Origin of the sequence: Deferribacter autotrophicus, assembly GCF_008362905.1 — a bacterium.
Taxonomy (GTDB): domain Bacteria; phylum Chrysiogenota; class Deferribacteres; order Deferribacterales; family Deferribacteraceae; genus Deferribacter; species Deferribacter autotrophicus.
In genome coordinates this window covers 1-57,671 of sequence record NZ_VFJB01000006.1, presented here as the reverse complement: position 1 = coordinate 57,671, position 57,671 = coordinate 1, and the positions used below count along the sequence as shown (strand labels likewise).

61 protein-coding genes and 2 pseudogenes (1 of these 63 running past the window's edge) are annotated in these 57,671 nt (G+C 30.9%); 8 read left to right on the top strand and 55 right to left on the bottom strand.

From position 1 onward, the window contains the following. The 3 genes in view from FHQ18_RS07980 to FHQ18_RS07970 are tightly spaced (at most 48 nt apart) and all read left to right on the top strand, a layout consistent with a single transcriptional unit that may run on beyond the window. On the top strand, positions 1–694 hold the 3' portion of the coding sequence (locus FHQ18_RS07980; RefSeq protein ID WP_149266643.1) for an MBL fold metallo-hydrolase. 74 nt of this gene lie to the left of the window's left edge; 694 of the gene's 768 nt are visible here — the last part of the coding sequence; its start codon lies off the left edge, out of view; its stop codon occupies positions 692–694. 15 nt (positions 695–709) lie between these two features. Continuing rightward, a complete protein-coding gene (locus FHQ18_RS07975) occupies positions 710–2,098 on the top strand; it encodes an ArsB/NhaD family transporter (protein ID WP_149266642.1) in 1,389 nt (462 codons plus the stop codon). Between the two features lie 48 nt (positions 2,099–2,146). Then, a complete protein-coding gene (locus FHQ18_RS07970) occupies positions 2,147–2,635 on the top strand; it encodes a DUF456 domain-containing protein (protein WP_149266641.1) in 489 nt (162 codons plus the stop codon). Between the two features lie 452 nt (positions 2,636–3,087). Here the strand turns inward: FHQ18_RS07970 and FHQ18_RS07965 are convergent, their stop codons facing one another. The 6 genes from FHQ18_RS07965 to FHQ18_RS12860 all read right to left on the bottom strand — a co-directional run bounded on the left by FHQ18_RS07965 (position 3,088) and on the right by FHQ18_RS12860 (position 7,187). Then, entirely contained in the window at positions 3,088–3,468 is a 381-nt protein-coding gene (locus tag FHQ18_RS07965; RefSeq protein WP_149266640.1) for a PIN domain-containing protein, read from the bottom strand. After that, complete coding sequence (locus tag FHQ18_RS07960; RefSeq protein ID WP_149266639.1) at positions 3,452–3,658, bottom strand: type II toxin-antitoxin system VapB family antitoxin; 207 nt, start codon at positions 3,656–3,658, stop codon at positions 3,452–3,454. The genes FHQ18_RS07965 and FHQ18_RS07960 overlap by 17 nt, the downstream gene beginning before the upstream one ends. 218 nt (positions 3,659–3,876) lie before the next feature. Next, positions 3,877–5,136, bottom strand: a complete 1,260-nt coding sequence (locus FHQ18_RS07955) for a nickel-dependent lactate racemase family protein (protein WP_149266638.1) — start codon at positions 5,134–5,136, stop codon at positions 3,877–3,879. 1 nt (position 5,137) lies between these two features. Further along, positions 5,138–6,127 carry a GTP 3',8-cyclase MoaA gene (moaA, locus tag FHQ18_RS07950; protein WP_149266637.1) on the bottom strand — a complete coding sequence of 330 codons (990 nt, stop codon included), beginning with the start codon at positions 6,125–6,127 and terminating at the stop codon, positions 5,138–5,140. Continuing rightward, positions 6,120–6,872 (bottom strand): twin-arginine translocase subunit TatC, encoded by a 753-nt coding sequence (tatC, locus tag FHQ18_RS07945; RefSeq protein ID WP_149266636.1) that lies wholly within the window; start codon positions 6,870–6,872, stop codon positions 6,120–6,122. The genes moaA and tatC overlap by 8 nt, the downstream gene beginning before the upstream one ends. Before the next feature lie 15 nt (positions 6,873–6,887). Beyond that, positions 6,888–7,187: a twin-arginine translocase TatA/TatE family subunit gene (locus FHQ18_RS12860; RefSeq protein WP_281285448.1), complete on the bottom strand. Its 300-nt coding sequence runs from the start codon at positions 7,185–7,187 to the stop codon at positions 6,888–6,890. 470 nt (positions 7,188–7,657) lie between these two features. Between FHQ18_RS12860 and FHQ18_RS07935 the strand changes: the two genes are divergently transcribed. Genes FHQ18_RS07935 through FHQ18_RS07925 form a run of 3 tightly spaced genes read left to right on the top strand, consistent with a single transcriptional unit; the run spans position 7,658 to position 12,737 of the window. Next, a complete protein-coding gene (locus FHQ18_RS07935) occupies positions 7,658–8,764 on the top strand; it encodes a class II glutamine amidotransferase domain-containing protein (RefSeq protein WP_149266634.1) in 1,107 nt (368 codons plus the stop codon). Next, positions 8,752–10,392 carry a glutamate synthase-related protein gene (locus FHQ18_RS07930; RefSeq protein WP_149266633.1) on the top strand — a complete coding sequence of 547 codons (1,641 nt, stop codon included), beginning with the start codon at positions 8,752–8,754 and terminating at the stop codon, positions 10,390–10,392. The genes FHQ18_RS07935 and FHQ18_RS07930 overlap by 13 nt, the downstream gene beginning before the upstream one ends. An 11-nt stretch (positions 10,393–10,403) precedes the next feature. After that, on the top strand, positions 10,404–12,737 hold the full coding sequence (locus FHQ18_RS07925; protein WP_149266632.1) for an FAD-dependent oxidoreductase: 2,334 nt from the start codon (positions 10,404–10,406) through the stop codon (positions 12,735–12,737). Between the two features lie 120 nt (positions 12,738–12,857). Here the strand turns inward: FHQ18_RS07925 and FHQ18_RS07920 are convergent, their stop codons facing one another. The 49 genes and pseudogenes from FHQ18_RS07920 to FHQ18_RS07675 all read right to left on the bottom strand — a co-directional run bounded on the left by FHQ18_RS07920 (position 12,858) and on the right by FHQ18_RS07675 (position 54,795). Continuing rightward, entirely contained in the window at positions 12,858–13,223 is a 366-nt protein-coding gene (locus FHQ18_RS07920) for a four helix bundle protein (RefSeq protein WP_149266631.1), read from the bottom strand. 214 nt (positions 13,224–13,437) lie between these two features. After that, on the bottom strand, positions 13,438–14,910 hold the full coding sequence (locus FHQ18_RS07915; protein WP_149266630.1) for a glycosyltransferase family protein: 1,473 nt from the start codon (positions 14,908–14,910) through the stop codon (positions 13,438–13,440). Beyond that, positions 14,864–15,424: an STT3 domain-containing protein gene (locus tag FHQ18_RS07910; RefSeq protein ID WP_149266629.1), complete on the bottom strand. Its 561-nt coding sequence runs from the start codon at positions 15,422–15,424 to the stop codon at positions 14,864–14,866. Before FHQ18_RS07910 ends, FHQ18_RS07915 begins: the two co-directional genes overlap by 47 nt. 708 nt (positions 15,425–16,132) lie before the next feature. Further along, positions 16,133–16,489, bottom strand: a pseudogene (locus FHQ18_RS12915) (ATP-binding protein); the annotation flags it as partial. Between the two features lie 36 nt (positions 16,490–16,525). After that, on the bottom strand, positions 16,526–18,070 hold the full coding sequence (locus FHQ18_RS07900) for an ATP-binding protein (RefSeq protein WP_149266627.1): 1,545 nt from the start codon (positions 18,068–18,070) through the stop codon (positions 16,526–16,528). Between the two features lie 325 nt (positions 18,071–18,395). Then, the gene (locus FHQ18_RS07895) at positions 18,396–19,793 is read right to left on the bottom strand and encodes an ATP-binding protein (protein ID WP_149266626.1); all 1,398 of its coding nucleotides are present in this window, start codon (positions 19,791–19,793) and stop codon (positions 18,396–18,398) included. 577 nt (positions 19,794–20,370) lie between these two features. Then, positions 20,371–20,769 (bottom strand): type II toxin-antitoxin system VapC family toxin, encoded by a 399-nt coding sequence (gene vapC, locus FHQ18_RS07890; protein WP_149266625.1) that lies wholly within the window; start codon positions 20,767–20,769, stop codon positions 20,371–20,373. Between the two features lie 2 nt (positions 20,770–20,771). Then, positions 20,772–20,972: a type II toxin-antitoxin system VapB family antitoxin gene (locus FHQ18_RS07885; protein WP_149266624.1), complete on the bottom strand. Its 201-nt coding sequence runs from the start codon at positions 20,970–20,972 to the stop codon at positions 20,772–20,774. Positions 20,973–21,089: 117 nt separating this feature from the next. After that, positions 21,090–22,250 carry an ATP-binding protein gene (locus FHQ18_RS07880; RefSeq protein WP_149266623.1) on the bottom strand — a complete coding sequence of 387 codons (1,161 nt, stop codon included), beginning with the start codon at positions 22,248–22,250 and terminating at the stop codon, positions 21,090–21,092. Between the two features lie 211 nt (positions 22,251–22,461). Continuing rightward, entirely contained in the window at positions 22,462–22,719 is a 258-nt protein-coding gene (locus FHQ18_RS07875) for a HepT-like ribonuclease domain-containing protein (RefSeq protein WP_246798706.1), read from the bottom strand. A gap of 93 nt (positions 22,720–22,812) precedes the next feature. Then, on the bottom strand, positions 22,813–23,097 hold the full coding sequence (locus tag FHQ18_RS07870) for a nucleotidyltransferase family protein (protein WP_149266622.1): 285 nt from the start codon (positions 23,095–23,097) through the stop codon (positions 22,813–22,815). 362 nt (positions 23,098–23,459) lie between these two features. After that, positions 23,460–23,702 (bottom strand): nucleoside-diphosphate sugar epimerase/dehydratase, encoded by a 243-nt coding sequence (locus tag FHQ18_RS07865; protein ID WP_223144598.1) that lies wholly within the window; start codon positions 23,700–23,702, stop codon positions 23,460–23,462. A 182-nt stretch (positions 23,703–23,884) separates the two neighbouring features. Beyond that, positions 23,885–24,118: a four helix bundle protein gene (locus FHQ18_RS07860; protein WP_246798705.1), complete on the bottom strand. Its 234-nt coding sequence runs from the start codon at positions 24,116–24,118 to the stop codon at positions 23,885–23,887. A 1-nt stretch (position 24,119) separates the two neighbouring features. Next, the gene (locus FHQ18_RS07855) at positions 24,120–24,527 is read right to left on the bottom strand and encodes a PIN domain-containing protein (RefSeq protein ID WP_149266620.1); all 408 of its coding nucleotides are present in this window, start codon (positions 24,525–24,527) and stop codon (positions 24,120–24,122) included. Next, positions 24,517–24,723, bottom strand: a complete 207-nt coding sequence (locus FHQ18_RS07850; RefSeq protein WP_149266619.1) for a hypothetical protein — start codon at positions 24,721–24,723, stop codon at positions 24,517–24,519. Before FHQ18_RS07850 ends, FHQ18_RS07855 begins: the two co-directional genes overlap by 11 nt. A gap of 157 nt (positions 24,724–24,880) precedes the next feature. Further along, positions 24,881–25,117 (bottom strand): four helix bundle protein, encoded by a 237-nt coding sequence (locus tag FHQ18_RS07845; RefSeq protein WP_149266618.1) that lies wholly within the window; start codon positions 25,115–25,117, stop codon positions 24,881–24,883. Continuing rightward, complete coding sequence (locus tag FHQ18_RS07840; protein WP_149266617.1) at positions 25,104–25,364, bottom strand: GIY-YIG nuclease family protein; 261 nt, start codon at positions 25,362–25,364, stop codon at positions 25,104–25,106. Before FHQ18_RS07840 ends, FHQ18_RS07845 begins: the two co-directional genes overlap by 14 nt. A 2-nt stretch (positions 25,365–25,366) precedes the next feature. Next, a complete protein-coding gene (locus FHQ18_RS07835) occupies positions 25,367–25,576 on the bottom strand; it encodes a four helix bundle protein (RefSeq protein WP_246798704.1) in 210 nt (69 codons plus the stop codon). A 42-nt stretch (positions 25,577–25,618) separates the two neighbouring features. Further along, positions 25,619–26,914 carry an ATP-binding protein gene (locus tag FHQ18_RS07830; RefSeq protein ID WP_149266616.1) on the bottom strand — a complete coding sequence of 432 codons (1,296 nt, stop codon included), beginning with the start codon at positions 26,912–26,914 and terminating at the stop codon, positions 25,619–25,621. A 299-nt stretch (positions 26,915–27,213) separates the two neighbouring features. Next, positions 27,214–28,419, bottom strand: coding sequence for an ATP-binding protein (locus FHQ18_RS07820; protein ID WP_149266615.1), 1,206 nt, complete (start codon positions 28,417–28,419; stop codon positions 27,214–27,216). Between the two features lie 425 nt (positions 28,420–28,844). After that, the gene (locus tag FHQ18_RS07815; protein WP_149266614.1) at positions 28,845–29,975 is read right to left on the bottom strand and encodes an ATP-binding protein; all 1,131 of its coding nucleotides are present in this window, start codon (positions 29,973–29,975) and stop codon (positions 28,845–28,847) included. 206 nt (positions 29,976–30,181) lie between these two features. After that, positions 30,182–31,396, bottom strand: a complete 1,215-nt coding sequence (locus FHQ18_RS07810) for an ATP-binding protein (RefSeq protein ID WP_149266613.1) — start codon at positions 31,394–31,396, stop codon at positions 30,182–30,184. A gap of 336 nt (positions 31,397–31,732) precedes the next feature. Then, a complete protein-coding gene (locus tag FHQ18_RS07805) occupies positions 31,733–32,116 on the bottom strand; it encodes a four helix bundle protein (protein WP_149266612.1) in 384 nt (127 codons plus the stop codon). 243 nt (positions 32,117–32,359) lie between these two features. Next, on the bottom strand, positions 32,360–33,454 hold the full coding sequence (locus tag FHQ18_RS07800) for a glycosyltransferase family 4 protein (RefSeq protein ID WP_149266611.1): 1,095 nt from the start codon (positions 33,452–33,454) through the stop codon (positions 32,360–32,362). A 385-nt stretch (positions 33,455–33,839) separates the two neighbouring features. Then, positions 33,840–34,922, bottom strand: coding sequence for a glycosyltransferase (locus FHQ18_RS07795; protein WP_149266610.1), 1,083 nt, complete (start codon positions 34,920–34,922; stop codon positions 33,840–33,842). Positions 34,923–35,015: 93 nt separating this feature from the next. Then, positions 35,016–35,246 carry an integrase core domain-containing protein gene (locus tag FHQ18_RS07790; RefSeq protein WP_149266609.1) on the bottom strand — a complete coding sequence of 77 codons (231 nt, stop codon included), beginning with the start codon at positions 35,244–35,246 and terminating at the stop codon, positions 35,016–35,018. 890 nt (positions 35,247–36,136) lie between these two features. Beyond that, positions 36,137–36,784 (bottom strand): glycosyltransferase family 4 protein, encoded by a 648-nt coding sequence (locus FHQ18_RS07785; RefSeq protein ID WP_149266608.1) that lies wholly within the window; start codon positions 36,782–36,784, stop codon positions 36,137–36,139. A 113-nt stretch (positions 36,785–36,897) separates the two neighbouring features. Then, positions 36,898–37,188: a hypothetical protein gene (locus FHQ18_RS07780; RefSeq protein WP_149266607.1), complete on the bottom strand. Its 291-nt coding sequence runs from the start codon at positions 37,186–37,188 to the stop codon at positions 36,898–36,900. A 1-nt stretch (position 37,189) separates the two neighbouring features. Further along, positions 37,190–38,224 (bottom strand): hypothetical protein, encoded by a 1,035-nt coding sequence (locus tag FHQ18_RS07775; RefSeq protein ID WP_149266606.1) that lies wholly within the window; start codon positions 38,222–38,224, stop codon positions 37,190–37,192. After that, positions 38,211–39,326: a glycosyltransferase family 2 protein gene (locus FHQ18_RS07770; RefSeq protein ID WP_188020375.1), complete on the bottom strand. Its 1,116-nt coding sequence runs from the start codon at positions 39,324–39,326 to the stop codon at positions 38,211–38,213. Before FHQ18_RS07770 ends, FHQ18_RS07775 begins: the two co-directional genes overlap by 14 nt. A gap of 2 nt (positions 39,327–39,328) precedes the next feature. Beyond that, a complete protein-coding gene (locus FHQ18_RS07765) occupies positions 39,329–40,285 on the bottom strand; it encodes a glycosyltransferase family 2 protein (protein ID WP_149266604.1) in 957 nt (318 codons plus the stop codon). Next, the gene (locus FHQ18_RS07760) at positions 40,275–41,588 is read right to left on the bottom strand and encodes a lipopolysaccharide biosynthesis protein (RefSeq protein WP_149266603.1); all 1,314 of its coding nucleotides are present in this window, start codon (positions 41,586–41,588) and stop codon (positions 40,275–40,277) included. The genes FHQ18_RS07765 and FHQ18_RS07760 overlap by 11 nt, the downstream gene beginning before the upstream one ends. After that, positions 41,581–42,615, bottom strand: a complete 1,035-nt coding sequence (locus tag FHQ18_RS07755; protein ID WP_149266602.1) for an NAD-dependent epimerase/dehydratase family protein — start codon at positions 42,613–42,615, stop codon at positions 41,581–41,583. Before FHQ18_RS07755 ends, FHQ18_RS07760 begins: the two co-directional genes overlap by 8 nt. Further along, on the bottom strand, positions 42,615–44,036 hold the full coding sequence (gene rfbH / locus FHQ18_RS07750) for a lipopolysaccharide biosynthesis protein RfbH (protein ID WP_149266601.1): 1,422 nt from the start codon (positions 44,034–44,036) through the stop codon (positions 42,615–42,617). The genes FHQ18_RS07755 and rfbH overlap by 1 nt, the downstream gene beginning before the upstream one ends. Positions 44,037–44,060: 24 nt before the next feature. After that, positions 44,061–45,170, bottom strand: coding sequence for a CDP-glucose 4,6-dehydratase (rfbG, locus tag FHQ18_RS07745; protein WP_149266600.1), 1,110 nt, complete (start codon positions 45,168–45,170; stop codon positions 44,061–44,063). Then, on the bottom strand, positions 45,154–46,047 hold the full coding sequence (locus FHQ18_RS07740) for an NAD-dependent epimerase/dehydratase family protein (RefSeq protein WP_149266599.1): 894 nt from the start codon (positions 46,045–46,047) through the stop codon (positions 45,154–45,156). Before FHQ18_RS07740 ends, rfbG begins: the two co-directional genes overlap by 17 nt. Before the next feature lie 4 nt (positions 46,048–46,051). Continuing rightward, complete coding sequence (gene rfbF / locus FHQ18_RS07735) at positions 46,052–46,825, bottom strand: glucose-1-phosphate cytidylyltransferase (RefSeq protein WP_149266598.1); 774 nt, start codon at positions 46,823–46,825, stop codon at positions 46,052–46,054. Positions 46,826–47,131: 306 nt separating this feature from the next. After that, entirely contained in the window at positions 47,132–48,406 is a 1,275-nt protein-coding gene (locus tag FHQ18_RS07730) for a GDP-L-fucose synthase family protein (RefSeq protein ID WP_149266850.1), read from the bottom strand. 13 nt (positions 48,407–48,419) lie between these two features. Further along, positions 48,420–48,761 carry a four helix bundle protein gene (locus FHQ18_RS07725; protein ID WP_246798724.1) on the bottom strand — a complete coding sequence of 114 codons (342 nt, stop codon included), beginning with the start codon at positions 48,759–48,761 and terminating at the stop codon, positions 48,420–48,422. Between the two features lie 92 nt (positions 48,762–48,853). After that, complete coding sequence (gene gmd / locus FHQ18_RS07720) at positions 48,854–50,038, bottom strand: GDP-mannose 4,6-dehydratase (RefSeq protein WP_149266596.1); 1,185 nt, start codon at positions 50,036–50,038, stop codon at positions 48,854–48,856. 404 nt (positions 50,039–50,442) lie between these two features. Then, on the bottom strand, positions 50,443–50,871 hold the full coding sequence (locus FHQ18_RS07715) for a HepT-like ribonuclease domain-containing protein (RefSeq protein WP_149266595.1): 429 nt from the start codon (positions 50,869–50,871) through the stop codon (positions 50,443–50,445). Continuing rightward, positions 50,864–51,151 (bottom strand): nucleotidyltransferase family protein, encoded by a 288-nt coding sequence (locus FHQ18_RS07710; RefSeq protein ID WP_149266594.1) that lies wholly within the window; start codon positions 51,149–51,151, stop codon positions 50,864–50,866. Before FHQ18_RS07710 ends, FHQ18_RS07715 begins: the two co-directional genes overlap by 8 nt. A 240-nt stretch (positions 51,152–51,391) precedes the next feature. Beyond that, complete coding sequence (locus FHQ18_RS07705; protein ID WP_149266593.1) at positions 51,392–51,676, bottom strand: type II toxin-antitoxin system RelE family toxin; 285 nt, start codon at positions 51,674–51,676, stop codon at positions 51,392–51,394. Continuing rightward, on the bottom strand, positions 51,654–51,902 hold the full coding sequence (locus FHQ18_RS07700; protein ID WP_149266592.1) for a BfmA/BtgA family mobilization protein: 249 nt from the start codon (positions 51,900–51,902) through the stop codon (positions 51,654–51,656). Before FHQ18_RS07700 ends, FHQ18_RS07705 begins: the two co-directional genes overlap by 23 nt. Positions 51,903–52,108: 206 nt before the next feature. Further along, complete coding sequence (locus FHQ18_RS07695; RefSeq protein WP_149266591.1) at positions 52,109–52,474, bottom strand: four helix bundle protein; 366 nt, start codon at positions 52,472–52,474, stop codon at positions 52,109–52,111. 305 nt (positions 52,475–52,779) lie between these two features. Next, a complete protein-coding gene (locus tag FHQ18_RS07690; RefSeq protein WP_149266590.1) occupies positions 52,780–53,244 on the bottom strand; it encodes a hypothetical protein in 465 nt (154 codons plus the stop codon). Continuing rightward, the gene (locus FHQ18_RS07685) at positions 53,225–53,770 is read right to left on the bottom strand and encodes a type II toxin-antitoxin system HicB family antitoxin (RefSeq protein ID WP_149266589.1); all 546 of its coding nucleotides are present in this window, start codon (positions 53,768–53,770) and stop codon (positions 53,225–53,227) included. The genes FHQ18_RS07690 and FHQ18_RS07685 overlap by 20 nt, the downstream gene beginning before the upstream one ends. A 95-nt stretch (positions 53,771–53,865) precedes the next feature. Then, positions 53,866–54,012: a hypothetical protein gene (locus FHQ18_RS12710; RefSeq protein ID WP_223144597.1), complete on the bottom strand. Its 147-nt coding sequence runs from the start codon at positions 54,010–54,012 to the stop codon at positions 53,866–53,868. A gap of 475 nt (positions 54,013–54,487) precedes the next feature. Next, positions 54,488–54,795: pseudogene (locus FHQ18_RS07675) on the bottom strand (four helix bundle protein). A 622-nt stretch (positions 54,796–55,417) separates the two neighbouring features. Between FHQ18_RS07675 and istA the strand changes: the two are divergent. After that, entirely contained in the window at positions 55,418–56,857 is a 1,440-nt protein-coding gene (gene istA / locus FHQ18_RS07670) for an IS21 family transposase (protein WP_149265869.1), read from the top strand. A gap of 17 nt (positions 56,858–56,874) precedes the next feature. Then, the gene (gene istB, locus FHQ18_RS07665; RefSeq protein WP_223144580.1) at positions 56,875–57,621 is read left to right on the top strand and encodes an IS21-like element helper ATPase IstB; all 747 of its coding nucleotides are present in this window, start codon (positions 56,875–56,877) and stop codon (positions 57,619–57,621) included. Positions 57,622–57,671 lie beyond the last annotated feature (50 nt).

Sequence of the window (57,671 nt, the reverse complement as noted above, 5' to 3'; positions counted from 1 at the left end):
TATAGTTGATATAGGAGTTGGTAAATCGAAATATGAACCTCTTTTAAAAGAAATATCTTCAAATTTAAGTGAAATTTTTCTCTTTCTAACTCATGAACACCACGATCACACAAAAGGGTTAAAAACCTTTTTAAACAATTATAATCCAAAAATCTTTTGCAGTATGGGGACCGCATTGCAAATTTCTAAAAAATATGATTTGGACGTATCAAATTTTTATATATTAGACGATAAAAAAATTTATCAGGTTGATGGCTTTGAAGTGGCACCATTCAAGGTTATTCATGATGGTGCTGAACCCTTTGGCTATCATTTCACGTTTGAAGGAAAGGGACTAACCTTTACCACAGATTTAGGTGTGGTAACTGATGATATTGTAGATTTCTTAAAAAGCTCAAAAGTAGCTATACTGGAAGCAAATTATGAAGATAGTTTGCTTAAAAACGGTAACTACCCAAAATTCTTAAAAAAAAGAATTGAATCTATCAAAGGGCATCTTTCCAATAAACAAGCCATAAATACACTTAATATGCTCGATAATTCTGAATTGGAGACAGTTTTCTTAGGTCATATCAGTGAAGAAAATAATACTTATGAAATTGTGGAAAAATATGTGTCATATTGCAATACCCATTTCCCTTTCAGCACAAAATATCTGAAACAGCAAGAAACAATATATGGAATTAAAATTTAGTTTGAGGAGGATGTTATGGATGCTCAAGTAGCTCACGAAGCTGTAAGTGGAGGAAACCAGTTAATCGTTGCATCTATCATATTCTTTGCTGCCTACGCAATCATAGTATCAGAAAAAATCCACAGAACAATTGTAGCACTTCTTGGTGCTGGCCTTATGATTTTTCTTGGAATTCTACATCAGGAAGAGGCCATATATGGACTCCTCCACACAGATGCAGCTGGTAATATCCATAGAAGTGGTGGAGTTGATTTTAATACTTTAGGTCTTCTTACAGGTATGATGATAATCGTGGCAATCACTAAAAAAACTGGGGTATTTCAATATACTGCAATAAGGGTAGCCAAATGGGCAAAAGGAGAACCATGGAAAATACTTGTAGGTCTTTCTATTGTTACTGCCATATTTTCTGCTTTTCTTGATAACGTTACAACAGTTTTATTAATTGCACCAGTTAGTTTATTGATCGCTGATGAACTAGAAATAGACCCATACCCTATCCTCTTTGCTGAAATCCTTTCTTCTAATATTGGTGGAACTGCCACACTAATTGGAGACCCTCCAAACATCATGATTGGTAGCGCTACCCATCTCACTTTTAACGATTTTATTTTGATGCTTACCCCTGTAGTTATTGTAATATTTATTGCTACAATATTCCTTTTAAAATTAATATTTAAAAAGAAAATGAGTGTAAAAGAGGAAAACAGGCAACGTATTCTTGTTATGAACGAAAAAGAAGCAATAACAGACTCAGCCCTTTTAAAAAAATGTGGAGTTGTTTTAGGACTTGTAATTCTTGGATTTGTAATTGCTCACCCTTTAGGTGTTGAACCAGCAACTATCGCCATCACTGGTGCTGCACTTCTCTTCCTAATTATGCATGCGGAAGGTGAAGATATGCATCACATCTTTGGAGAGGTAGAATGGGTCACCATCTTCTTCTTCCTAGGACTTTTCATCCTCGTTACAGGGATTGAAAAAGCTGGCCTCATCCGATTGATGGCTGAAAAAGTACTTGAATTTACTCAAGGAAGCAAAACCATTGCAGGTATTCTTATTCTTTGGGTTTCAGCAGTAGCAAGTGCCATTGTGGATAACATCCCATTTGTGGCCACAATGATACCTCTCATAAAAAACCTTGCACCTCATCTGCAGGGAGCACCTACTGACCCTGAGCAGTTCAAATTGTGGACTGAAGGTCTTTGGTGGGCTTTATCGCTCGGAGCATGTCTTGGTGGAAACGGTTCTTTAGTGGGTGCAAGTGCAAATTTAATTGTAGCTGGTTTTGCTGAAAGAGCTGGGAGACCTATAACTTTTATGAAATTTACAAAGCTTGCCTTTCCTCTAATGATTGTATCAATTATTATCTCTACTGTTTACTTATTAATATTTTTCTTATAAAATCGTACCGGGGTTATCCCCGGTATTCTTTTAAAAATTGGAGTTTAAATGTTCATATTTAAATTATTGATTATCATCTTTCAAAGCATTGCTGTTTTGACAAACTTTTTTGGACTGCCAGGAAATATCATCTCACTTGTCTTCCCCCTAATCGCTTATCTTTTTCACTGGATTGAATTAAAAATACTGGTTATTATAATTATTTTCATAATTATCGGTGAGATTCTTGAATTTATTGCCGGATATTTCAGTACCAAAGCGGAAGGGCTCGAAAAAGGGACCTTCACTGCCTCTTTAATAGTAAGCATTATTTTCAGCATTCTTATGGCACCAATACTTTTCGGATTAGGCGCTTTAATCGGAGCATTTTTAGGTGCATTTGTGGGGGCAGTAATTTATGAGTATTTAAAGCATGCTGACTTCAAAAAATCTTTAAAAAGAGGAATTGCAGTTTTTAAAGGGAGAATATTGGGGACTCTTTTGAAACTTTTAATCGGTATTGGCACTATAGCAATCAACGCTATTAACCTATTTTAACACTTGAGGATATTGCACAATTACTTTCAATACAACATTACTTGGTGTCACCCCATTTTTTGCAAAAATTTGAGTTTTATTAGTCCCGAGTAAAAACATTTTTCGGGTTCAGGGTGTAGCACAAAAAATAAACATCAGCTTTTAAAATAATAAATAATAACTGCTAAAATAGCTCACATGATGTATCTTAACACCATGTGCAACACCCTGAAAGTTCCCAAAAATGAGCCATGGACGGCGGTTTTAGAGGCATCCAGTTCGGAGCACTACTGGATGTAGAGCAAAAATGAACGAGAAAAATGTTTTTCCCTGGATTATTTCAAATTAAATAATTTATAACCACAAAAATATTTCTACTGCTTTAAAAAAATGGAGTGACTCCAGCAAAACCGTTCTAACGTTCCAACGTTCTAACGTTCCAACGTTCTAACGTTCTAACGTTTTAACATCTTTTAACTAAAAAGTTCTATTCCTAAAACTTTTTGAAGTAAATTAAAATGTCGATCAAGTGTATATAACTTACATTTATTTTGAAAAGCATTTTGAGCAATTATTAAATCTGGTATCCCTATCCCATTAATTCCAGCCTTTAAACATTTATACTGAATCTCAATAATCTCATCCCAGTTAATATTCAATTCTGTTTCTCGCAACGACTGAAAAAGAGTTACTAATTTATTTTGCTTTTTTATTTTTAAAAATGGTACAAGTTCTGCAAGAATAATTTTGTTTGTAACAATAACATCTCTGTCTATTAAAGAATCAAGTTTTTCAACACCTTCGCCACTTTTAAAATATTGTATCCATACAGAGCTATCAACTAATACCAGCATTTCTATCTCTCAATTTATTTAAATCAATATTAAGATCAACTTTACCCTTAAATTCTTTGATTTGTTCTATTTTATTTTTTCTAATAAGTTCTTCCAGAGCAGTAATAATTAATTTTTTCTTTGTTTTTATTTTTGTTATTTCCATAGCTTGTTTAATTAACTCATCAGGGATGTCAATTGTTGTTCTCACATTATGCCTCCAAAGCAACACATATAATGCAAAGTTAATATGTAATATTTATTAATAATATACATAAATAAAAAAATTATTCTATATTTTTATTATCTCATATTGAGAATTAATCTTATTTCAAGGAAATTCTAGCAACACATTAAACTAACCATTTCTAACGTTCTAACGTTCACACGTTCTAACGTTACAACGTTCACACGTTCTAACGTTTTTATTTAAATTTTAACATCAAAAAATATATTGTATGCATCCGGCACAACTGCAATGTTGTTTCTCTTTTCTACCAACTCATCGATTTTTGACAAATCTTCGAGTTTTTTAAACCCCATTCTTTTACAATCAGTTTCATCAAAATTTGAGTAGAAATACACATTGTATTTTTCGGTTTTAACCTTCAGTGAATAAGCAGTTTGCCTATTTATCTGGTAATCATCCACCAATTTTTGAAACATTTCATTCGAATCATTTATATCAAAAAATTGCTCAAAATAATCGTTTCCATACCCATCCTGACATTCAGCAAAAAACAGGATATCAGCTCCTTCTTCGGCAATACTCACCACCCTATCCAAAGATTTTTGGGCCTGTACCATATTAATATCCTTAGGAAATCCGCCACAAGATACAAATATCAAATCATATTTCTTATCCACTTTTCGCATTGTATATTTCTTCAACAGCTCTGTGGCTGCGATATGGGACATAAAGAGGTCTCCGCAAGTGAGATCTATTATTTCTCCCTTGTCATTCAAAATGGTATTTATGGCAAAAAAAGTTTTTCCCCTTCTTGCTATCATCACCGCTTCCACAATATCATCATTTACAGGATTCTGTTTTAAATTTCCGGCTGTAGCTAAAGGATGCTTTCGACTATTCCTAATATCAAGTACTAGCTTATGATTGTTTAGCGCACTCTTTCTGGAAGCAATACCCGGCAAAATCATCTTTCTACCGCCACCAAAACCTGCAAAATAGTGATAACTCACGGACGCAATGGGGATAATTGTATCATGTTCCAGATATGCCTTATTCAATAAAATTGGCGTACCGTTTTTTGTTTTTCCAAAATATTCAAGCTGTTGAGGATCGTCAGGATCGTGATCTATCAATCTATCTTTATATTTTTCGTAAACCTCATCGGTAATTATCCACTTTTTCTCATCTTCAGTTACTTTTCTATGGGTACCTGTGGCAAAAATTATTGAAAAGGGAACACCTACTTCTTCAATCTTTTTTATTAATACAGGGAAAAAATGGTTTAAACCGGATTTTCTAGTAATATCAGGGACAATAAAAAGGATTTTTCTGGCATTTTCTAAAACTCTGCTAAAACCTTCACTATAAACAGGTGCCTCTTCTAATTTTAAAAATATTTCATCTATACTCAAAGGCTCTTTATCGATACTTATATTTAAAAGATCGAAATCTTTCTTTATATTTATATCCACATGGGACTTACCGTAAGGTAATTTCATATTATCCTCCAATTTCGGACATATGCCTGCCAAACCTTTTGTTTGCAAGGTCACAATCCACTGGATGCTTTTCAGCCTTTAAATGTAAGGAATCCTGAATAAGTTTTAAAAGCAATTCCGCATCAGAATTAATTATGGCAGGTTTTAAATCAATTTCATAATCACTGAGTAAACAGGGTCTCAACTTCCCATCTGCAGTTAATCTAAGCTTATCGCAAGTGGCACAAAAATGATTAGAAATAGGTGTAATGATCCCTATCTTTGCACCATTAGAAAGAAGATAATTATCAGATGGACCCGACAGATTCTCTTTTTCAAGATGTTTTAACTCGTATTTTTTTGAAATTTTTTCTAAAATCTCTTTTCCGGTAATTATATTTTCTTTTTTCCATTCCATCGAACTTTCTAGAGGCATAAACTCAATAAATCTTACATTCAAATCATTTTCTGCAGAAAATTCACAAAAATCAAGAATCTCATCATCATTAAACCCTTTTATTGCAACTACGTTAATCTTTATAGGTTTAAAACCGACTTCTTTTGCATACTTTATTGAATCAATTATAGCTTCCAAGTCAAATCCACCGGTAATAAACTCATACCTATCTTTTTTTAAAGAATCGAGACTAATATTTATGCGTCTTACACCTGCCTCATAAATATCTTTAGCAAACTTTTTTAAAAGTGAACCATTTGTAGTAAATGTAATATCCTGGATACCCTGTATTTTACCAAGCTCTCTAAAAAGATAGGTTATATTTTTTCTAACCAGAGGTTCACCGCCTGTAACCCTTACTTTTTTAATCCCTACCTCTGCAAGGGTTTTCACCACAAAAAGGATATCTTCATAACTCAGAATATCATTGTGCGACAACATCTTAAAACTATGTTGAGGCATACAATATTTACATTTGAAATTACATCTATCAGTTACAGAAATTCTCAAGTATTGATATTTTCTACCATATTTATCTACTAATATTTTATTCATAAATATCTTCTTTCTTTATTTCATCTTTTCTGCCAAAAATCTTCGCAACAAAAATACTAATTTCGTAAAGAAGAATAAGGGGCCCAGCCATCATCAACTGTGTAAAAACATCAGGAGGAGTAAGTATAGCAGCAGCTATAAAAATCATTACAATGGCATATCTTCTATATTTTCTCATCATTGAAGCAGTAACAATCCCCATCTTAGCAAGAAACAATGTGAAAACAGGTAACTCAAAAATTATCCCAAATCCCATAATTAGCCTTACTACAAAAGAAAGATACCACTGTATGGAAAGATTGGCTATTACATACCCCTTTGCATAACTCAAGAAAAACTGAAAACCAAAGGGGAACACAACATAATATGCAAAAACAGCACCAGTAAAAAACAGAAAGGATGATACAATCACAAAAGAGACTATATATCTTCTCTCATGAGCATAAAGACCAGGAGCCACAAATTTCCATAACTGATACAGAATAAAAGGCATACTGAAAAACACAGCCGCCATCAAAGAAAGTTTTAACTCGGTAAAAAAACCTTCAGTAAGCTTAATCATAGCAAGAGAAGATTTTTCTGGTAAAACCTTTACCAAAGGTGCTGTTACAAAATCAAAGATATATTTGCTCTGAGAATAACATACAATAAAAACTACCAGAACAACAATCAAGCTCTTAATAAGTCTACTTCTAAGCTCCTCAAGATGGGCTGTTAAAGGTAATTTTTCATCCACATTTGCCATAATCAACCTTACTTTTTAAGAATTTTTTGTATCATCATTTTTTTCTTCAGCAGAAGATGTCTCATTTGTGGAGGAAGTCTCTTCCTCCTCTAAAATAGCTTCTTCCCATTTTGATTGATAAATCTCTGTCAGAGATTCTTTCTTCTTTGGCTGTGTACTTGTGTCATTTAAATCCACATTAACCGCCTCTTTAAATTCATTTAGCGCCTTCTTAAACTCAGCATACCCTTTTCCAAGGGCTTTTGCCACCTCGGGCAACTTTTTAGGTCCAATAACTATCAAAGCTATCACCATAATCAAAATCAGTTCAGACATCCCAAAACCAAACATTTATCACCCTACATAATAAAATTTTTAACTTTTTAAAAATACTATATTTTTCACCCAAAAAAATCAAGAATATAATTAAGCTGACGTCACCCCATTTTCTTGCAAATATGGGGATATAAGGTAATAGGAGTAATAAAAGTTGTAAAGGTAGTATGGGTATTATGGGTAGTAAGGGTTGTATGTGTTGCAAAAGTATTATTGGTTGTACCTTAACCTTAACCTATTTTAAACCTTGAACGTTGAACATTGAACCTTGAACGTTGAACCTTGAACGTTGAACCTTGAACGTTGAACCTTGAACGTTGAACCTTGAACGTTGAACCTTGAACCTCAATAATCAACATTTATCACATATCAATTCATTTAAATTAGGTCTTCAAAATCTTTAACATTAAAAAATAAGGCTTGACACATATTTTATCTAATATTATAAGGTCATATGGGAGGTGTATACAATGTGCAGAATTGGTGCTATCAAATCAAAAAACTATCTACACCCATCAAAAGCCTTGTATTTAATGCGATCTCAGCAAAAAGGGCATGATAACTCAGGCTTTGCCATGGTTATGCAGGATCTTGGGGGAGTTTTTGAAAATTATAAAGATTTACCCATACTCTCTCTTGCATGTACTGATAGAGGGATGAAAATAGCTGACGATATACTTCACGAAGCCGGATTTGTAAGAATGATGCAGTGGACTCCTGAAGTGCATCCTAGAGATTGGCTTAAAATTGAACCTATGCCAAATTACATCTTTGAGGTAGTCCAATATCCAAAAAGTTATAAATATGCATCTAAAGATGAAAAAGAAGAGCTGCTTGTAGATATGCGTCTTAAAATCAGGCAAGCATTAGAAGAAAATCACGAAGGATATGTGTACTCATTCTGGCCTGATGTAATAACACTTAAAGAAATTGGTGATCCAACTGATATCGGTGAATATTTTGGTCTTTGGGAAGAAAATGATGAATTAAAAGCAAAGATTATTACTGCTCAATGTAGACAAAATACAAATTACGACATTGTAAGATACGCAGCACACCCATTTTTCCTACAAGGATACACAGCCTTAGCAAACGGGGAAAACACTTTTTATGAAAAAAACAAAAACTTTCAAGAAAAGCTTTACAAAGGATATATCGGTTTTGAATCAGATTCACAATGTTTTCTATATACCCTTCATTATATTCACAAGATATTGAAATGGCCTCTAATTTACTACAAACATGTAATTACACCTCTTCCATTTGAGGACATCGAAAAACGTGAAGATAGAGAAGTGTTGAAAAAAATCAGAGCTTCACTAGCTCATTTGGAAATAAATGGCCCAAATACCATTATAGGTGTACTGCCGGATGGTACACTTTTTACCTGCTGCGACTCTAAAAAATTACGACCAGTAGTTGTAGGATATACTGATGACACAGTAATCATTACCTCCGAAGTAACAGGAATAAATGAGCTTTTACCAGAGAGAAACTGGGAAAAAGATATCTATCCACATGAAAGAGAAATGGTGGTGATTAACAATAATCTGGAGGTCGAAAGATGGCAACAATGAGAGTGAACGAACTGGCAAAAGATGACTTTTTCTGGCAGATAGAATACAAACATGATAGATGCACTCTTTGCGGTAGATGTGTTGCTGCATGCCCATTCAAGGCTATCGAAGCAAGGGTTGAGCGCAGAAGAAAAGTAGTAAGTGATGATATCACTCCAAATCCAAAAGTAATTTTTCAAACCGTTCCTGTAATAAAACAGGTTGTAAACGAATATAATTTTTGTAGAGGATGTGGCATCTGTGAAAAGGTGTGTCCCAATGATGCAATTAGACCCGTTAGAAATCCTGACCATAGATTTCAAGCAAAATATAGATCCGTTACAGGAGATCCGTTTAAAAGAGGAGGAAGAAACAACCTTGTAACATCTGCTAGAACCCTTGATAAAATAAAGATTGGCCGTATATCTCAGATGACTGACCCATCCCTTGATGCACAAAGACATACTTTTGACTTGCTTGCACCTTTTGGTAGAGTACTACCTCCTCAGGAGATACCATTCGAAATAAAAGATGGTAAGCTCGTGGAGAGAGAACACACCCCTCCTGTAAGATGGATATATCCCATTATAATTGGGGATATGTCCATCGGGGCTCTCTCCTGGAGAATGTGGGAAGCCCTTGCCATAGCCACCGCCTACCTGAATGAAGAAGCAGGGATTCCTATCCGTATGTGTACTGGTGAAGGCGGTGTACCAGTAAGACTTTTGAAATCTCGGTATCTAAAATATATGATTTTACAAATAGCCTCCGGTCATTTCGGATGGAACAGGATTATCAATGCCATGCCAGAAATGGTAGAAGATCCAGCAGGAATACTTATAAAAATAGGTCAAGGGGCAAAACCAGGTGATGGTGGTTTACTTCAGGCTAAAAAGGTAGCAAAACACATTCAAGAAATTAGAGGAGTACCAAAAGCAGACCTCTTGAGCCCTCCAAACCACCAAGGGCTCTACTCAATAGAAGAAAGTGTACAAAAAATGTTTTTATCCTTTAATGCTGCATTTAAATTCAGGGTACCTGTTGCTATAAAAGTGGCTGCAAGTGCCACAAGTGTATCTGTTTATAACAATCTTTTGAGGGACCCATACAATATTGTGGGTGGATTTTTCTTAGATGGAATTGATGGAGGCACAGGCGCTGCCCACGAAATTTCTTTAGACCACACAGGACACCCCATTGTCTCAAAACTCAGAGATTGCTATCTTGCTGCGGTACATCAAGGAAAACAAGGACAAATCCCCCTCTGGGCAGCTGGCGGTATGGGTAAAGGGTGGAATCTTGCTGCAGATGCTTTCAAAATGATATGTCTTGGAGCAAACGGTATTTTTACAGGAAAGCTCATGCTCCAACTTGCTGGGTGTGTGGGAAATGATAATGGAAAATGTAATGCCTGCAATACAGGCTTATGCCCTGTGGGTATATGTACACAAAACCCTATCCTTGTAAAACGTCTTGATATAGATAAAGTGGCAGAAAATATTGTAAACTACTTTCTCTCCGTTGATCACGAATTGAAAAAACTTATGGCTCCTATTGGAAACAGTTCACTACCTGTTGGTCGCTCAGATGCCCTTATCGCCACAGATAAGGCTGTAGCTGACAGACTAAAAATTCAGTATGCATGCTAATGGGGGATAATATGAGCAAAGTTGCAAGAATAGATGGAATAGTTAACGGCAAAAGAATTTCCACTCAAAAATTACTTCAAGAAATATATAAAAAACTTGATGAGGGTTACACAGAGTTTGAAGTGTTTGGTTGCGGCCATCACGATATTGGTGGCCCACTTTGGGATAAAGAAGGGCGTCCTTTAAAATTTAAAATTACAAACCCTGGTCAGCGTGTGGGCTCAATGGGGATGCTAGGAACTCAAATCATCATTGAAGGTTCAGCTCCTGCAGATGTAGGATGGTTAAACGCAGGTGCTGAAATCATCCTGAAAGGGGATGGTGGAGATACTACTGCCCACTGTGCTGCCACAGGTAAAATCTACGTTGCTGGACGTGTGGGAACACGTTCTGGAGCTTTAATGAAGCACGACCCGAAATTTCCACCTCCTGAATTCTGGGTTTTGAAAAACACCGGTTCTTTTAGTTTTGAATTTATGGGTGGTGGTATAGCTGTCGTATGTGGATACGATTGTGAAGGGTATGAATCTGTCCTTGGAAAAAGAAGTTGCGTAGGTATGGTAGGTGGTACTGTCTATGTAAGGGGACCTGTGAAAGACTTAAGTGATGACGTATGGCTTATGGATCTGAATGACGCAGATATAGACTTCTTGAGCAAAGGGCTCAAAGAATTTTTAACAAAAATCGATAGGATGGAACTTTATAGTGAACTAACAGATTTTTCTAAATGGCAGAAGATAGTTGCAAAAACATACGAAGAACGACAATTAAAACTTCTGATTCCCGTAAAAGATTTTAGAGAACACAAATGGGTAGAAGGTGGTATTTTTGGCGACCTTATAGATGAAGATTATTATGTAGCTAATTTTGTTGAAAAAGGCGATTTAAGACTAAAATATCCAGAATGGAGAAATGCGAAATATTCAGCACCGTGTGAATATAATTGTCCTACCTATATACCTACTCAAAAAAGAATTTCACTGCTCAGACAAGGAAAAACAAAAGAAGCACTCGAACTTGTTCTTGATTACAGCCCATTTCCGGCATCGGTTTGCGGCCAAGTTTGTCCAAATCTTTGTATGGATGAATGTACCAGAAAATATGTTGATGTCCCTGTCAGAATAAAAGAGCTTGGATTACTCAGTAAAGATGTGGGTTTTGATATAAAACCTGCAGAGGAAAAAGATAAAAAAGTGGCAATAATCGGTTCTGGTGTTAGTGGTCTCACTGCTGCATGGCATTTAAGGAAAATGGGCTACAAAGTGGATATATATGAGAAAGACAAAGTAGTTGGTGGAAAACTTAAACAGGTAATCCCTTCAGACAGATTAAACCAAAAAATACTTGAAACTGAAATAAAAAGAGTATTAAACACCGGTGTCAATGTAAAAACTGAAATAGATGTAGATAAAAAGCTTTTTGAAAAGCTTACAAAGGAATATGATGCTGTAATTGTTGCAGTAGGTGCACATAATCCAGTTATTTTACCTGTGGAAGGGAAAGAACGCCTTGTCAAAGGGCTTGATTTCTTAAAAGCTGTAAATAGAGGTGAAACACCAAAAGTCGGTAAAAAAGTTGTTGTAATCGGAGCAGGTAATGCAGGAATGGATGTGGTACTCACAGCTTATAAACTTGGCGCTGAAGAAGTAGTGGCTTTAGATATTCAAAAGCCAGCAGCTTTTGAAAAAGAGATAGAACATGCCAAAAAGCTCGGTGCAAAGATTTTATGGCCAGCTTACACTGAAAAGATCGATGAAAAAGGGGTTTATCTGAAAGATGGACGATTCATTGAAGCAGATATGGTCATTGTATCCATTGGAGATAGACCAGATTTCTCATTCCTTCCTTCAGAATATCTTGATGAAAAAGGAAAAGTAAGACTAAACCAATATCTACAGTCAGAGGTAAATGAAAAGGTTTTTGTAGCTGGTGATGCCATAAAACTTGGTCTTTTCACTCATGCCATAGGGGATGGTAGAAAAGTTGCATTAAATATAGACAGGTTGCTCAGCGGCTTGCCACTTGATGACTTTAAAAAAGCACCAATGATACCACAAGATAAGGTAAAAAAAGAATACTACCCACTTTTTAATCCAATGGCAGTGATGGAAAAAGAACCAGAATTTGAAAAAGATAGATGCATGAGTTGTGGTTTTTGTAGGGATTGTGAAATGTGCAAAGATGTTTGTCCAGAGCAGGCCATTGTTAGAATTCAAAATCAGGATGGTACTTTTGAATACTACAGTGATCCGACCAAATGTATAGGGTGTGGAATCTGTGCAGGAGTCTGTCCATGCGGTATCTGGACAATGATTGACAACGTAGAAAAATACCTAGAAGCCTGAACGGGGTTTAATGTTCAATGTTCAATGTTCAACGTTCAACGTTCAATGTTCGGTTAAAGGTTCAATGTTTGAGTGATTAAAACCGCTCCGGGCTTTTTATGAAGCCCTGGGCGGTTTACTTTAGCATGATCTTGATGAGTTTCTTAAGTATCTAATAAACCCATTAATTAAATTTGCTATTTTATTACAATGATTGTACAATTTTTCAAACATCTTAGAGTCAATATATTCATTATCTAATGCAACATACAACAAACTTTTAACCTCTGAAACAGAACCTCTGGCTATCACTAAAAAGTGAATAAAATCTTTATTCGAATGTCTATCAAACCCCTCAGCAATATTAGACATTATTGAAACAGCAGCTCGCTGTATTTGATCTTTAAAACCATAGTCTTTAATATCTTTAAAATTCTCATAAACTATTTTCGCAAGTTCTCTTGCCTCTTTCCACGCTTTAATATCTTCGAACCTTTCAATCTTCATATTTTACTAACCTTGAACCTTGAACGTTGAACATCAAACCATTCCATTTGCTTCTTTCCAGGCCTCTATATCTTCAAACTTAGTAATCCTCATATTACTATCTTTCCAGCCATAACCTTCAATCTATACACACTCAACTTTGAACCTTGAACTTTGAACATTGAACTTTGAACCTTGAACATTGAACTTTGAACATTGAACCTTGAACTTTGAACTATTTCCGTACTCGAAAAACTCTAGCAAACGGAAAATTATTATAAACCTCTTCAAATAGCCTTTTGTCGTAATTACCTAAAATATAAATCTGATTAAAGTTTGAGTTATAATATTTATCATCACCAATTATCATATAATAAATAATCCCATCTTTAACAATAAGTTCAGCATTTAAGCCTTTTTTAAAAGAATAGCTTTTTCTTTGTGCGATTTTCCCGTTTACTGTAACAATAAATTGTTTTAGCGGTACTTTTTTGTTGATTATTCCCTTATTTGTATCAATTTTATTACCATCACAAAAAAATACATTTTTCTCAACTTTTTGACATGTCATAAGAGCTAAGATGACTTTTTCAGATTGTTTCTTTTTAAAATCGTAAGATCCAATAAAATTAAATGCCGCAAATTTGGAAATCATATCTTGAGTAAAAAGTAAATAATTATTCTCATTGACAGGTTTTCCATCAAAAGCATCTACATTCTTTACTATCTCTAGAGCTGAAATGTTATCTTCAATCAACTTTTTTATTTCATCCATTCCATAATTATCAAAATAAGATACATATTTATAAAGTTTGCTTTGATTGTCTGTAATAAAACTTTTTGCAATAAAATAAGTTTTTGGAGATCCTTGCGAACCTCCATCATGGTACACAGGAAAACCCACAATATCCTCTATAGCATATCCATAATCCCACCAGGACCAAATTGCCCCTTGAGGAAGTTTCTTGTTCATATTTATAAACGATTTAATAATATTTGGATTTATCGATGGCCTTGGAACATAATCAATGGCAGTTAAATTTTTTACAAACACAATCATCAAGACAAACAGTGATAATGCCCCAACTCCAACATATACTTTTTTGTCTTGAAGCTTCTCAGAACCCACTTTATAAACATAATCTATTAAAACACCTAAGCCAGCACCTGCAAAAGGTGCAAGAAACATTGCAAATCTGTTTGAACTTTTAAAAGAAAGTAATCCCAACAAAAACAGCGGAACAATCGATAAAAACCTTCTCCAGTTTAACACTCCAATCACTATAAATATAATTAAACCTAAAGCTGTTAATAAAGGAGAAGTCATAACATATCTTAAAACTTCCATCACAGGTTTATGCTGAGCTTCCGTAATCGTCTGCAATATATTTGGAAATCCAATCACATTTTCTTTTGATATTGTAAAATAATTTTTAATAAAACCAAATAAATTGAAAATTCCATAAAAGAAATATATAGGGTTACTGAAAATAAAATAAATAATTGCACTGTAGATTATTACTTTTCTTTGTTTTTTATAAACAAAAAGTAAAGCAATCAATACAACAAAGTATATTAATGTAAAACCTGGATGATAATACCACCAGTAGAAAAGAAGCATTGTAAATCCAGATAAAGCGGCGAAAATATAAGTCTTCTTATCATTTTCTGTTTTTCCTGCCAAATAAATAAATAAATAACGACGCAAGTGCAGGAAAAAATATATTTAAAAGGTCTGTATCAACACGCCCCATAGAGCTTCTTACAAAATACATATAACTGAAAGCACCTACAAAGCTACCTACAAGCCCACCAAAAGGAAAACCTACTAAATAAAAGTAAATAGACAAAGGTATGATAAAAAGGGATGCCAGGATTGGAATCAAATAAAGACCAGCATAATAGTAATTGCCACCTGTAAATGAAGAAAATTTTGCAACCAAAAAACTAAGTAAAGGAATTGGCTTCCGCCTTTTTTGACTGTCCGGATAATAGCGCAGAGTATCATTATCACTTTTATATATGCCTTTATCATACTCTTTTGCATATCTCAGCCAGTAATATGCATCTAGGGTGGTCATAGCAGGATACTTTTCTACAAAATATAAATTTTTCTTCTTTTTCCATTCACTGTACTGATTATATCTCACAAACGCTGAATAAAAGAAAATTGCAACAACAAGAAATAAAAAAAGAAAAAATAACCCATTTTTATTTGTCACTTCTCACCCCCATATAATACCTAAATATTACATCAATTTTTTATAGTCCTCAACAAATAAAAAGTAATTAGGAGTAATTTAATGGTTATTTGTAGTTATTTGTGGTTATTTGTGGTTAGTTGCGGTTAATAGTGGGTTACGTTTTACGATTAACGATTTAAGGAAATATGAAAACGTTGAAACGTTAACACGCTAAAACGTTACACACCTAAAAAGATAACATTGTTTTCCTTATGACTTTTTTCGTGCAACAGACTGATAATAATAACGATTTGCTTACTTTGTTTCATAAAAATTGGTGCACAAAATATTAAAACCGGAATCACCCTATTTTTTACAAAACTTTTTTTAATGAGTTTGTGGGGAAACATTTTTCGGGTTCAGGGTGTAGCACAAAAAAATAAACATCATCTCTTAAAATAACAAATAATAACTATTAAAATAACTCACAGGATGTATCCCAACACCATGTGCAACACCCTGAAAGTTCCCATAAAACTGCCATGGATGGCGGTTTTAGAGGAACTTGCCTCGAAACAAAACTGGACGTCCCAAAGAGAATAAGAAGAATGTTTTCCCATAAAAAAAATCAACATAATTTAATTTAAAACAGTTTCTGAAAAAAAAATGGGGGTTAATGTCAACATAAAAATTAACAAAATTGCCAATATAAAAGTTAACAAAAGTGTTAACTAATTTTATCTTTATTTTCCTCAAAATATCTTTTGACCCGTAAGATCTACCCACTATCTTTTCTACAACAGAATGATGCAGTAACATGTCTAAAATAGCATTGGCAATGGTAACATCTCCGAATATCTTATGCCATTTTGAAAATTCCTTATTGGTAGTTATTATAGTATTGCCTTTCTCATATCTTTTGTTAATAAGCTGAAAAAGTATTTTCCCTTCTTCTCTATTTATTGGCAGATAGCCTATTTCATCAATTATAAGAAGTTTGTACTTTGCATAATGTTTCAGCCTTGTTTCAAGCCTATTTTCTAAATGTGCCTTCTTCAAATTTTATAACAGTTCATAGCAGTTTATAAAATAAGTAGATATCCGAGGGTATTGCAAAAAAAAGTATTAAGGTTCAACGTTCTAACGTGTTAACGTCAACACATCAAACCCAACTATATTCCTCTCACTTTTGCTAAACTCCACACCTATTAGGTAGATATCCTTAACCTTACCAACATACTTCTCATAGTATCTCTTCTCTTTTATCTGCTGCAGCGCATTGCCTTCTGATGATAGCTCCACTACTTTAAATTCTATTATGTATGCTCTGTCTTTATATAAAACTGTAAGATCTATACTACCAGCATTCGTCGTATCTTCTGCCACTACATTAAACCCACTTGCCACAAAATAAGAATACACTATACTCGAATAATACCCCTCATAACCAGCAAGCTCATTCTTCCTGTACCAGTCAAAAGGAATTGATGCAAAAAAACTTCTAAATATCTCTCTTAACTTATCAAAATCATTCTCATCTATCGCATAATAAAGCCTGTTTTTATTCTTCTCAGTAAGTATCGTATCCTGAGACAGATAGCTTAAAAAATAATCATTAAAACTTATCTTTACCTCTCTATTAGGATAACTCAAAGTATATATCGCTCTATCATTTATTACCTTTTTATCTTTGATTGTCAGATAGCCAGTCTGAAATAGCAAATTCTCCGGATATATCGCATCTATATCAAAAGAACCCAATACCTTTTCACTTACATCAAGATGCTCCGCTTCAATTATATTAAATCTCTTTTCTGCTAACAATTTTATCAGAAATGTCGGTGTCCCTGTCTCAAACCAATAAGGGCGAAATTCCCCTTTATCCAAATACAAAAGTATATCAAACGGATTATATACACTCTCTCCTAGCCAGCTATAGCCATTGTACCACCTTCTTACTTCATCAAGATTTACACCTTCAAGTCTATCAAAAAACACTGTCTCAAGATCATGTTGCGTATATCCACATATTGTGGAATACTCTGCATCAAGGGTTATATCATTTAGCTGGTTTAGTCCGCTAAAAACTGACACCTTGCTAAATTTTGATACACCGGTTATAAATACAAACTTCAAAAATTCGTCAGCATCTTTGAGCACTGAGTAAAAATTCTTAAGCTCCTCCCTTATCTCTATTGCTGTCTCTCTATCCTCAATCCTGTCAAGTATCGGTTTGTCATACTCGTCTATCAAAACTACTACTTTTTGATCAAACTTCTCAGCAACCTTTTCTATTGCTTCAAAAAATTGCTCACTAACACCTTTCTTCTCATAGCTAATGCTATAATCTTTAGCTATATCAATTAGTAAAGAGTTAAACCTATTAAAAAGATTTTCTGCATCTTTTATCACTCCTGCACCAAAGCTGATCTTTATCACAGGGTATTTTGTGTCCCAATCCCAATTGTCCTCTAAATATAACCCTTTAAATAATTCTCTTTTACCTAAAAACGCATATCTTAATGTATCAAGAAACAAAGATTTACCAAATCTTCTTGGACGGGATAAGAAATAAAATTTTCCTTCATCCACTAGTTTTTTAACAAATATTGTTTTATCTACATAATACCAATTGCCTGTTCTAATTTCTTCAAAGCTTTGAATTCCAATGGGTAGCTTTTTCATTTTTTTACCTGCATAATTTATTATCCATATACTATTTTAAAGCTTTTCAAACCTCATTTCAAGACAATAAAAACGTTCTAACGTTCCAACGTTCCAACGTTCTAACGTTTTAACATTTTCTTATATTTCGTAAATCGTAATTCGGAAAACGTAACGCGTGATGAGTAAATGGGTAAATGGGTAGATGGGTAGACGGGGATGTTCAACGTTCAAAGTAGTTCAGGTTTAGGTTAAGGTTAAGGTTGAGGTTTTAATTTTGCATTTATCGCATTGTACATTCACTGTTCACTGTTCACCGTTTCAACGTTCTAACGTTCACACATTCCTACGTTCTAACGTCCTCCATATCATCAAGTCCAATTAGAATTACACTTGGGTTATTCATTGCAAATTTTATCATACTTTCTGTAAACCCACTTCTAGAAAAAAGTACGTAATATTTATTTGGCTTGTCAAATAATGCACTTTTTTCTATCAACTGATTAAGTACGGGCAAATCAACCTTCTTATTTTGCCATTTACATTCGCCAACAAGCAAATTTTCTTCATCGTATGCGACAATATCTATTTCTTCTTCTCTTTTTTTAACAGGATTATTACCCCACCATTTCCCAATTCTATCAAAAATAAAAGGTAATTTCCTCTGCTTGTTTAGAATTTTTAAATACTCAACAGCAATTTCTTCAAAAATTAAGCCAACATAACTATTCATATATGGTTTTATTTTGTTCTCAACAACATATTGAGGCATATCCTGCTCAATCAATCCCTTATTTTCAAAAACAAACCTATACCAGAACCTAAAAAAATTATCCTTTATTCTGTAAATGCTACTTCTGCTGCTTTTACCTATTTTCTCAGGTTTTAACTGCTCAACAATCCTCAATTCAATCAATGTTTTCAAGTATTTTGCAGTCTTACTTGTTTCAATACCAATTTTTGTTGCAATTTCATTTAATTTTGTACAACCACTGGCAATTGATTCCAGTATAGAATTATAGATTGATGGTTCTCTTAGCTCCTGTTTTAAAAGAAATTTTGGTTCTTCAAACAGGTATGATGATTTATCAAGTATCTTTGTTTTTATATTTTCATAAAGATCAATCTCTGGATCAAAAGTCACCAGATATTGAGGAGTACCACCAAAAACACTAAAAATATAAACCTGCTCTTCTATAGAAATTTTTGGAAAAAATTGTGTGCTTTCAAAAAATCGAAAAGGGATAATCTCCATCTGTGCAGTTCTTCTACCGTAAAGAGGACTTTTATACCCTAAAATCTCTCTTTCCATAAAACTTACGTAAGAACCACATACGATTAAAAACAATTTGGTGTTTTTCAAAAGGTGATCTATAAGTTTTTGCAGTGTAGAAGGGATATTTCTATTCGAATTTACCAGATATTGAAACTCATCAATAACTACTACCAATCTATTTTCTTTTGCTCTTTCACCTAAAAACAAAAAAGCATTCTCCCACGAATCAAAGCTCCCAAGCCCTTTTAAATTAAAATGAGCAAATATAGTACGCGAGAAGTTTTTTAGCGCTATTTCATCACTATATTCTTCAGCGACAAAGAATAATGACGGCTTCCTTTTACAAAACTCTGAAAGCAAAGCTGTTTTTCCAACCCTTCTTCTACCGTATATAACTACAAAATGAAATTTATCTTCACTGTAAAGCTCGTTCAATTTTTTTAATTCATAATCTCTTCCAATAAACATTTTTACCCCTATAATGCATTATATTATTTTTGCAGTAACTAACTTTATAGTTACTTACTCACAAGTTACTATCTTGCATAATAAAGCATAATTTCAAAAATTTTTCAATCCATTTCCAATGTTTCCACGTTCGCACGTTCTAATGTTTAAATTAGTTCTCTCTGAAAAAGTGAGAACTAATTTATTAATAATGGATTTATGTTTTAAATTAATTTTATATCGATAAGTTAGGAAATAATATTTCTCTTCCGAAATTATGAAATAATGTAATGAGGATGTTGCATAATACAAAAAAAGAAAAATTGCAAATGCATAACTTGATCATAAACGTATTGGTAATAAAGAGATTGCTTCGCTAATGCTCGCAATGACAGTTCTTTTTTTGTCATTGCGAGGAGCGGTAGCGACGAAGCAATCTTTAAATTAGTTCTCTCTGAATTAGTTGCCACTTTTTAAGTGGCAACTAAAGTAGGTTAATTTAGGTTGAGGTTGAGGTTTTAATTTTGCATTTATCGCATTGTACATTCACTGTTCACTGTTCACCGTTTCAAAGTTCTAACGTTTACACGTTTCAACATCAATACTCTTTAAGCTCTGAAATCACCGATGCAATATAGCTAAAATCTTTATCATTATGTAGCAAATATAAATCATTTTCTAAAGCTGTTTCTACTATTAGCAAATCTATTGTACTCCTAACAGTTATTCCACGCTTTCTGCATCTGAAATAAATTTTTGCTGCATTTTCAAATGATTTTCTTCCATATTTTAGTTCATAAAATCTCTGAGACGATAAATATTCTTTTAAAAGATTAAACTCTTTTTCAGATGCAGCTCCTTGAAGTAACTCCTGATATATAAAATTATTAATACCAAAAGGAATTTTATTCTGTATTATTGTTTCAAACTTTTCAGTTTTTTCATTCGATTTACCTTTAAAATAATTTATTAAGACAGAAGTATCAACTAAAACCACTATTATTTACCTTCTCTCATTAACTTATAATTATAATCTTCTATAAAGTTGATTTTACCTTTTAAATCTGCAAGGTTTTTTCTCTTTAAATTTTCTACCAATTCTTTTAATGCAAGATTTATAACATCCTTTTTAGTCTTAGCATTAGTAAGCTTCATTGCTTCTTTTAATAATTCTTCATCTATAACAACATTAGTCCTCATCTCATACACCTCCTAATACACAGAATAATACACATTAAAAATTTTGCAATAAAATTTGTAAATAAACGTCCAACGTTCACACGTTCCAACTTTCCAACGTTTTAACGTTCACACGTTTCAATACAAAAATCCTAACATCCATAGCGGAATTTTATTTCTAACCGGCACATCAATTTCATCACTTATTACAAAGTCCGCATTTTTCATTTTTTTATTTTTTCCACCAACCTCTACTTTGATATCATCTACAATAAAGTCACAGTCTTTTTCGTCTTTGCTTGCAAAAACATTATATTTTTCTTTTAAACACATTACTACAAACGCCTCTCTTGCATTCCCTACGTTACCTTTAAAACAGCTATAAACAGAAGGATCTGAAAGAAAAATTTTAGAACCTTTTGTGTATACAGATTTACTAGGTTTTCTGATGATATTTATCAATTCTGATTGCTCCATAACATAAAGCAAGTTATAAAGCTTTTCTTTTCCCAAATTCCATTCACTGCACATCCCAGAAATATTTATTGTTGGAATAGGTGCAGTTATCAAATGTCCTAAAATTGCATTCATCACCCTTAAATGATTATCCTGTATAGAAGAAACATAAAATGGTATATCATAATAAATAGATTTTTCTAAAAGCCCTTTCAATCTTAAGCAATACTCCCCCTCGATAAAAATAGGTCTTATACCTGTATTGATGTAATCAGCAAATAGTTTTAAGATATTTATATTTCTTAACATTGAAAAAATATTTTTATCAATATTAAATGGATCAATTGTCTCAATCAGAATATTTTGAGTAAGAAAAAGGTATTCCCTAAAAGACATCAAAGGTATTCGAAACTGTACAAACCGTCTGGATAAATCCGCCACAGCCCTTTTCAGTATCAGATTACTGCTATCACTTATCCATATAGTATTACCTGGATAATCGTCATAAAGTGCCTTTACATGCTCGCTCCATTTATTACCATGATGCACCTCATCAATTACTACTCCATCATACCCCCTTTTAAAAATTGCACTCACAATATCGTAAAGTGGCAATGATGAGATTGAGGGATTATCAGCACTTAAATACAAAAAATTTAGTTTACAATTAGAAATTTTATCAATCAAAAAAGTAGTTTTTCCAACTCCCCTTAACCCATAAACAAGTGCACCTCTAATACCATCAATAGGAATATTGTCAAAATATGGACGTTTTCTATCTGGAAGATAAGTTTTCAGACGTTCTAAAGTCAACTCAATCTGATCAATAATTTCGTTTATCATAGTCCTATATTAAAACTTTATTTTTAAAAAACAACACAAATAGTTCTATCATAGAACTGTTTATAGTGTATTTCGTTCTATATCAAAACTAAATTTAACGTTTACGCATATAAAAGTTCAACGTTCAATGTTCTCACGTTCGTATGTTCGCACGTTCACACGTTCACAAGTTCATACACTTAAACGTTTTAAAGTTGTCTTTTAAAAATATTTAAACTTCCTTTTCTTTTTTTAATATTTCAATTATCTGTTTTTTAAGATAAATTAAATCGTTTTTAATTGTCTCTTTAATAACTTCAACATCTATTCCAAAATATTCATGAATTAATATACCTCTCATCCCGGCAATTTCTTTCCAAGGAACATCTGGATATTTGCATTTTATTTCTTCACTAACTTTTTTAGCAGCCTCTCCTATAATTTCAAAACATCTAATAATTGCAAATAAAGTTTTCTCATCTTTTTCCAACTCTTTTACATCAATATCAGAAATAAAAACTTCTATTTTTTCTATTGCATCTTTTAATATCGTTTAAATAGTCAAGACAAAATCTTCCTTTTTTCATATCGATATCGCTTCTCTGATTATTCTTTTCCCAATGACAGGTTTTAAAGATTGTTTCATAACTAAATCTACTTTAATACTTAGATAATCAGATAAAAAATATTTCAACCTTAAAAACTGCAACAAAGTTGGTGTTTTGTAAAAATCTACGAGAATATCAAGATCACTGTTTTCATCCTGCTCTCCTCTAACATATGACCCAAATAATGCGATATCTTTTACATAATATTCTTTTTCTAAAAATTTGCGGATTTTTTTTAATTTTCTTACTATTTCTTCCATATACTTTTCCAAATTTTATTTTATATCCTTAATATATAAGTTTATAATAAAGTTTCAACGTTCACACGTCCTAACTTTCAAACATACCAATTCGAAAATCGGAAATCGTAAGTCGTAAAACGGGAAACGAGAATAGTAAAACACCTCCCAATTCACGCTTTACGCTTCATTATTAATTTCCGCTTTAACGCTCCAACGTTTATTAATTCAAAATTCAAAATCCACAATTCACAATCTCATTATTCGCATTCAAACTTATTTATAACCTTAACCTGAACCTCAACCTCGAACCTTGAACCTTGAACCTCCCAATCTTTCCATCCATTCACTATCCACTATCAACCATCAACCAGTTATCTTTCTCAATAATTTTTATTTATCCACTTCATACAATCACCTGCTTTATTATCATCAAGAAATCCCGCGATCCTAAATCCAAATTCTTTGTCATCAATCAAACCTTTAGCTACCATCTTACCAGCATTACCAGACCCTAAAATGAGAATATTTTTGCAAAAAATACCAATTTTGCTTAAAAATAATTTAAAATAGTATCTTGTAAGATGCAGGATAAAAACCATAAAGAAAAAATAAAATATCAACATAGACCTTAGGAAATTCCCCATTTTTTTCAAATAAATAACTGACTGAAAATGAAAATAAAGTCGTAAAAAATACACTAACAACTATTTCTTTTGTCTCATCCCAAAATGATAATCTTTTTTAGCTATAAATCCTACAAAAAATAACCAATAAAACATAATAAAAAATCAGTGTTCCTATAACTTCATTCTAATAAATTAGCACAAATTGAAGCTGCTGACCTTCTCATTTGAGAAACTAAGCCATATGTTTCTTCTTTAGGAAAATTATTTGTAACTTTATAAATTTCTAAAGTTAACTGATGAGCATACTTAAAAACCTCTAACTCTGTAACATCCTTAATTTTCATTTCACCTTCACCATCACTGTCACTGTTCACTCTCACTCTCACATTAACAACGTTCCAACGTTTACACATTCTAACATTCTACAAAAGGATTCACAATCTTTAAACTATTCTCTATTATCTGCCCATGTTGCAAATCTTCCGTATACAATATCTTACAACCACTTTCTAAAGCAGATGCAATTATCAAACTATCATAATAAGAATATTTATACCTATCTTTAATACTTAAAGCCAATTCAACTGTTTTAAAATTTAATATTTTAACTTCCATTTTAAGCATAAGAAATTCAAAAACATCTTTTACTTCTTTTGTCGAAAAGTTAAACTTTTTAAAAAGAACACTTACAATTTCATTAATTACCTGAATACTTATCAAAGGCCTTTTTCTAATTAAATTCTTTGCAATTTCTTTCTTTTTTATGTTCTTACTAAAAGCATACAAAATTACATTTGTATCTAAAAATATTTCATCTTTCATGTATTTCTTCTCTTTTGAATTTAAAGTTATCCAAATTTAATGCATATTTTTCAAAAAACTTATCAACATCATCCGTAAGTTTATTTTCTTTACTTATTTTATACTTTTTTAACAATAATTCATAAAAATTAAACAACTCCTTTTTTGCACCTTCTGGCAATATATCAAGATCAATTACTTGTTTAACTGATTTCATATAAACATCTCCTCGCACTTTTAAGTATAATATAAATAGTATACAACAAAATTCAATCACACTGTTTATTTTCCACGTTTCAACGCCTTCAAAAGTGAAAGTGAACTGTGAGGGTGAGAGTGGGCGGTGAAAGTGGGAGTGGGCGGTGAATGTATTCTTATAGTTTATTTTCTAATGTTTTTATAATACCATAAATCATTTTTGAAAATATTTCTGTTTTATTTATAAGTTCATCAAATAATGTTTTGCCAACATACCCCAAATCATATGAAAGCATAATAAAATAACGAAGTTCAGCTACTGATCCCCTAGCTATGCCACAAAACTGTTTAAACTCTTTATGACTGTTCCTGGCCCGCACCTTTTTACCCTGTGGAATATTAAATATTTTCATTTAAATAGTTCTTTATTCCATTTTTAATATACCTTTTTCCATATGTGGTTTTCAAATACTTTTCTCTAAGCATCGCATCCTCTTTATTTAAACAAGCTTCATAATAAACCTGTTTTAATGGAAGTCTATTTTTTGTTGACAAAACTTTTCCTGAATTATGTAATTTTAATCGTCTATTTAAATCATTTGTATAACCAGTATAAAATTTTTTATCTTTTTCTGATTGTAACACATACACATAAAACATATTTATTCCACAGGGCAAGCTAAATTAGCACAAATTGAAGCTGCTGACCTTCTCATTTGAGAAACTAAGCCATATGTTTCTTCTTTAGGAAAATTATTTGTAACTTTATAAATTTCTAAAGTTAACTGATGAGCATACTTAAAAACCTCTAACTCTGTAACATCCTTAATTTTCATTTCACCTTCACCATCACTGTCACTGTTCACTCTCACTCTCACATTAACAACGTTCACACGTTCTAACGTTTCAACGTATTACCCATCTTTTAAAAGCATAAATTTATAAGCAGGTACAACATGAATTTCTATATTTTCTTTTAATAAATATTCTTCATCGTCAAAGGTTATAATAAAACCTTCTTTGAAATTAAAATATTTACAACATTCTATTAAGCCATCAATTTCTCTTTTTCTCGTCTTACTATCCGTAAAGTCATAACAAACCTGAATGGCTATTTTATCATCTACGACAAAATCACATTCTCTCTTTTCTTTAAAAAAAACAATTTTTTCATATCGAGAAATTAACTCACGCCAGACTAAATTTTCCAATAATGCACCAAGATTCTTTTTATCAAATGCTCTTATGGCATTTAGCAAACCGTTATCTATAAAATAAACTTTTTTCTCTCCCAGCTCCGATTTTAATATAGATGCGTAATGTTTTTTTACTAATCCAATCAAAAAACAGGTTTCCATATATTCCATATAATCATACAGGGTATTTTTGCCAATTTTTATCCCTTGAGACTTCAATTCGTTGTATATTTTATTTACAGAAAAAGTACTTGATATATTTTCCGCTAACCTTTTTATAAAATATTTTAAAACAAAGGCATCCTTTATATTGTATCTCTCGATCATATCCCGATATATCATAACATTAAAATATTCTTGCAGAGCGCGAAGTTTTAACTCCTGCCTCATTAAAGCAATCTCAGGAAATCCCCCATATTTTAAAAACTCTTCAAAAAATTTAATCAGCAAAGATTTCTTTTTGCTGTTATAAAAATCAACCTTAAAATTAAACTTAAAATCTTTAAATTTCAAAAACTCCTCAAAGGTTAACGGATTAATTTCATATTTTAATGTTCTGCCTCTCAATGATGTCGCAATTTCATCGCCAAGCAACTTTGAGTTTGACCCTGTTATAAAAATATTTTTAGTTATTGTATCGTATATTCTTCTGACAAACTTTTCCCAGCCATTAACATTTTGTACCTCATCAAAAAAGAAATAAGTTTTTTCTAAGTCAATTTCAGGATACAACTCTCTATAAGCTTGCAATATCAAATCTAAATCTTGCTGGGTCATCTCAAGCCTTTCATCTTCAAAGTTAAGATAAAGGCATCTCTTTTTATCAACTCCCCTATCTAACAAAGTCTTTATGGTCCTAAACAGAAGATAAGTCTTTCCTGCCCTTCTTGAACCTACAACAGATATAATTTTGCTTGAATTTAAAGGCAGCTCAATCTCTCTATCAATAACTGAAGGCAAATTCCAAGAGTGGAACTCAACTATAATTGACTTCAACACATCTTTCTTTTTCATAAAGATAAACTAACTCATAAATTTCTTTATTTCAAGGAAATTTTCGCAATGCATCACTTCAAATAACGTTTCAACACTATAAAACTCGTAAGACGTAAATCGTAAAACGTAAATCGTAAAACGATTTTCCTACCTTCCACACGATTCCCGCTTCACGATTCACGATTCCCGATTCACGACTCACGATTCACGACTCACGATTCCCGATTTACGATTCCCGATTTACGATTCCCGATTTACGATTCACGATTCACGATTCCCGATTTACGATTCCCGATTTACGACTCACGTTTCCCGTTTCAATACAAAAACCCAAAAAGCCACAAAGGTATTTTTCGCTCAAACCCCATCTCAATATCATCAATTGCGAGGTAGCTATTTTTATTATTTTTAACTTGCGAAAAATCTTTATTTTTCCCACCCACTTCAAAGAGATATTTTTCATTTATCAAGAAATCCACTTTATTTGAATAATATAGCGAATGCCTGTATCGCAGCATTGAAGCAAAAAACGTTTCTCTCATCGTCCCTTTTTTAGCATTTAAACATAAGGCATTTAACAAATTGGTATTTGCTAAATATAGTTTATCCGGCTTTCTAATCGACTTAAACCGTTTGGCTTCATTTTGTATGTACATTATAAGTTCAGCCCTGGAAAGATAATCTATATATTTATATAGTGTAGCTTTTGAAATACCTGTCACACTTGCGATATTTTCAACAGATAATTCTAAAGGTTCTGAAACAGCAATAGTTGTTAACAATTTTTTTAATGTTACTATTTTTTCAGGGTGAATATTATATATCTCAGCTAAATCAGTGTACAAAGTGGCATTTATAGAATCAGACAACCTATCTTTAAATTTCTTTTTATCTTCTAAATAAAAAGGGTATACCCCATATTCCAGATAATCACCAAAAAGTTTTAGGATTTTTTCTTTATTCAATTCTCTTATAATTTCTAATGCTACATCCTGGTGATTTTTTATTATCTCTTCTAAAAGATAATTTTTCAATGAAATATTTAGTTCTAACTCAATAAATTCCCTTAATGAAAGTGCAGGAAGTCTGTACATAGAAAACCTGCGAGTAAAATCAGGATTTGTCATCTGTACAGCAGAAGAACCAGAAAATATAACCTTAATATCTAAAAAATCATAAGTGGATTTAAGATGTGCTTGAAATTCTGGTGCTTTGTGAACTTCATCAACAAATGCAATTTTCCCCCCTTTTTTACTAAACTCCTCAAGAAAATCAAACAAAGAAACACCTGAAAATACAGGATGATCACAGGAAATATAAATAGTCTCACGCAAAGGTAGGTTCAAGTCTTTTAGAAGCTGTAACATAAGTGTCGTTTTACCCACCCCTCTTGCACCATAAATACCAATGATTTTAGAGTCACTTTTCTTTATGTCATAAAACAAAAATCGCTTATAATCTGGAATCTGCTGAGTTATCTTATTCGCAGAAAGATTAACAGCTATCTCAAGCAAACTGCTCATTAGTATACTCCATTAAACTATATTGACCAGTTTTAGTTTAATCTATTATACTAAAACTACCTTTCCTGTCAAATGATAAAAAACGTTCTAACGTTCACACGTTCTAACGTTCCCACGTTCTAACGTTCTAACATTTTCTTATATTTCGTAATTCGGAAATCGTAAAACGTAACGAGTGACGAGTAAATGGGTGAACGGGTAGATGGGTAAATGAGTAGATGGGTAGATGGGGATGTTCAACGTATTAACGTTTCAACGCCATAAAACTCGTAAATCGGAAAACGTAAATCGTAAAACGTAAATCGTGAAGCGATTCTCCTACCTTCCACACGATTCACGACTCACGATTCACGCTTCCTGATTTTCGATTCCCGATTTACGACTCACGTTTCCCGATTTACGACTCACGATTCCCGTTTCCCGCTTCACGCTCTATAAATCACATCTAAAAAATTCTCCTTATTTACAACAATAAACTCGTTATTTGGATATAACTCATTAAACATGTTAGGCAACTTTGATCTATCCTTTTTCCATTTTATTTCAAAAGCATAAATTTTATCATTTCCAAATTCTAGATAATCAACTTCTTGTTTATAAATATTACGCCAGAAGAAATAACTCTTATTTACAAGATGGTTCCTCAAATACTTAATTCTTTCAATTATCACAAAATTTTCCCACAACGCTCCCCAATCCTGCCTCAAATAAGATGGGTTAAAATTATTAATCAAAGCATTCCTTATTCCTGTATCATAAAAGTAAATTTTTCTTAATTTCTTGAGCTCTTTTCTTAAGTTACTACTAAATGGATTTAACCTGAAAATAATAAATGCTTGCTCGAGGATATTTATATATGATTCAACCGTTTTTTTATCTATACCTAAAAGCTTTGACAGCTCTGTGTATGATACTTCATTACCTATTTGCAACGCAAGTGCCTGCAGTAATCTTCGCAAAATATCTGGATTTTTAATATTTTGATACATCAATATATCTTTAAACAAATAAGAATCCGCAAGGGATTTCAAATTTATTTCTCTATCTTCACAATTCAAAACAGTCTCAGGATACATCCCATAAATTATCAAATTTTCCAATATTCTATTAAGCTCTATATCAGAGTAAATTTCTCGCAATTCTTCTATTGAAAATGGAGGCAAAAAAAACTCATATTTTCTACCGGTAAGCGGTTCGGAAATGTCATTCGATAGGTCAAAAGAAGATGATCCAGTAGCAATAACTTGAATTTCCCTAAAATTGTCCACTATAAGTTTTAGCGTAAGTCCAACATCTTTCACCCTTTGTGCTTCATCAATTATAACCAATTTTTTATTGCCTATAAGATGTTTTAGTTCTGTTGATGTTTTATTAAAAAGCTTATCTCTAATATCCGGCTCATCACAATTTAAATAAATACTCTCATCCTTGTATTTATTCGCAATTTGTTTTACAAGCGTAGTCTTCCCTACTTGCCTTGCACCATATATTATAACAGCTTTTCCTTTAAATAACCTTTTCTCTATTTCTTCCTGGATGATTCTCCTGATTAACATAATTTTGGTGAATCCACTCCTCTTTTTTATATTAAATTAGACCTCGATTTCTGAATGTCAATAGTAATTCGTAAATCGTAAATCGTAAAACGTAAATCGTAAAACGATTTTCCTACCTTCCACTCGGTTCACGCTTCCCGCTTCACGATTCCCGATTTACGATTCCCGATTTACGATTCCCGCTTCACGATTTACGTTTACACGTTTCAATACAAAAACCCAAACAACCACAACGGTATCTTGTTCTTAAATCCAATTTCTATATTATCAGCTACTATATATGAGTTCGGTATCTCTTTTATCTGTTTATAACCCTTTCTTTTCCCTCCTATCTCAAAAGTTTTTCCATTAATCAAAAAATCACCACTTTTGGATAAAGCAAAATCTTCTCTTAATAAAGAGACTTTATTAAAAAAATATGAAATAACCTGATTCACAAAAAAAGTTTCTCTTTCATTTCCTGTGTTTGTTCTGTAGGTTATAGCTCGCATAAGGTTAGAGTTATTCAAATAAATTTTATCTGGCTTCTGCAATTTTGAATATCCTCTCGAATGATAATGCATATTTATCAAAAGCTCTGCTTTCTCCAAAAGATAAATATACTCCAATACGCTTGGTCTTGAGATACCTGTGTTTTGTGAAAGCTCACTAATATTGGGTGTAAAGGGTACCGATGTGGCAAGTATATAAAGTAACTTTTTTAATTTATCAATATTATAATATGCTATGTTGGTTACGTAAGGAAGGTCAACTTCGAGAATGTGATTTATTATATTTATCAATTTTGCTTTATAAGTATCCACTCCCTCAACTATAAAAGGATACGCGCCATATTCAAGATATTCTTTAAAAAGCTTTAATGGTTTTATTTTAGAAATTATATCATTTGCAATTTCGACATGCTTTGAAACAATTTCTTCTAAAGAATAAGATGGAAAATTATACCCTTTCAGCTCAAGATATTCTCTAAAAGACATATTTGGCACTTTTATAGTTACAATTCGTCTGCTTAAATCTGCATTATTTTTATAAATCTGAAGTAGAGAAGATCCCGAAATTATGACATTTAAATCAGTAGAATCATAAATTGCCTTTAAATGAGAACCAAAGTCTTTATACTTATGAATCTCATCTATAAATAAAAACTTTCCACCATATTTTTCAAACTCTTTAGCAAAATCATACAATGAAGCACTTGCAAAATAAGGATTATCCACACTTATATAAAGCACACTATCATTATATGCAAATTTCTCCTTCAAAATCTGCAACATTATAGTGGTTTTCCCAACCCCTCGTTGACCTAATAAAGCGATAAATCTATTTTTTAGATTTATCTTGCTATATAAACTACGTTTAAAAGATAAATTTATTTTCTGTAACAATTTTTGCTGTTCTGCGAAAAAAAATGAAAAATCCATTTACTATTTTATCTCCAATTTTGTTAATTCTGTTTTACAAAAATAGCTCCTATCTGTCAATCATGATCTACAACTCATACTTCAACGTTCTAACGTTTCAACGCCATAAAACTCGTAAATCGTAAAACGTAAATCGTAAGACGACTTTCCCATCTTTCGATTCCCGATTCACGCTTCACGCTTCACGATTCACGATTTACGACTCACGTTTCACGTTTACCGATTCACGATTTACGTTTCGCTCTAATCAATCCCAATAAAACATCTGTTCTTAAAGAATTAAGTGGAAAATAGTGAAGTAGTTGAGTGGTAGAGTAGTGGAATAAAATTGTGATTTCATTGTTGATTGCTTTGTCTTTTCAAATATTTTATATAACTATTTAGTTTCTTTAATACATTATAACAGCTACCCTTTAATAATTTAAAACTCTCATTATCAATATAATTTTCATCCAATGCTACAGTTAAATGATCAATTAATTCAAAGATAGAACCTCTCGCCAGTCTACAAAATTGGATATTTTCCCTATAATGAAATCTACCATAACCTTCTGCAATATTTGCAGTAATTGATCTCGATGCTCTAATCATTTGATCAACCAATCTATATTTTTCTTCGCCAGGAAATTTCTTGACAATATTTGCTATTTCCGTTCGCAATTCTCTAGCTTCCTTCCACACATCTAAATCTTCAAAAGTAAAATTAGGTTTATTTCGCATTATAACTTACCAACTACTACTTATTACCCCACTACACTACTAAACCACTCACAACTAACCTTTTAAAATACTCTCAAACAATCTTGCAACTTTTAAACACTTTTCACTTTTTGTTTTATATCCTTTTATTTCCATGTTCTTTGCAACCCTCATTAACGACTGCACATATGTTCTAACTATTTTCTCAATTGAATTATCACCGATAAATATAGTACCAATACAATTTTTGTTTCATCAAATAATCTAATTCTTTTCTTTCAGAAAAAACCACCTGGAAACCTTAAAACAAACTATTGATTTATATAACCAAATATATATAAAAACAAATATCAAGATAAAAATTATCAGTAAAATATTGCTTTTCCAAAAAAATAAAGCCGGGAAAAAACTTAAGGATGTTAATAACCATAAAAACGGAGATGTTACAGAATTTCTATATATCAAGTAATTTGAATTATCTTTACTTATCATAAATTTAACAATTCTTTTGTATATCAACATATGCAAATGTAAGCCATCTGGAACTCCTGGTGAATGCCCTCTAACAAACTTTTTCCTATATATTGAAAATAAAGTCTCAAATACCGGATAAATAACCAACAACAGAGGAAACCATACAGAAACCTGAGGATGTCTATTAACAAGCAACACTGAAATTTCTGCAATAATAAAACCAATAAAATATGCACCCCCATCACCTAAAAAAATGAAACCATATGGATAATTCCATATAAAAAATCCCAAAATTGCTGAAATCATCACTATGCAAGTATTCATCAAAAAAACATCATGAACTTTAAAAGAAACAAAAAATAAACCACTAAAAATTATTATTGAAACAACAGAAACAAGACCATTATAACCATCTATAATATTAACAGCATTTGAGACACCTGCTATGCCTACAATTGTTAAAATAATTGCCAACCAATAATTTAATTTAAGTACACCATAAAAAGGTATATCTATCCAAAATATTGCACTTTTTAATAGAATGACTCCCAATAGACCAGAAAACATTGTAGCTAATAATCTTTTTTTAGCACTAACCTTTTTAGTAATATCTTCTAATATTCCACCTAAAAAAGCTGGAATAGAAGCTATTAAAAGATATACGAATTCCATATTACTAAACTTTATGTATAATAGTATTGACATTATCATAAAAGATACAAATATTGATAAACCTCCAATCCTTGGCGTAGGCCGATGATGAAACTTTTGCGGACCGGTATCTACTTCATCCACCCCAAAATATTTAAGTCGTCTTGAAAATCTTATTATAAAAAAATTCAATACCAACGAAACCAAAAGTGCCAAAAAAGAGAAAAAAATCATTAGGTCAACCCTCTTTCAATTTAAATTAATAGTAATCTTTATGATATGCAAACACAAAAAATTATCATCAAAAAACATAAAATTTCTCACCCTCTGAGGATGTATTTTTCTTCCGTCTAGTAAGTCAACAATATTTAAAAGTAAACAAAAGGACCACAATCAAGCTGATTAAAAAATAATTAAGAAATATACAAAAAGATCAATCATATTGAAATAGACCATAAATAATTTTTACAATATCTTAAATTAGTAACTTTTAGATATGTATTTATACAATAATTGTTTCTTAAAATCATTTAAATTTATAAATTTAAATAACAAATGAATTATTATTTAAAGACAAAAAATCTAACTCAATCGTTTAAAAATGTCTCTAAAATGCTGATTAATTTTTTTTCATAATTTTCCCAAGTATAGTATTAATTAAATAAGCCATTTCTTTGGGATCATCACATACAATTAAATGTTCATTATGTTTAGCACCAATTATTGGTTTTGCTGCTAATGTGCTTACAATATTTATTGTTCCTAATGCCATACTTTCAAGAATTTTATTTTGTATCCCCCCTCCTGTTTGCATAGGTGCTATAACTGCTATAGATGAATTTAATATTTCATAAGGATCATTTATAAAACCAGTTACTTCAATATTTGTATATTTTTTAGATAATCTCAATACATGTTTAGAAGGATTTGCCCCTACAATAATAAATTTAATTTCCTTATTTAAATGTGGTACTACATTTTCAGTAAACCATAAAACTGCATCAATATTGGGTTGATAGTCCATTTTACCAAAAAATGCTACATAATTCCTGTATTTATCATTTAATTTATTATATTCGAAGATTTCTTCATTTACACCATTTGGTATCCATGTTGTATTGCCAAATTTTGACCAATATTCAGCCTCATATTTATTAACTAAAAATGTACTATTAAAATTTTTTATACACATTTTTTCATAATTAAATAATCTATCTATTTCAATTTTATAAATAGTTTTCCAAAAAAATGATTTCACATTATCTTTTGACCTTTGATAATTTAGAGCTATAGAATCTACCATATCTAAATATTTTGGTTTATTGAAATAATCTAAATATTTGCTCGTTCTAATTAATGTTGAAATTGCAAAATCAACTTCATATAACATATTATTTATGTAATTTTTTACATCACCAAAATAATAATAATTCACCTGTAGAGGTAAATCGTTAAATAAAAATTTCAAAGTATTCAAATAAAATAAATATTTTGGTTTTGTGAATACTTTCAGGCTTACAGAATATTTTTCTAACTCTTTTTTGATTGTATCATTTAGTATTTCATTTGTGATAGTTATTAAATATACATCAAAATATTTGGCTAAAATCTTTAATAAATTAAAACTCTTTAACTTATCTCCCCCAATGGGAGGATAGGGTAATCGACTTGTTATAAATAATACTTTTTTCTTTTTATTCATGTACTGCTCCCATAGAGTAAAGTCAATCAAGCTATTTTCTCAGCAATTTCAAGAGAGTATCTACGCTGCATTTATAGTCTCCAAATCTGTCCCTTAAAGTTTTCTCATACTCATATAACCTAATGATGAATAACAATATTTTGTGTAATATAATTTCTGAAACTCCCTTAAAGTCTTTTCTACTTTCTTCAATATCTCAAACGCATTAAGCAAAATAATTTCACTCTTAAGTTTCTTTATCAATCGCTCCATTTCAGCATTTACTCTGGGATTGTTAAAACTCATAAATATTTGCTCAACCTCAAGAATGTTAGACACTCTCATAAAACTCTTGTTTAACAGTTGGCTGCCATTGTCACTCACCAAGACAAATTCCAACCCCTAGCTCTTTTGGAAAACCCAATAACAAATCCTCAACTAACGATTCTAACTAATCCTCCGCCTTATTACGCATACTCAATCTTACCCTAAATCACTCCATCGTATTCTAATCGTATACTAATCCAATACCACTGCCAAAAAATATACTCAGCCTTCACCTAATATATAAAATTTTGTCTCGTCCACTCCAAATATCTCGACTGTTAGTTGCTCTAATCTTTATTTCCATTACAAACTTTTTTGACACTTCTGGAACTCAGTAAATTATGACATTTTATTTTACCATTATCCGCTTCTATGAACGTTGTCAACCTCCTCATTTTACCTTTCTCCTTGCAAAGTTTTCTTAAGCTTCTATACCTTTTCAGCAAAATGCTATAATCTATTATTATTTAACCACAAGAACTTAAATTTAATCCATTAAAAAATACTTAATTATACAAGCTTCCTTACCATTATAAAACTCTTTTATAATTACAAAATCATGCAGTTCTTGATTCCTTTAGTAGAGGATTATAAGTTTCCTTATTTTTATACACAAATGCACTATTAGCTATCTTTGTGACAAATCTATTCTTGCCTTTAACCAGCATCTTCGTTTTCGTATTCTTTTATGCAATTCTCAAAGCTCAACTGAATTATATTTCCTCCTATATTGCAATTTGGTTTAAAATGTAAAATATTCTGTTTTTTTTGTGGTAGTCAATGCCAAAAGAATATTTGAATATTATCAACTTACGACAATTTACTTATCCTATTTTATCACATAGATAGATCGATAATGTTCACAACAACAAATACTAATTCCCACAATATTTTAAAAAACAAGAAAATTATATATTGAAAAAATCCGATAGCATTTTAATATAATAATTTCTGTCATATTTTTTAAGATATTCCTCTCCGTTTTCTAAATGTTTAATAATCTCTTCATCAGATAGACCATAATATTCTAGAATTTTATTAGCCAAACTTTTATAATTATTATTAAGAAACAAAAAACCACTTTTAGATTTATCTAAAATTTCTCTACTACCTCCAATATCGGAAGCTATTATAAAAGTTCTTACAGAATATGCTTCTAATATAACAGTAGGATAGGCTTCAGGATATATTGAAGGTAATATTAAAATATCATATTGTTTTAACAATTCTAAAGATTCTCCAATAAAACCCCTCCATTTAATCTGAGACGTTATGTTTAATTTTTTAGCAAGTTTCAATAGTCTTTTTTTATAACGTTTATCTCTATCTGTAATTGGTTCACCTATTATTTCCAATTTTAAGCAAAAGTTTTTCTTTTTTAAAAATGCTAATGCGTTAAATAAAACATGTAATCCCTTTTGTTTCCTTATCGAGCCTATAAAAACTATTCTTTTATTTTTCTTTACTTTCAAATTTTTTCCATTTTCAGGAAAAGCAAAAACATTATAAATTGTTTTTTTATTTACTCTAGCAGTCAAAGATCTACAAACTATCATAGATACACAAATCGCTTTATCAGCTGAACGTTTTAATAAAAGATTAAACACAAATCTTCTAATTAGTGAGGGTTGAATCGTATGCACATACCATATAAATTCTCCCTTTTTCTTTAAAAAATGTTTAATTTATATTTACTAATAGTAGCTGACAAAAAAGCTATAATAAAAGAAGTAGTATATCTTTTAACAAACTCTAATATCATATTACCTGAACTAATAATTACATAGTTATAAAAAGGGACAAAAGATAAAATAAAAAAAAGTATAATAATAAATTGTAATTTATTAATTTTATTTTTTAATAAATCAAGAAAAATAATTAATAACGATATAACCAAAAAAAGTTCTTTTAACCTAAAAAGATAAAATAAAAGATCTATATAAAATAAAAATGGAATCATTTTATAACACCTTGTTAAGACAATCAATAAATTTAAAAGGATTATCAGCTTCTATCAAATAGAACCTTTTACCCTTTAAACTATTATATAAGATATTTTGAACATTAGTTAAGAGATTTTTTAACTTTATATCCCCTATAAAATAATCTCTTGCGATAAACAAAGGATTTCTATAAAAAGTGAACTCATAATAAAACAAAGACAATAACTTATAATTTATATCTTCTAAAGACAAAGGAGTAATTTTTACACCATTTATATTCTTATTAATAGCCAAAACTAATACAATATCTAACCCTATTTTAGATTCTAATTTAACATCTAAAAATATATCAGTAATATGACCAGATGTTCTTCTTCCAATCACACCAATTAATGGAGTTAAATGGTTTATTTTCCCAAGAATTTTACCAATTAAACTAACTCCATAATCATAATGTCTAAAAGTATTTGTCCATGGAACAGCATAAATTATACCCTTATAATCTAAGACAATAATGTCTTCTCCCATATAATAATAGTCTTCTTTTTTTAAAAGCTCTAAAGTTGTAATAGTCTTACCTGTATCTGGAGCTCCTGCTAAAATGATACTAGATTTTTTATATATACCTGCCGCTGCAGGTAAAGGTATTATATTATTTTCTATTAAATATTTCACCAAAATATCAGAAAGATAAGCACCTGGAGGGAAAATGTTATTTACTCTAGCAATTGCATACTTCCTAAACTTTTCATTGAAGTAAATTTTTGGTACATTATCATGATCAATTAACATTTTAAATACAATCCCAGGAAACACTTGTCTTTCATAATAAGAATATTTTTTACAAAACCAAAAATAGTGAAATCTTCGTTCATTTATCATCTTCTTTTTTATATCTTTCCAAAAAGTCTTATCAGTTTCTAAAATATATTCAGCCTGCACACAGTTTATGTTAGAAGTCTTTTTTAAAACCTCACCAAATGTAAAATGTAAAATTCTATCAACATTGGATCTTATGTACAATTTATCAGGAATTATCTCATATGTTAGCACTTTTTCCTCCTTTAAAAACAAATTTAACTTTTCTGAAAATAAAAAGAATCTTATTTATAAAAAAAACAATCCTATATTTTTTTAACATTTTTGACTGAACATTCCAAACCTCCTTAATAGAATCTAAACTATTACTACTTACTCCACCCTCCCTCATAATAGTAAACACGCAATTAACTTTTTTAAATTTACATTTCTTAATTTTACATTCCAAAAATAATTTATAATCTCCAGCTATTTTATAGCTCTTATCAAACTTTATTTTTCTTGCCAATTTTGCATTAATAAAAGTTGCCGGGTGCTTTATACTCATATAAAAATATAAAAAATTATGGTAGGCTTTTTTTATCTTACCATTTTTCAAAATATTCCCATACAAAATATCAACATCTGAAAACAAATAAATAAATAAATTGTTCAATAAATAACAATTTATAAACTTGTCATCTGAATTTAAAAAAGCTATCCATTTACCTCTAGCGGTCAAAATTCCTTTATTCATTGCATCATAAATTCCTTCATCTGGTTCACTCACCCAATAATCAATATAATTTTCATATTTTTTAATTATACCCAAAGTTCCATCAGTTGAACCACCATCAATTATTATATACTCTACATTATGATAAGTTTGATTAATTACACTTTTAATGGTTTCTTCAAGATATTTTTCGCCGTTGTAGACGACAGTTATTATAGAGATAAGTGGGAGGTGATAGGTGGTAGATGGTAGATTTAAATTTTCTGGCATTTCTACTTTTTTGACTAAATTATCATCTCTATCCACTATCCACCATTCGTCACTTTTATCTCCTATCTCTTGTCTCTTATCACTTACTACCTTCTTATAGCTATGCTTAAAATATCCTTTAGTTCTAAGCCCACCCTCCCCTTTTCTCTCTTCACCCTCTGGTAAAAAGAGCATTGTTTCAAATTTATCTTCAGGCTTTCCGATTAATTTTGAATTTTGGATTTTGAATTTTGGATTGTTTATTTTAAATTTTAATTCTGCTTTTATTTTGCCGTCCATGTCTAAAAAACTGCCATCTAAAAGTTTATAGCACAGTTTTGTTGTTGAATAGTTTTTATTTAAACATTCCATTTTCATCTCATTAATCCCATCTTCTTTAATATTTTCTTAAACACTTTATTAACCAAATAAACATAATCTAGTTTATAATCTCTGTTGCTTAAGTAAAACTTTTCTATTTTGTCAAGATTGTATTTTTTTGCAGTAGTTGGATATCGCTTAATATTTATCCAAATACTAGTATTCAATTTCCTAATTAAATCTTTTCTATAATTTTCGACAAAATATGCTTTTGCTAAACTATAATGCAATGGTAATTTCCCATTATTAGATTTAATACTAATAGAATCTTTATGGGCTCTGAAAAATGATAACTTTTCATTTATAAATGCAAATCTCTTATACTTATGTGCGGTTAATAAAAATATTAATAAATCATTACCAATTGCATGCATACTAAAATTACTATTTACTTTGTTTGGAACATTAATAAGTAAATTCTCTTTTAAGTCTTTCATTCTAAATAACGCACATCCAGGAGACACAGGATAGTTATCTTCAAAAAGTACACCATTTATATATTTATCACTATCATAAATACCTGTTTTTCCTATAAAATAATTTTCGCTCTTTTTTTGAGTGCCATCTATAAAAATTTCTGTTCCTGTAAAAACAAAACCCACGTCTTCATTGTTTTCCAAAAATGGTAAAGTTTTTTTTATAAAATCAGGTGCAATCAAATCATCTGACCAAAGAATTTTCCCATATTTTCCACTTGCTTCATCTATACATCTTTTCCAATTTCTAACAGGACCTATATTAGTTTCATTCTGAAATATTCTTATCCTATTATCTGTCTTAGCTAACTCTTGGAGTTTATTCCAAGTTTTATCATTACTTTTATTATCTACAACTATCACTTCAATATTTTTATATGTCTGTTTTAATGCGCCTTTTACAGTTTCTTCTATATATTTCTCTCTATTATATACGGGAATTAAAATACTGACTAATTTGTTATTATTCAACATTTAAGTTACCTCTAATTATTTTATAAGTTTGAATTGGTCCTAAAATAGCAAAAAACATTAATGATATAATTGTACCTATTACTATTCCATAAGAATCTGTGTTAAAAAATTTAACAATAAATATTGATAATGGAATATTTATAACAATAGCAATTAAAGAAGTTATAATCTGAATATTTAATTGATTAGTTGCATTAATAAAAAACGCAAAAATATTATTCCAAGTAGAAACTATAGTAAAAATGCCCATTACAATTAATAAACCAGTTTCAACATTAAAATCTGCACCAACCCATAAAGATATGATAAATTTTGCAGTAATTAATAGAGTTAATGTCAGTAAAATCAAGTAAAAAAAGAGACTTAACTGTTTTTTTATATTAGTCGATATCCATTTAAAATCTTTTTTATGATATGCATCCGCATATGCAGGCCATAAAGGAGCTGAAATAAGAGAGTGAATCAATATAACTATGGAAAATAGTTTAAAAACAACTTCATACTCAGCCACTTTTGCTGGTTCAAACAACTGTGTAATTAAGATTTTATCTGTTGTGAAAATAATTATTACAGCGATTTGAATTATAAAAAACTTTGTTCCTAGTGATATTATTTCTTTGGCCTTTTTTAAAGAAAAATCAAGTGGTCTTGGTATTAATAAAGAATTTTTTCTATAAAACCAAATGGACAGTATAATATTCGGTAATACTAAAGATAAACCATATAGAAAAGCTAACTTATGAAAAGATTGGGATGTTGTTTTATACAAAGCATATACAGAAACAAGTATTATAAAGTTCGATAGAAACTGATTTAAATTAACTAATGAAGTTTTCTGCAAACCATTAAATACTTGATTTATTAAGCTTACCCAAAAATTTAATGAAATAAAAATAAATGTAATATTTACAACTTTAGTAATTTCATCATTACTTAATAAATTGGTATTAAAAACTTTTTGCCAAGGAATAAATTGACTTATTAAAACTATAAATAGAATCAAAGATATTGATACAAAGCCAATTATAATGTAGGAAGTGGATATGTACTTTCGCGCTAAAATTCTTGAATTCAACGCTAGACTTTCAACTACTTTATTTTTTAAACCATTACCAATTCCAAAATCCATTAAAACTATCCAAGACGTAATAGATAATAGTGTACTCCATATTCCATATAATTCTGTACCTAAATATTTTATCATGATAGGTATACTTAAAAAACTACAACCTATTGTTAAAAATTTTAAAACGAAAGAATATTTAACTTGCTTAATATAATTTATTGTTCTGATATTATTCATTGTGTATCACTAAAGAATTAATCCAATTAACCATTCTTTTTATTCCAACTTTTTTAGAAATCTCCGGTTTCCAACCAATGAGTTTTTCAGCTTTTATTATATCGGCAACAAATACTTTTTGATCACTTTCTCTTGGTGGAAGCTGTTTATATTCCATCTTTATATCAAGCATTTCTTCCAAAAGTTTGAATAACTCTATTAATGACAAACTGTTTTCCATTCCTCCACCTATATTAAATACCTCACCTTTTACACTTTCTATGTTTTCTATAGTTTTGAAGTATAGATTTATCATATCATCTGCATATAAAACATCTCTAACCTGTTTACCATTACCATGGATAGTAAAAGGTTCTTTTAAAATACCTTTTTTTATTTCAACTGCTTTTAAACAAAACCAACCGATCCATCCCTGATCATATGTTGAAAATTGCCTTCCTCCATACATTGAAGAATGTCTAAATACGACGGTTTTTATGCCATAAATTCTGTAAAAATCTAACATATACTGATCTGCAGATCCTTTTGAACACCCATAAGGAGAATGAAATTCTAAAGGTATATTTTCATGAAATCCACTAGGAAACTCAGGAGCGATATATCTTGTTTCTGTTTCTTCATATCGGACCCATTCTAAATCTCCATAAACTTTGTTGGTTGAAGAATATATTACTATACTATCAGGAGAAAATTTTCTCACAGAATCAAGTAAATTAAAAGTTCCAAGTGTATTTACTTCAAAATCAAGTCTAGGATTTTGTATTGAAGTTGTCATTGCAACTTGTCCAGCTAAATGAAAAATTACGTCAGGCTTTTCTTCTTTTATTAATCTTTCAATATCTTCTCTATTCCGTATATCTCCGTGTATTAATCTGAATTCTCCTTGATTTTTTAACCATTTTAAATTTTGGTAAGAACCTAGCCTATAAAGATTATCGAATATTACAAGTTCATCTCCTTTTTTTAAAACTTCAGAAGCTAAATTAGAACCCAAAAATCCACAACCACCTGTAATTAAATATTTCATCAAAATCTCCTTACAAAATTATTAAATATTTTTAAAATTTTACCCACATCTCTCCCTTCAATTCCTGGCCAAACCCCCATCCAAAATGTTCCATTCATTACTTTATCAGTATTAGGTAATAATTTATAATGCTCTTCAGATAAGTCTTTAGAATTAACAATTTGTGAGTTTTTTATTCTTAATTTTATATCTGTTTCTATAAATGCTGGATGTCTTAGCATATTCCCAGCAAACAGTTGTCTTGTACCAATACCGTTTTCTTCTAAATATTTAACTAATTCAAATTTATTAAAAGGAGCATTGTCTCTTACTGTAATTGGAAAACCAAACCATGAAGGTTCACTGTTTGGCATAGCCCTGGGGAGGATTAAATATTCTTCAAACTCTTTTAATCCTTCATACAGAAGTCTGAAGTTTTCCTTTCTTTTTTCAATAAACTCTGGCAATTTATCAAGCTGTGCTAATCCTATTGCTGCTTGCCAATCCGTTATCTTAAGATTATAACCTAAGTGAGAATATATATATTTATGGTCATATCCTTTTGGAAGATTTCCAAGTTTCCAGTCAAATCTTCTTCCACAGGTATCATCTTTCCCAGGAGGACACCAGCAATCTCTTCCCCAATCTCTAAAAGACAAAACTATTTTGTATAGTCCATAATCATTTGTAAGGACAGCTCCACCTTCACCCATAGTAATATGATGGGCTGGATAAAAACTTATTGTTGAAATATGTCCAAAAGAACCAGTGTATTTTCCATTATATTTTGCTCCTAAAGCATCACAATTATCTTCAATCACCCATAAATTGTGTCTCTCAGCTAATTTTAAAACTTTCTCTATGTCAAATGGATTCCCAAGGGTATGTGCTACAAATATAGCTTTAGTTTTTTCACTTATAGCTTCTTCTATTTGTTTTATATCTATATTGTATGTTCCAAGCTCCACATCTACAAAAACAGGAATAAGTTTATTCTGTATAATAGGAGCAACTGTTGTTGGAAAACCTGCTACTACAGTAATTACTTCGTCACCTTCTTTAAGCCTCCTATCGCCAAGTTTATATGATGTCAAAGCAGAAATTGCTAGTAAATTGGCAGAAGAGCCTGAATTGGTAGTCAATGCATATTTTACTCCTACAAATTCTGCTAGCTTTTTTTCAAATTCATCGTTAAATCTACCTGTAGTAAGCCACATATCAAGAGATGCATCAATCATATTATAAAGCTCATGTTCATCTAATACCTTTCCGGATGGAGGAATATAATCTCTTTTATTGTTTCCTTTTTTGCAGTATTCGAAATATAATTTGGTTAGATATTTTATATTTTCTCTTAAAATCTTATCTATATCTGATTTATTTTTTCCAGAAATTACTTTTTTAAACTTTTCTTCATCTAAAAAGTTTGTGAAGTTTTCCATCTTTACCCTCTATATTATAGAATGTTATTTTGTCCAAATAAGATTTTTATCTTTAGCAGAATTAACATATTTTACAATTTGTTTAAGAGTAAAATCATAAATATTTTCTGGATTTGAAAAATAATTTTTATACCATTCAATAGTTTCTTTCAATGCTATATTTGCATTATAAACAGGCTTCCATTTCAAGAAAAAATGAGCTTTGCTTATATCAAGTTTTAACAATTTTGCTTCATGATACCTGTTATCTAAATTTACCTCGTAATTTCCTTCACCCCATATTTTGATAACACTTTTTACTATCGCTTCAACAGTTAAAATGTCCTCATCGTTTGGTCCAAAGTTCCAGCCTTCACTATATTTGGCAGGATTTCCCCACATTAATGCTCCAAGCCAAAGATATCCCGATAGCGGCTCTAAGACATGTTGCCATGGTCTAATGGCTTGAGGATTTCTTATATAAATTGTTTTATTTTTTGATAAAGCTCTTATACAATCAGGTATCAATCTGTCTTCAGCCCAGTCTCCACCACCTATTACGTTTCCAGCTCTTACCGAGGCCAAAGCAACATTATGAGTTTTCCCATAATCCTTAGGATTAAAGAATGAATTTCTATAAGCCGACGTTAAAAGTTCTGCACAACTTTTACTAGAACTGTAAGGGTCATATCCCCCCATTGGATCATTTTCTCTATATCCATAAACCCATTCTTTATTTTCATAGCATTTATCGCTTGTTACATTTATAACAACTTTAACACTTCCTGTTTCTTTTACGGCTTCGAATACATTTAATGTTCCTATAACGTTGATTTCGTAAGTTTCTTTTGGATTTATATAGGAGTATCTAACTAATGGTTGTGCAGCCATATGTATAACTATATCAGGTTTATATTCTTTAAAAACTTTTTTTAGTTTTTCTTCATCTCTTATATCTCCAATTATATGTATTATTTCCTTCTCAAGTTGTAAGGTTTCAAATAAACTTGGTTTTGTAGGTGGTTCAAGGGAGTAACCTATAACTTTTGCTCCGAGTTGTTTTAACCACAATGTCAACCATGAACCTTTAAAACCAGTATGGCCTGTTAATAAAACTTTTTTACCTTCATATACATTATTAAATAGTTTTTTCATTTATAATACCTCTATACCAATTGATAGTTCTTTTTAAACCTTTTTCTAGAGAATATTTTGGTTCCCATCCAAAATCCTTTTTTGCTTTAGATATATCTGCCTGAGAAAACATTATTTCATTTTTTCTATAAGGTATTGCTCCAAAGTTTAGATTTGTTTCCGTATTTCCTGTTAACTCTTTTATTTTTAAGACTAATTCTTTTATTGTTGTTGCTTTTCCACTTCCTATTTCATACTCGTAAAAACCATTGCCAAAATTTTCTATTGACTGTAGTAAAAAGGAATAAAATGTTTTAACATCCTCTATATATATAAAATCTCTTTTTTGTTCTCCTTGTGTAAGCTTGATTTCTTTTACATTATTGGTTAACTGCTCTATAATCCATATTACAAACTTTGTTTTATCATCTTTTTCACCATAAAAGTGTTCTAATTTTATGTTTAGTACTTTCAATTTGTCTGAAAATAAAAATAACCATTCTTTAAATTGATATTTTGACAAAGAATAAGAATTAGTATTTTTAGGTAAAGTTGTATCTGTATTTATGAAGTATTTAATGTTGAATTTTACTGCTAACTCTAAGATTTCTAAAGGAAAATTCAAATTGGCTTTAACTATTTCCGAGATTCTTTCGTTTTTTCTACCATATAAAGTCGCTGTATGAACTATAAAATCAATTTTATTTTCTTTGAATACAGTTTCTAGGTCAATTCTATCAATATCGTAAAAAATAATATCTTTGATAAAATCTTTTATTCCCCATATATTAGAATAACTTCTTTTCAAAATAATAACTTTATATCTATCTTTTAAAAACTGCTCTGTAAGATGACTACCAAGAAACCCCGTAGCACCAGTAATGAGTATGGTTTTCATAGAACTACTTTTCCCATACCTTCCAAGGCGGATTACCTGATTGCCATAAACTCTCCAGCTCTCGTTTATCTCTTAATGTATCCATAGGTTTCCAGAAACCAACATGTTTATATGCCATAAGTTGTCCCTCTTTTGCCAAATTTTCCAAAGGCTCCCTTTCCCAGATGGTTTCATCTCCTTTAATATAGTTAAAAATTTGAGGTTCTAAAACAAAAAATCCTCCATTAATCCAGGCACCATCACCCTTTGGTTTTTCTTTAAAAGCCTTAACTTGACTTTCCTCTAAATCCAAAGAACCAAATCTACCCGAAGGCTGAACTGCTGTTAATGTTGCGTATTTACCATGTCTTCTATGAAATTCCAATAATTCCTTTATATTAATATTACCAACTCCATCGCCGTAGGTAAGCATAAAAGGTTTATTACCAACATAATCCTTTATCCTTTTTATTCTTCCTCCCGTCATTGTGCTTAAACCTGTATCTACTAAAGTTACTTTCCAAGATTCTGCTTTAACATTATGAACATCAATTTGATTATTTTTTAAATCTATTGTTACATCTGACATGTGAAGAAAATAGTTTGCAAAGTATTCCTTTATTACATATCCTTTATATCCTAAGCAAATGATAAAATCGTTAAATCCATAGTGAGAATATATTTTCATTATATGCCATAAAATTGGTTTTCCTCCAATTTCAACCATAGGTTTTGGTTTAATATCTGTCTCCTCACTCAGTCTAGTCCCAAATCCACCTGCTAAAATTACAACTTTCATTATTCTATTACCCCCAATTCATAATCATAATTTTATTATAATCCTCATAAAAAAGACAAGTCTTAAAAAAACTTAAATCTTATAATTTAACAAATAAGTAGAAACAGTCTCTATACTAAAATATTTAGTTTTCTAATCAAGTTGTTTCTTTTGATAATCCATTCATCATCGTTAGTAGATTCTAACTTACTATAAATTGCATAGAAATCCTCTTCGTAGATATTAATTCTATAACTTGTATAAATTTTACTTTCAGAACAAGTTAAAACTGTAACGTAACTTTAGCTATAAAATTATGCTTATTTTCTATTCCTTTTTATACCAATAATATAACTCTCTAATCCCTTCTTCTAACTCAACTTTATGTCTCCATCCTAAAGAATGAAGTTTTGATACATCTGTCACCTTTCTCATTGTACCATCGGGCTTGTTGGTATTGAAATAAAATTCACCTCTGAAACCAATTATATCTTTTATCAAATAAGCTAAATCTTTTATAGAGATATCTTTGCCAGTGCCGATGTTGATGTGAGTGTTTCTAATTTCAGTAATCTGTGAGCTGTGAGCTGTGAGCTGTTTACTGTTCACTGATAACTGATCACTGATTACGTCTTTAAAATCCACATTTTCCATAATAAATATGCAGGCATCCGCCATATCATCTGACCAGAGAAATTCGCGTTTTGGTTTGCCTGTGCCCCAGATTTCAATGGAAACAGGTGATTGGTGATCGGTGATCTGTGATCGGTGATCGGTGATCGGTGAATAATGAGCTGAAAAGTGATCACTGATTACTGATAACTGATCACTTTTAGTTATCTTTATTCCATATTTATCAAGAATCCTTAATATTTCATCCTCATTTGCATTTCCATCGATACCTTCAATTGGTCTTTTGTTTAAATCTCTTCTTATTTCATCCCAGTTATTCTCTTCTAAGCATTTCCCCAAATGGATTTTTCTGATTAATGCAGGTAAAACGTGTGATTTCTCAAGATCAAAATTATCATTAAGTCCATAAAGATTGGTTGGCATAACTGAAATAAAGTTTGCTCCATATTGAAGATTATAACTTTCGCACATTTTTATTCCGGCTATTTTAGCAATAGCATATGGCTCGTTTGTGTACTCTAAAGGTGCTGTTAACAAATATTCTTCTTTTATTGGTTGAGGACAATTTTTTGGATATATACATGTGCTCCCTAAAAACAACAATTTCTTTACTTTATTTAAATAACTTTGATGAATCACATTATTTTGTATCTGTAAATTTTGGTATATAAAATCAGCTCTATAAACGTTATTTGCCCATATTCCTCCTACTTTTGCAGCGGCAAGGAATACGTATTCGGGTTTGTGAGTTTTAAAAAAATCAACAACCGATTGCTGGTCTGTGAGATCTATTTGAATAAATGTGATCTGTGATCCGCGATCTGTGATCTGTGATCTGTGATCTGTGATCGGTGATCGGTGATAAGTTGCTAATATATTTTTATAGCCTTTCTCTACAAGTTTTCTTAAAATAGCACTTCCTACCAATCCAGTCCCGCCAAAAACTACTATTTTTGAGTTAGTAGTCATTTGTGAGCTGTGATCAGGACTTTGATTTAATTTGTCTTGTTGAATCATATTTTCGCCTCACGGAATTTATTAATCCTGATAACATTTTTCTTATTATTTTAATCTCTTCAAAAATACTATCGTTTTTTAAATATCCTATATTTTTAGCTATTAAAAGTTCTGTTTCCAGTTCCGCTAATGACCCTAAACTAATATATAAAAACTGAATGAATTCCTTTTTGCTATTCCTGGCTGCACCTTCAGCAATATTTGCTGAAATTGAAACAACCGCTCTCCTGATTTGTGATGTTAGCCCGTACATCTCTTCCTTTGGAAAACTTTTTGTTATTTTATAAATCTCTGTTGCCAAATCCATACTCTTTTTCCAAACATCCAAATCTTTATGACTTTTTAACCCATCACTCATTACCCGTTACCCATCACACATCACAGATCACTGATTACTAATCAAAGTTCACAACTCTTCGGCACTTCAAACCCACAATTCTTTAATACCAGTTCTTGATAATTTTTCCCCAAGTCACTTGTAACCATTTCTTTCACAAGATCTTCAACTGAATGTTTCGGTTTCCACCCAAGCTTTTCTCTTGCTTTTGTAGCATCTCCTATGAGGATATCAACTTCTGCTGGTCTAAAATATCTTGGATCAACCTCAACCACAACCTTTCCTATTAAATTTTGGATTTTGGATTTTAAATTCTGAATTATATTTTTATCAGCATTAACTCTTTCTAATTTAGAATTCAAAATTTCAAATTCAACATTAACAATACTGCCTTTTTCATTAATACCTTTGCCTTTAAATTCGATTTCAAGACCTAATTCAGCAAAAGCCATCCTTACAAACTCTCTTACTTCTGTGGTTTTACCTGTTGCCAGAACATAGTCGTCAGGCTCATCCTGTTGCAATATCAACCACATCCCTTCTACATAGTCTTTAGCATGTCCCCAATCTCTTTTTGCGTTTAAATTTCCAAGATAGAGTTTTTTATCAAGTCCTAATAATATTCTTGTAGCTCCACGTGTTATTTTCCTTGTTACAAAAGTTTCACCTCTTATAGGAGATTCGTGGTTAAACAAAATTCCGTTGCAAGCAAACATTCCATAAGCTTCACGATAATTTACAGTGATCCAGTAAGCATAGAGCTTTGCCACACCGTAAGGACTCCGTGGATAAAAAGGAGTTTTTTCATTTTGGGGAATTTCCTGTACTTTTCCATAAAGTTCAGAAGTAGAAGCCTGGTATATTTTTGTTTTATCTTTCAGTCCTAGCAACCTAACAGCTTCAAGAATTCTAAGGGTTCCTATTCCATCAGCATTTGCAGTATATTCCGGTTGTTCGAAAGATACTGCAACATGTGACTGAGCTGCAAGATTATAAATTTCATCTGGTTGAATTTTTTGAATAAGTCTTGTTAGATTTAAACTATCCGTAAGATCGCCATAATAAAGATGAAAATTAACATTTTCTTCATGTGGATCTTGATACAGATGGTCTATCCTCTCAGTATTGAACAAGGATGATCTTCTTTTAATACCATGCACCTCATAACCTTTACTCAATAAAAACTCTGCAAGATATGCTCCATCTTGCCCTGTAATACCTGTAATTAGTGCAACCTTTTTACTCATAACAAGCCCCTTGGAATTTATTATAGTCTATTTTAATGATTTTTGTTGTAATTTCTGTTATTCATTATTATCATCTGTAGTAATTCGTAGTAATTTATAGTTATTGTTTTATGGAGTCAATAAAGTTGTTAGGTATTATTCATCGTAAGTTCATAGTTAGTTTGTCGTTAGTTAATTGTTAGCTCGTAGTTAGTTATGGTTAGTTTGTGGTTATTCATTGGTTATTTATTGTAATTCGTAGTAATTTATGGTTATTCTTTGTTATTCGTAGTAATTCATTGTTATTCATGGTAATTTGTTGTTATTTATGGTTATTCATGGTAGTTCGCAATAATTATATTAGGTTTTGGGTGTTGGGTATTTGGTTTTGGGTTTATTTTTCTCATTTTCTGTGCTGTCTATTTCTATTTTAAGTTTTCTAAAGCTTCCACTATAAAGTTTAAATGTCTATTATCTTCTATAAAAGTTTTTATCAATTCTTGCTTTAAACCAGCTTCTATCTTATTAATGAGTTTTAAAATAACTTTTTCAAATTCAACTAAATCATTTTTAATGATAAACCACACAATATCTTTATCAATCCCAAAATATGCATGTGTTATCTGGTTTCTAAAATCTACTATTACTCGGTATTTCTTGTCTATCAATTTATTGTTTACCAAATATTTAGTAGCTTCCCCTATAATCTCAAATTCCCTAATTACACTATCCCAATCAGTAAAACTATAAAATAAATCTTTAGCTTCATCAAATTTTGAAGCAACTTTCTTTATTTTTAAAATCGCAACATAAATATCAAAAATAAATAATTCAACTTTTCTGTCTTTAGACATGTATTAAATCCTTTTTTATTCTATTTTTAATAAAAGTTTTCATAGATGCATATGTTCCTATATCTACTTTTTTATTTAATTGCTTTTCCAAAAAATATTTTACCTCAATTAAAGCGAATCCTTTTTTAATATTCATTTTTAAAATTACTATATCCACATCACTATCCTTATTAGCTAATCCTTTAGCAACACTACCAAATATAGCAAACTCCTCTATCCCAAACTTATCCTTTAAAATTGGCTTTAATTGAATCAATTTATCTAAAATTTCTTTATTCATGTCCTACTCCCCAAATATCACCTGTCAACTCTAACGCCAATTAATATATTTCTAAATCTTCCAAACTCATTTTCAATGTTAGTTATTCATTGTAATTTATAGTTATTCATTGTTATTAATAGTAATTTATAGTTAGTTTATTGTTTGCTAAATTTTAAATAAATAATTCAAAATCCATAATTCAACATCCACAATCCATAATCTAAAATCCAACATTCAAAATTCATAATCCAAAATCTATTATTTATAAACATCTTTTCTTTTACCAATGCGCAAAACTAATAAAATTAACTCCTCATTCTCTATCCTAAAAATAGCTCTTATTTTTCTTGCTATAATAAAACGATATTGTCCTTTGTATTTTGTCCCTTTAAGCTCTGTGATTTTTTTTGTTTTTTTGAGCTCTTCAAAATTATCAGCTAAGTAATGAATTTTCTTAACAATTAGTTGTCTTTCGGCCACATTAAAATTCTTTAAATCCTTTACGGCAATCTCAGAATATTTAACCTTCAACTTCTTTGACATCTATTCCTAACTCATCATAAACTTCTTTGCTATCATAAACTTTTATTTTACCCTCTTTGATGTCATCAGTAATTTTGTCAGCAATAATACCATCAGTATAATCGAAATAAAAATCCAAAGCAGCTTCAACGATTTCTTTCTGACTTTTATTTAAGGCTTTTGAGATTATTTCCAATTCCCTTGCAACAGACTCATCCAACGATATAAGCTTTTTCACAACAGCCATAAAACCTCCAATTACAAACTTACATTATATATACAATTATATATCCAAAGAGATTTTAATCAATATATTTTTATTTTATTAAAAAATACTATTGTATAAATCATTAAAGGCGCTTCAAGTGTATAGCTCCCCAAAAATTAAGACAAAAATTCATTATTGTTTGTAGTTATTTATAGTTATTCATAGTAATTTGTTGTTATTTATAGTTATTTGTTGTTTATTGTTGCTTTTATTGAGTTTATGAAATTATTTAATTTAATGCCAAGTAAATCTAATTTATTCTTTAATTCATCATACTTATCAGTATTAATTAATTTCCTCTTAAATAATAATTGCAACCAATACTTAGATTCAAATAACGAACCTCTTGCGTTGTAATAAAATTTCATTGAATCTTTATAATGATAACGACCAAATCCTTCTGAAATATTAGCACCTATGGAATCAACAGCCCTCAACAGTTGGTCACCTATATTAAATTTTAAATTCTTAGGTAATTGTTGATAAACTCCCCAAATATCATCTGATAATTTTAGCGCCAATTGATATATTTCTAAATCTTCCAAACTCATTTTCAATGTTAGTTATTCATTGTAATTTATAGTTATTCATTGTTATTAATAGTAATTTATAGTTAGTTATAGTTAGTTTATTGTTTGCTAAATATTAAAAAAATAATCCAACATTCAACATCCAAAATTCATAATTTAAAATCAAATTATCATGATTCTACTGGAACTATATAATCTGGCAAGTCGAAATAGTGTTAGCACGTTTAACGGCTCTAGGCATGCTATTGACATTGCCCCCTTTCTCTTTCAATTATACACTATCTTAGAAAAGTGTCCCACTTTTTATGGGAGCAATATAACCCGAATTAATATTCTTTAATTTGATAACCCAAAATCATGCCATATGGAGGTAGACCTGCTTTTACAAGAACATCATCAACAGTTGTTCTGATATAAGGAAGAATAATAATATTCTTATTATTATCAAAGAATTCTACAACTTTTTCATCTTCTACTTTCTCTTGTAAGAAAATGTCTCCATTTACTGTTCCCAACATTTCAAAATATACATCTTCTTCTTTATCATCTTTTTTGTCAGAAAACACGCCAATAATTTTAAAGCCAAACTCTACTGAAAATCGATATAAATATCCCATGTTGTCTACGTACTTACCAAAAGTAATTTTTTCGTCATACGTTTCAAACTGAATTCTTACTTCTTTCTTTGCTCTTTTTTTATCCCATCTATTAATATAGGATTTATAAGATAAACTTGGAAACCATATATGTCCGACTAAAAATTGTTTTGCTTTAATTCTTTTTGGTGACATACATAGCCTCATTTATCTTAGTATATTGATTAAATAATATATCATCTCCCCAACTTAAAGATGGTTTAAAATCTTCTTTCTGTTTTAAGCCTACATGTATATGATAGTCACCAGGTTTGTTCTTAATTATCTTTTCTAACTTATCATCTAATTGCTTTAACGTTGTATTTATAGATAATAAATGAACTAAATAAGCATTTAAACTAACACCTTCTTTTTTAGCATTCAAAGCTAAAGTTTTGTGTAATGTTTTAGGCATTCTCAGTAGTACTTTTCCACTAAACTCTTTTTCTTTTGTAATTGTTTCAGGCAAAGGAATTTCAACTTCGCTTTCAAGAGCAGCATAAAACCAATCCTTCATGGCATCACGAATCATTTCATAAGCTTCTTCAACTGTATCACCAACACTCATACACCCTTTTAGTTCTTTCACTTTTATAAAGTAACTACCGTCCTCTTCTTTTATAATCTCATATGTATATGGAAGAGACATATAATATTCAACTTTTTTATCATAGGTACTCATCTAATTCATCCTATATAATATCAATATATTCTTTCACATACGTTTCTTTTACCGGCTTTCTTTCAGGTATTGATATTGGTTATTTGCCCTTTTTTCTAAAATGTTCTGTGAGAACCACCACTTTTTGAACTCATCTCATATCCTAAAGATTCTAAAATATTTTTTATTGTTTCAAAATCTACATCTTTTGGGTTTTGCTCAAGTCTTTTTAATTTTTTTAATAATCTCTTAACATTAACCACTTCTTATGCCTTACTTCTTAATACTATATATAGTATCATACCAACAAAATAATCAAGTACTTTCTGTACTTCTCCCATCAAGTCATGTCAAAAATTTATTATACATAGGTATTTATGGTTATCTATTGTTAATTGAGGTTAGTTGCGGTTAGTGATGGTTGATCGTGGGTTACGCTTCACGATTTACGTTCACTGTGCAGGCTACCGCCATTACCACTTTTCTGGTTAGTGGTTAAAAATATTATTTAATTTATTAATATATCTTTTTTTAAACATTTTATTCCTAATCATAAATATAAGAAATAATTTTATCATTGTCAAACAAACCAAAACAACAGGTTAATATTAATTCAAGTATTTTATAAACATTGTAACTAAAAAGTATGTATAAATGTTAGTTAAATGATGAATGACGAATTACAAATTCAAAATTTACGTGTAGGTGTACGTGTAAGTGTAAGTGTAAGTATATGTTTCATTTTGTAGGCTCTGAAAGAGATTTTATCAGTCCTAATAACATTTTTGTAACTGCTTCAAGTTCATCCATCAAATAGTCATACTCTCTTTTAGTTATATAGCCAAGTCTTTTGCAACTAGTAAGTGATATTTGAGTTCACCTGCTGAGCCTCTGGCTATTCCAACAAATTGTTTAAATTCCTTTCTATTTGTTCTATGACTTCCCTCCAACAGGTTAGCATTAATTGAAACTGCTGCTCTTCTGATTTGCGAAACAAGCCCAAATTTTTCATCAACTGGTAAATTTCTCGTTATTTCATACAACATTAGAATTAGGTGATGTGCTTTTTTGTATACATCCAAATCTTCTACCAATTTAACCATCAAATCTCACTCTCACATACACATACATCCTCACATCCACTACCATCAGTTTCCGTCTCCTGCCAAACCTTTAGCTTCCTAAAATCCCTCATAACCAAATACCCAAACTCCTACACAAAAAAACCAATACCTAGAATAACACCTAATACCCATAATTCAAAATCCAAAATTAAACGTTTCAATGTTCCAACGTTTTTAACGTTCACACGTTTTATTATCACTAACCGAAAATCGTAACTCGGAAATGCAAAAAAAGTCGGTAAACACTCCACATTAACGCTTCACGACTTACGATTTCCGCTTCACGCATTACGCTTTACGGCATCTATGGGCAGGCTACCGCCAATGCCACCTTTTAAGAAGTGGCTAAAAGAACATATTTGATTAAAAACAAACGCCCTTTAACCATAATACAACTCTATTGTATGGAAATTGTGTATATGAAAACTAAATCCCCCCCATACAACTGTTAAAGGTACAATAATTCCCCAGTAAAAGGCCCTTAAAAATCCCCACCTGTGTATGTTAACATCCTCCAACAAATACACAGGTTGGAGGAAATAAAATGCTGGGGGTAGAAATGTATTACACAGTAAAGACATTGTTGTCGCAAGGCAAAAATATTTCCCAAATAGCCAGGGAATTAGGGATCGACAGGAAGACAGTGAGAAAGATAAGGGACAAAGTGAAAGACGGTAAAGTAGAAACACCCAAATTTTCAAGAGTAAGTGTTTTAGAGGCTTACAAAGAAGAAATAATCGAATACCTCTCAGAAGGTTTAACAGCAGTATTAATCCATCAGAAACTAATAAGTGATCATGGTTTATCCGTAAGCTACAGTTGTGTGAAAAAGTATGTTAGGAAATTAAAAGGCCCGGATGGAATTTATGTCCCATTAATTTCCCCACCAGGCGAAGAAGCCCAAGTGGACTTCGGTTACATAGGTTATCTTTATGATAGCGAAAAAGGTAAAAAAGTAAAGAGCTGGATATTTTGCATGGTGCTATCTCATAGCAGATATAAATATTATGAAATAGTTAGGAGTCAGGACGTAGAAACATTTTTAAGATGCCACATTAATGCATTTGAATATTTTGGAGGAATTCCTAGAGTAATCAAGATAGACAATTTAAAATCTGGAGTATTGAAAGCAAATTTTTATGAACCTGTAATACAGAAAGAGTATGCTGCAATGCTTGAATATTACGGTAGCAGTCCATTTGCTTGTAAGGTGAGATATCCCCAGGAGAAAGGGAAAGTGGAAAGCGGAATTAAATATGTGAAGAATAATTTTTTCAAATCAATTCAAGAAAAAGATTATTATAAAGTCAAAGGTCTTCTACGAAAGTGGCAAGACAATGTATGTAACAAGAAAATACATGGCACGACAAGAAAAATTCCTTTTGAACAATTTGTAGATAAGGAGAAAAGTAAATTGCAGCCTTTACCATCTCAGAGATACGAGGTTTATGACATATCGGAAAGAATAGTAAACCGCTATGGTCACATTACTTACAGATATAATTACTACTCAGTACCCTACAATTACATAGGCAACAAAGTAAGTATTCGCAGCAATGGTAATATATTAAAAATTTACAATGATAAATATGAAGAGATAGCAATTCACAATATATCTAAATCAGTAGGAGAATTCATAACAAAAGAATCTCATAATCCGAAATTAAAATCTGTAGATTATGAAGCAAAATCGCTTGAGATAGGTACAAACACCTTTGAATTTTATAACAGGTTAAAGGAAGAAAAGCCCCATCATTATCACCGTATGATGCAAGGAATTTTTAATTTGATGAAGAGTTATGATAAAGATACAGTGGAATTGGCATGTAAGAGAGCAAATGAGTTTAATTCCATTAGTTATTTGTCAGTAAAGAGGATATGTGAAACTGGTTTATATACTCAAAAAGATGCGTCATCTAAAGAATCGGTTAACTGTGGTGGTTTTTCGAATGATTTAAGTAAATATGATTTATTAGTTAATTGATGAGGGGGAGGGTATAAATGCAAGATATTTTAAAAAAACTAACAAATTTTAAGTTATCCGGAATGGCAAAGACATTAGAAAGCCGAAATCAATATGCAATAGAAAACAGTTTGAGTTACCTGGATTTTCTTGAATTGTTACTTGATGATGAGTCAGTGAACAGACAGAATAATTCTTTTAAGAGAAGATTTTCAAAATCTAAGTTGGATTCATCCAAAACATTATCTATGTATGATTTTACTTATCAGCCTGAACTGAATAAGCAAGAAATACTTGATATAAGTAGTTGCAGATTTATAGAAGAAAAGAAGAATATAATATTCATGGGTAATCCAGGAGTTGGCAAAACACATCTTGCAAATGCCATAGGATTAGAGGCTTTAAAGAAAGGATACAAGGTTTTATTTATTCACGCCAATGACATGGTATCAAAATTAGTATCATCGAAAGGAGATGGTAGTTATTTTAGTGTATTAAAACAGTTTTTAAGTGTGGATTTACTGATAATTGATGAGGTTGGTTTTAAGAAAATACCTTTAAACCATGTTGATGAATTTTTTGAAATAATCAGACATAGATATGAAAATAATTCTATAATTATCACTACTAATAGGCCTTTCGAAGAGTGGGGTAATATATTTGGTGATGTTGTTTTAGCTTCTGCTATCATAGATAGACTCGTACATCATGCTCATATTTTTAGAATCAATGGTGAAAGCTATAGAATCAAAAGTTTACAATCTATGAAAAATACTAAAAGGTAACTGGGGAATTTTAAGGGCCCTAAGGTGGGGATTTTTACTTGACTTTAACA

Excerpts from the sequence above, each read along its gene's own strand:
- FHQ18_RS07830 (WP_149266616.1), bottom strand. The coding sequence starts at position 26,914 with ATGAAAAAGAAAGATGTGTTGAAGTCAATTATAGTTGAGTTCCACTCT.
- FHQ18_RS07815 (WP_149266614.1), bottom strand. The coding sequence starts at position 29,975 with ATGTTAATCAGGAGAATCATCCAGGAAGAAATAGAGAAAAGGTTATTT.
- FHQ18_RS07755 (WP_149266602.1), bottom strand. The coding sequence starts at position 42,615 with ATGAAATATTTAATTACAGGTGGTTGTGGATTTTTGGGTTCTAATTTA.
- rfbG (WP_149266600.1), bottom strand. The coding sequence starts at position 45,170 with ATGAAAAAACTATTTAATAATGTATATGAAGGTAAAAAAGTTTTATTA.
- rfbF (WP_149266598.1), bottom strand. The coding sequence starts at position 46,825 with ATGAAAGTTGTAATTTTAGCAGGTGGATTTGGGACTAGACTGAGTGAG.
- moaA (WP_149266637.1), bottom strand. The coding sequence starts at position 6,127 with ATGAATAAAATATTAGTAGATAAATATGGTAGAAAATATCAATACTTG.
- gmd (WP_149266596.1), bottom strand. The coding sequence starts at position 50,038 with ATGAGTAAAAAGGTTGCACTAATTACAGGTATTACAGGGCAAGATGGA.
- FHQ18_RS07780 (WP_149266607.1), bottom strand. The coding sequence starts at position 37,188 with ATGATTCCATTTTTATTTTATATAGATCTTTTATTTTATCTTTTTAGG.
- FHQ18_RS07690 (WP_149266590.1), bottom strand. The coding sequence starts at position 53,244 with ATGTCACCAAAAAGAATTAAAGCAAAACAATTTTTAGTCGGACATATA.
- FHQ18_RS07760 (WP_149266603.1), bottom strand. The coding sequence starts at position 41,588 with ATGAATAATATCAGAACAATAAATTATATTAAGCAAGTTAAATATTCT.
- FHQ18_RS07700 (WP_149266592.1), bottom strand. The coding sequence starts at position 51,902 with ATGGCTGTTGTGAAAAAGCTTATATCGTTGGATGAGTCTGTTGCAAGG.
- FHQ18_RS07920 (WP_149266631.1), bottom strand. The coding sequence starts at position 13,223 with ATGAAGATTGAAAGGTTCGAAGATATTAAAGCGTGGAAAGAGGCAAGA.
- FHQ18_RS07705 (WP_149266593.1), bottom strand. The coding sequence starts at position 51,676 with ATGTCAAAGAAGTTGAAGGTTAAATATTCTGAGATTGCCGTAAAGGAT.
- FHQ18_RS07840 (WP_149266617.1), bottom strand. The coding sequence starts at position 25,364 with ATGTTTTATGTGTATGTGTTACAATCAGAAAAAGATAAAAAATTTTAT.
- FHQ18_RS07955 (WP_149266638.1), bottom strand. The coding sequence starts at position 5,136 with ATGAAATTACCTTACGGTAAGTCCCATGTGGATATAAATATAAAGAAA.
- FHQ18_RS07970 (WP_149266641.1), top strand. The coding sequence starts at position 2,147 with ATGTTCATATTTAAATTATTGATTATCATCTTTCAAAGCATTGCTGTT.
- FHQ18_RS07865 (WP_223144598.1), bottom strand. The coding sequence starts at position 23,702 with ATGTTGATATTTTATTTTTTCTTTATGGTTTTTATCCTGCATCTTACA.
- FHQ18_RS07770 (WP_188020375.1), bottom strand. The coding sequence starts at position 39,326 with ATGGAATGTTTAAATAAAAACTATTCAACAACAAAACTGTGCTATAAA.
- FHQ18_RS07800 (WP_149266611.1), bottom strand. The coding sequence starts at position 33,454 with ATGATTTTTTTCTCTTTTTTGGCACTTTTGGTTTCGTTGGTATTGAAT.
- FHQ18_RS07895 (WP_149266626.1), bottom strand. The coding sequence starts at position 19,793 with ATGTTTATTGGAAGAGATTATGAATTAAAAAAATTGAACGAGCTTTAC.
- FHQ18_RS07785 (WP_149266608.1), bottom strand. The coding sequence starts at position 36,784 with ATGATAGTTTGTAGATCTTTGACTGCTAGAGTAAATAAAAAAACAATT.
- FHQ18_RS12860 (WP_281285448.1), bottom strand. The coding sequence starts at position 7,187 with ATGTCTGAACTGATTTTGATTATGGTGATAGCTTTGATAGTTATTGGA.
- FHQ18_RS07935 (WP_149266634.1), top strand. The coding sequence starts at position 7,658 with ATGTGCAGAATTGGTGCTATCAAATCAAAAAACTATCTACACCCATCA.
- FHQ18_RS07725 (WP_246798724.1), bottom strand. The coding sequence starts at position 48,761 with ATGGATTTGGCAACAGAGATTTATAAAATAACAAAAAGTTTTCCAAAG.
- FHQ18_RS07765 (WP_149266604.1), bottom strand. The coding sequence starts at position 40,285 with ATGTTGAATAATAACAAATTAGTCAGTATTTTAATTCCCGTATATAAT.
- FHQ18_RS07805 (WP_149266612.1), bottom strand. The coding sequence starts at position 32,116 with ATGCGAAATAAACCTAATTTTACTTTTGAAGATTTAGATGTGTGGAAG.
- FHQ18_RS07715 (WP_149266595.1), bottom strand. The coding sequence starts at position 50,871 with ATGTCTAAAGACAGAAAAGTTGAATTATTTATTTTTGATATTTATGTT.
- FHQ18_RS07685 (WP_149266589.1), bottom strand. The coding sequence starts at position 53,770 with ATGAGTACCTATGATAAAAAAGTTGAATATTATATGTCTCTTCCATAT.
- FHQ18_RS07880 (WP_149266623.1), bottom strand. The coding sequence starts at position 22,250 with ATGATAAACGAAATTATTGATCAGATTGAGTTGACTTTAGAACGTCTG.
- FHQ18_RS07845 (WP_149266618.1), bottom strand. The coding sequence starts at position 25,117 with ATGAAAATATTTAATATTCCACAGGGTAAAAAGGTGCGGGCCAGGAAC.
- FHQ18_RS07810 (WP_149266613.1), bottom strand. The coding sequence starts at position 31,396 with ATGGATTTTTCATTTTTTTTCGCAGAACAGCAAAAATTGTTACAGAAA.
- FHQ18_RS07695 (WP_149266591.1), bottom strand. The coding sequence starts at position 52,474 with ATGAGTTTGGAAGATTTAGAAATATATCAATTGGCGCTAAAATTATCA.
- FHQ18_RS07790 (WP_149266609.1), bottom strand. The coding sequence starts at position 35,246 with ATGAGAGTGTCTAACATTCTTGAGGTTGAGCAAATATTTATGAGTTTT.
- FHQ18_RS07710 (WP_149266594.1), bottom strand. The coding sequence starts at position 51,151 with ATGAATAAAGAAATTTTAGATAAATTGATTCAATTAAAGCCAATTTTA.
- rfbH (WP_149266601.1), bottom strand. The coding sequence starts at position 44,036 with ATGGAAAACTTCACAAACTTTTTAGATGAAGAAAAGTTTAAAAAAGTA.
- FHQ18_RS07730 (WP_149266850.1), bottom strand. The coding sequence starts at position 48,406 with ATGACTACTAACTCAAAAATAGTAGTTTTTGGCGGGACTGGATTGGTA.
- FHQ18_RS07870 (WP_149266622.1), bottom strand. The coding sequence starts at position 23,097 with ATGGAAGAAATAGTAAGAAAATTAAAAAAAATCCGCAAATTTTTAGAA.
- FHQ18_RS07975 (WP_149266642.1), top strand. The coding sequence starts at position 710 with ATGGATGCTCAAGTAGCTCACGAAGCTGTAAGTGGAGGAAACCAGTTA.
- FHQ18_RS07885 (WP_149266624.1), bottom strand. The coding sequence starts at position 20,972 with ATGAGGACTAATGTTGTTATAGATGAAGAATTATTAAAAGAAGCAATG.
- FHQ18_RS07965 (WP_149266640.1), bottom strand. The coding sequence starts at position 3,468 with ATGCTGGTATTAGTTGATAGCTCTGTATGGATACAATATTTTAAAAGT.
- FHQ18_RS07930 (WP_149266633.1), top strand. The coding sequence starts at position 8,752 with ATGGCAACAATGAGAGTGAACGAACTGGCAAAAGATGACTTTTTCTGG.
- FHQ18_RS07740 (WP_149266599.1), bottom strand. The coding sequence starts at position 46,047 with ATGAAAACCATACTCATTACTGGTGCTACGGGGTTTCTTGGTAGTCAT.
- FHQ18_RS07795 (WP_149266610.1), bottom strand. The coding sequence starts at position 34,922 with ATGAATAAAAAGAAAAAAGTATTATTTATAACAAGTCGATTACCCTAT.
- istA (WP_149265869.1), top strand. The coding sequence starts at position 55,418 with ATGCTGGGGGTAGAAATGTATTACACAGTAAAGACATTGTTGTCGCAA.
- FHQ18_RS07850 (WP_149266619.1), bottom strand. The coding sequence starts at position 24,723 with ATGAAATCAGTTAAACAAGTAATTGATCTTGATATATTGCCAGAAGGT.
- FHQ18_RS07900 (WP_149266627.1), bottom strand. The coding sequence starts at position 18,070 with ATGAAAAAGCTACCCATTGGAATTCAAAGCTTTGAAGAAATTAGAACA.
- istB (WP_223144580.1), top strand. The coding sequence starts at position 56,875 with ATGCAAGATATTTTAAAAAAACTAACAAATTTTAAGTTATCCGGAATG.
- tatC (WP_149266636.1), bottom strand. The coding sequence starts at position 6,872 with ATGGCAAATGTGGATGAAAAATTACCTTTAACAGCCCATCTTGAGGAG.
- FHQ18_RS07860 (WP_246798705.1), bottom strand. The coding sequence starts at position 24,118 with ATGTGTAAACGTTGGAACGTTGTTAATGTGAGAGTGAGAGTGAACAGT.
- FHQ18_RS07820 (WP_149266615.1), bottom strand. The coding sequence starts at position 28,419 with ATGAGCAGTTTGCTTGAGATAGCTGTTAATCTTTCTGCGAATAAGATA.
- FHQ18_RS07855 (WP_149266620.1), bottom strand. The coding sequence starts at position 24,527 with ATGAAAGATGAAATATTTTTAGATACAAATGTAATTTTGTATGCTTTT.
- FHQ18_RS07925 (WP_149266632.1), top strand. The coding sequence starts at position 10,404 with ATGAGCAAAGTTGCAAGAATAGATGGAATAGTTAACGGCAAAAGAATT.